51 protein-coding genes and 1 riboswitch (2 of these 52 running past the window's edge) are annotated in these 57671 nt (G+C 69.7%); of the genes, 19 read left to right on the top strand and 32 right to left on the bottom strand.

The window, feature by feature from the left end; all coding sequences use genetic code 11:
- Both purH and purN read right to left on the bottom strand, forming a co-directional pair.
- A protein-coding gene (gene purH / locus AB0N78_RS05080) for a bifunctional phosphoribosylaminoimidazolecarboxamide formyltransferase/IMP cyclohydrolase (RefSeq protein ID WP_363386559.1) crosses the window boundary here: on the bottom strand, positions 1-146 show its 5' end (the start). It extends 1474 nt beyond the left edge of the window; the window shows 146 of its 1620 coding nt (coding positions 1-146); the start codon lies at positions 144-146; the stop codon falls past the left edge of the window.
- 35 nt (positions 147-181) lie between these two features.
- A riboswitch (ZMP/ZTP riboswitch) is annotated at positions 182-273 on the bottom strand.
- A 4-nt stretch (positions 274-277) separates the two neighbouring features.
- The gene (purN, locus tag AB0N78_RS05075) at positions 278-925 is read right to left on the bottom strand and encodes a phosphoribosylglycinamide formyltransferase (RefSeq protein WP_363386557.1); all 648 of its coding nucleotides are present in this window, start codon (positions 923-925) and stop codon (positions 278-280) included.
- 277 nt (positions 926-1202) lie between these two features.
- Between purN and AB0N78_RS05070 the strand changes: the two genes are divergently transcribed.
- The 3 genes from AB0N78_RS05070 (at position 1203) to AB0N78_RS05060 (ending at position 5537) form a co-directional block, all read left to right on the top strand.
- Positions 1203-2933, top strand: coding sequence for a hypothetical protein (locus AB0N78_RS05070; RefSeq protein ID WP_363386555.1), 1731 nt, complete (start codon positions 1203-1205; stop codon positions 2931-2933).
- Positions 2934-3007: 74 nt separating this feature from the next.
- Entirely contained in the window at positions 3008-3532 is a 525-nt protein-coding gene (locus tag AB0N78_RS05065; RefSeq protein ID WP_363386553.1) for a hypothetical protein, read from the top strand.
- A gap of 151 nt (positions 3533-3683) precedes the next feature.
- Positions 3684-5537, top strand: a complete 1854-nt coding sequence (locus AB0N78_RS05060) for a hypothetical protein (protein ID WP_363386551.1) — start codon at positions 3684-3686, stop codon at positions 5535-5537.
- A gap of 57 nt (positions 5538-5594) precedes the next feature.
- On the opposite strand, the gene AB0N78_RS05055 is transcribed toward AB0N78_RS05060, so the two are convergent.
- The 5 genes from AB0N78_RS05055 to pcrA all read right to left on the bottom strand — a co-directional run bounded on the left by AB0N78_RS05055 (position 5595) and on the right by pcrA (position 12465).
- Entirely contained in the window at positions 5595-6917 is a 1323-nt protein-coding gene (locus AB0N78_RS05055; RefSeq protein WP_363386550.1) for a DUF6350 family protein, read from the bottom strand.
- An 88-nt stretch (positions 6918-7005) separates the two neighbouring features.
- The gene (sucD, locus tag AB0N78_RS05050; protein WP_363386548.1) at positions 7006-7902 is read right to left on the bottom strand and encodes a succinate--CoA ligase subunit alpha; all 897 of its coding nucleotides are present in this window, start codon (positions 7900-7902) and stop codon (positions 7006-7008) included.
- 31 nt (positions 7903-7933) lie between these two features.
- Positions 7934-9118, bottom strand: a complete 1185-nt coding sequence (sucC, locus tag AB0N78_RS05045; protein WP_363386546.1) for an ADP-forming succinate--CoA ligase subunit beta — start codon at positions 9116-9118, stop codon at positions 7934-7936.
- A gap of 148 nt (positions 9119-9266) precedes the next feature.
- A complete protein-coding gene (locus tag AB0N78_RS05040; protein WP_363386544.1) occupies positions 9267-9932 on the bottom strand; it encodes an AIM24 family protein in 666 nt (221 codons plus the stop codon).
- A gap of 49 nt (positions 9933-9981) precedes the next feature.
- Positions 9982-12465: a DNA helicase PcrA gene (gene pcrA / locus AB0N78_RS05035; protein WP_363386542.1), complete on the bottom strand. Its 2484-nt coding sequence runs from the start codon at positions 12463-12465 to the stop codon at positions 9982-9984.
- Between the two features lie 150 nt (positions 12466-12615).
- On the opposite strand from pcrA, the gene AB0N78_RS05030 reads away from it, so the two are divergent.
- Positions 12616-13146: a hypothetical protein gene (locus tag AB0N78_RS05030; protein ID WP_363386540.1), complete on the top strand. Its 531-nt coding sequence runs from the start codon at positions 12616-12618 to the stop codon at positions 13144-13146.
- Positions 13147-13161: 15 nt separating this feature from the next.
- On the opposite strand, the gene AB0N78_RS05025 is transcribed toward AB0N78_RS05030, so the two are convergent.
- The 3 genes from AB0N78_RS05025 to AB0N78_RS05015 form a co-directional block, all read right to left on the bottom strand.
- On the bottom strand, positions 13162-13512 hold the full coding sequence (locus AB0N78_RS05025; RefSeq protein ID WP_363386538.1) for a hypothetical protein: 351 nt from the start codon (positions 13510-13512) through the stop codon (positions 13162-13164).
- Between the two features lie 90 nt (positions 13513-13602).
- Entirely contained in the window at positions 13603-14259 is a 657-nt protein-coding gene (locus tag AB0N78_RS05020; protein ID WP_363386536.1) for a response regulator transcription factor, read from the bottom strand.
- Positions 14256-15560: a PspC domain-containing protein gene (locus AB0N78_RS05015; RefSeq protein WP_363386534.1), complete on the bottom strand. Its 1305-nt coding sequence runs from the start codon at positions 15558-15560 to the stop codon at positions 14256-14258. The genes AB0N78_RS05020 and AB0N78_RS05015 overlap by 4 nt, the downstream gene beginning before the upstream one ends.
- Positions 15561-15705: 145 nt before the next feature.
- Here AB0N78_RS05015 and AB0N78_RS05010 point away from each other — a divergent pair, with 145 nt between their 5' ends.
- Together AB0N78_RS05010 and AB0N78_RS05005 are read left to right on the top strand one after the other, a co-directional pair.
- The gene (locus AB0N78_RS05010) at positions 15706-17175 is read left to right on the top strand and encodes a PspC domain-containing protein (RefSeq protein ID WP_363386532.1); all 1470 of its coding nucleotides are present in this window, start codon (positions 15706-15708) and stop codon (positions 17173-17175) included.
- A complete protein-coding gene (locus AB0N78_RS05005) occupies positions 17175-17723 on the top strand; it encodes a hypothetical protein (RefSeq protein ID WP_363386530.1) in 549 nt (182 codons plus the stop codon). The genes AB0N78_RS05010 and AB0N78_RS05005 overlap by 1 nt, the downstream gene beginning before the upstream one ends.
- A 92-nt stretch (positions 17724-17815) precedes the next feature.
- Here the strand turns inward: AB0N78_RS05005 and AB0N78_RS05000 are convergent, their stop codons facing one another.
- The 6 genes from AB0N78_RS05000 to AB0N78_RS04975 form a co-directional block, all read right to left on the bottom strand.
- On the bottom strand, positions 17816-18382 hold the full coding sequence (locus AB0N78_RS05000; protein ID WP_363386528.1) for an aromatic ring-opening dioxygenase LigA: 567 nt from the start codon (positions 18380-18382) through the stop codon (positions 17816-17818).
- 100 nt (positions 18383-18482) lie between these two features.
- The gene (locus tag AB0N78_RS04995; RefSeq protein ID WP_363386526.1) at positions 18483-19109 is read right to left on the bottom strand and encodes a shikimate kinase; all 627 of its coding nucleotides are present in this window, start codon (positions 19107-19109) and stop codon (positions 18483-18485) included.
- Between the two features lie 131 nt (positions 19110-19240).
- Entirely contained in the window at positions 19241-20545 is a 1305-nt protein-coding gene (gene shiA / locus AB0N78_RS04990; protein ID WP_363386524.1) for a shikimate transporter, read from the bottom strand.
- A 34-nt stretch (positions 20546-20579) separates the two neighbouring features.
- Entirely contained in the window at positions 20580-21845 is a 1266-nt protein-coding gene (locus AB0N78_RS04985) for an MFS transporter (protein WP_363386522.1), read from the bottom strand.
- Between the two features lie 168 nt (positions 21846-22013).
- Positions 22014-24098 carry an FAD-dependent oxidoreductase gene (locus AB0N78_RS04980; protein ID WP_363386520.1) on the bottom strand — a complete coding sequence of 695 codons (2085 nt, stop codon included), beginning with the start codon at positions 24096-24098 and terminating at the stop codon, positions 22014-22016.
- A gap of 137 nt (positions 24099-24235) precedes the next feature.
- Positions 24236-24904: a TetR family transcriptional regulator gene (locus AB0N78_RS04975; RefSeq protein WP_363386518.1), complete on the bottom strand. Its 669-nt coding sequence runs from the start codon at positions 24902-24904 to the stop codon at positions 24236-24238.
- 125 nt (positions 24905-25029) lie between these two features.
- On the opposite strand from AB0N78_RS04975, the gene AB0N78_RS04970 reads away from it, so the two are divergent.
- Both AB0N78_RS04970 and aroD read left to right on the top strand, forming a co-directional pair.
- The gene (locus AB0N78_RS04970; protein WP_363386516.1) at positions 25030-25923 is read left to right on the top strand and encodes a quinate/shikimate dehydrogenase; all 894 of its coding nucleotides are present in this window, start codon (positions 25030-25032) and stop codon (positions 25921-25923) included.
- A gap of 1 nt (position 25924) precedes the next feature.
- Positions 25925-26692: a type I 3-dehydroquinate dehydratase gene (gene aroD, locus AB0N78_RS04965; protein WP_363386514.1), complete on the top strand. Its 768-nt coding sequence runs from the start codon at positions 25925-25927 to the stop codon at positions 26690-26692.
- Between the two features lie 55 nt (positions 26693-26747).
- On the opposite strand, the gene guaA is transcribed toward aroD, so the two are convergent.
- The 4 genes from guaA to AB0N78_RS04945 all read right to left on the bottom strand — a co-directional run bounded on the left by guaA (position 26748) and on the right by AB0N78_RS04945 (position 29609).
- Complete coding sequence (gene guaA / locus AB0N78_RS04960) at positions 26748-28340, bottom strand: glutamine-hydrolyzing GMP synthase (RefSeq protein WP_363386512.1); 1593 nt, start codon at positions 28338-28340, stop codon at positions 26748-26750.
- The gene (locus tag AB0N78_RS04955; protein WP_363386510.1) at positions 28337-28675 is read right to left on the bottom strand and encodes a transcriptional regulator; all 339 of its coding nucleotides are present in this window, start codon (positions 28673-28675) and stop codon (positions 28337-28339) included. The genes guaA and AB0N78_RS04955 overlap by 4 nt, the downstream gene beginning before the upstream one ends.
- Positions 28672-29136: a hypothetical protein gene (locus AB0N78_RS04950; protein WP_363386508.1), complete on the bottom strand. Its 465-nt coding sequence runs from the start codon at positions 29134-29136 to the stop codon at positions 28672-28674. Before AB0N78_RS04950 ends, AB0N78_RS04955 begins: the two co-directional genes overlap by 4 nt.
- 65 nt (positions 29137-29201) lie before the next feature.
- Positions 29202-29609 (bottom strand): DUF3817 domain-containing protein, encoded by a 408-nt coding sequence (locus AB0N78_RS04945; protein ID WP_363386506.1) that lies wholly within the window; start codon positions 29607-29609, stop codon positions 29202-29204.
- A gap of 101 nt (positions 29610-29710) precedes the next feature.
- Between AB0N78_RS04945 and AB0N78_RS04940 the strand changes: the two genes are divergently transcribed.
- Both AB0N78_RS04940 and AB0N78_RS04935 read left to right on the top strand, forming a co-directional pair.
- Entirely contained in the window at positions 29711-31480 is a 1770-nt protein-coding gene (locus tag AB0N78_RS04940; protein ID WP_363386504.1) for an ABC transporter ATP-binding protein, read from the top strand.
- On the top strand, positions 31461-33194 hold the full coding sequence (locus AB0N78_RS04935; RefSeq protein WP_363386503.1) for an ABC transporter ATP-binding protein: 1734 nt from the start codon (positions 31461-31463) through the stop codon (positions 33192-33194). The genes AB0N78_RS04940 and AB0N78_RS04935 overlap by 20 nt, the downstream gene beginning before the upstream one ends.
- 10 nt (positions 33195-33204) lie before the next feature.
- Here the strand turns inward: AB0N78_RS04935 and AB0N78_RS04930 are convergent, their stop codons facing one another.
- The 5 genes from AB0N78_RS04930 to AB0N78_RS04910 all read right to left on the bottom strand — a co-directional run bounded on the left by AB0N78_RS04930 (position 33205) and on the right by AB0N78_RS04910 (position 37205).
- Positions 33205-33633, bottom strand: a complete 429-nt coding sequence (locus AB0N78_RS04930) for a hypothetical protein (protein ID WP_363386501.1) — start codon at positions 33631-33633, stop codon at positions 33205-33207.
- A 38-nt stretch (positions 33634-33671) separates the two neighbouring features.
- A complete protein-coding gene (locus AB0N78_RS04925) occupies positions 33672-35414 on the bottom strand; it encodes an alpha/beta hydrolase (protein ID WP_363386499.1) in 1743 nt (580 codons plus the stop codon).
- Positions 35411-35704, bottom strand: a complete 294-nt coding sequence (locus AB0N78_RS04920; RefSeq protein ID WP_363386497.1) for a hypothetical protein — start codon at positions 35702-35704, stop codon at positions 35411-35413. Before AB0N78_RS04920 ends, AB0N78_RS04925 begins: the two co-directional genes overlap by 4 nt.
- A 1-nt stretch (position 35705) precedes the next feature.
- Positions 35706-36185 (bottom strand): hypothetical protein, encoded by a 480-nt coding sequence (locus AB0N78_RS04915; protein ID WP_363386495.1) that lies wholly within the window; start codon positions 36183-36185, stop codon positions 35706-35708.
- Between the two features lie 168 nt (positions 36186-36353).
- Positions 36354-37205, bottom strand: a complete 852-nt coding sequence (locus AB0N78_RS04910; protein ID WP_363386493.1) for an SURF1 family protein — start codon at positions 37203-37205, stop codon at positions 36354-36356.
- A gap of 273 nt (positions 37206-37478) precedes the next feature.
- Here AB0N78_RS04910 and AB0N78_RS04905 point away from each other — a divergent pair, with 273 nt between their 5' ends.
- The 4 genes from AB0N78_RS04905 to AB0N78_RS04890 all read left to right on the top strand — a co-directional run bounded on the left by AB0N78_RS04905 (position 37479) and on the right by AB0N78_RS04890 (position 45228).
- Positions 37479-39962 (top strand): phosphoketolase family protein, encoded by a 2484-nt coding sequence (locus AB0N78_RS04905; protein ID WP_363386491.1) that lies wholly within the window; start codon positions 37479-37481, stop codon positions 39960-39962.
- A gap of 197 nt (positions 39963-40159) precedes the next feature.
- Positions 40160-42247: a phosphate acetyltransferase gene (gene pta, locus AB0N78_RS04900; RefSeq protein ID WP_363386489.1), complete on the top strand. Its 2088-nt coding sequence runs from the start codon at positions 40160-40162 to the stop codon at positions 42245-42247.
- Complete coding sequence (locus tag AB0N78_RS04895; protein WP_363386487.1) at positions 42244-43428, top strand: acetate kinase; 1185 nt, start codon at positions 42244-42246, stop codon at positions 43426-43428. Before pta ends, AB0N78_RS04895 begins: the two co-directional genes overlap by 4 nt.
- 111 nt (positions 43429-43539) lie before the next feature.
- The gene (locus AB0N78_RS04890; RefSeq protein ID WP_363386485.1) at positions 43540-45228 is read left to right on the top strand and encodes a tetratricopeptide repeat-containing diguanylate cyclase; all 1689 of its coding nucleotides are present in this window, start codon (positions 43540-43542) and stop codon (positions 45226-45228) included.
- Between the two features lie 28 nt (positions 45229-45256).
- Here the strand turns inward: AB0N78_RS04890 and AB0N78_RS04885 are convergent, their stop codons facing one another.
- The 3 genes from AB0N78_RS04885 to AB0N78_RS04875 all read right to left on the bottom strand — a co-directional run bounded on the left by AB0N78_RS04885 (position 45257) and on the right by AB0N78_RS04875 (position 48633).
- Positions 45257-46852 carry a succinic semialdehyde dehydrogenase gene (locus AB0N78_RS04885; RefSeq protein ID WP_363386483.1) on the bottom strand — a complete coding sequence of 532 codons (1596 nt, stop codon included), beginning with the start codon at positions 46850-46852 and terminating at the stop codon, positions 45257-45259.
- Positions 46853-46930: 78 nt separating this feature from the next.
- Complete coding sequence (locus tag AB0N78_RS04880) at positions 46931-48055, bottom strand: GuaB3 family IMP dehydrogenase-related protein (RefSeq protein WP_363386481.1); 1125 nt, start codon at positions 48053-48055, stop codon at positions 46931-46933.
- 20 nt (positions 48056-48075) lie between these two features.
- The gene (locus AB0N78_RS04875; protein ID WP_363386479.1) at positions 48076-48633 is read right to left on the bottom strand and encodes a type 1 glutamine amidotransferase domain-containing protein; all 558 of its coding nucleotides are present in this window, start codon (positions 48631-48633) and stop codon (positions 48076-48078) included.
- Positions 48634-48767: 134 nt separating this feature from the next.
- Here AB0N78_RS04875 and AB0N78_RS04870 point away from each other — a divergent pair, with 134 nt between their 5' ends.
- Both AB0N78_RS04870 and AB0N78_RS04865 read left to right on the top strand, forming a co-directional pair.
- A complete protein-coding gene (locus tag AB0N78_RS04870; protein ID WP_363386477.1) occupies positions 48768-49586 on the top strand; it encodes an exonuclease domain-containing protein in 819 nt (272 codons plus the stop codon).
- 103 nt (positions 49587-49689) lie between these two features.
- Positions 49690-51264, top strand: a complete 1575-nt coding sequence (locus tag AB0N78_RS04865; protein ID WP_363386475.1) for a UDP-N-acetylglucosamine 1-carboxyvinyltransferase — start codon at positions 49690-49692, stop codon at positions 51262-51264.
- A gap of 54 nt (positions 51265-51318) precedes the next feature.
- Here AB0N78_RS04865 and guaB read toward each other — a convergent pair whose 3' ends face one another.
- The 3 genes from guaB to AB0N78_RS04850 all read right to left on the bottom strand — a co-directional run bounded on the left by guaB (position 51319) and on the right by AB0N78_RS04850 (position 54670).
- Positions 51319-52848, bottom strand: a complete 1530-nt coding sequence (gene guaB / locus AB0N78_RS04860) for an IMP dehydrogenase (protein WP_363386473.1) — start codon at positions 52846-52848, stop codon at positions 51319-51321.
- A gap of 70 nt (positions 52849-52918) precedes the next feature.
- Complete coding sequence (locus AB0N78_RS04855; protein WP_363386471.1) at positions 52919-53578, bottom strand: response regulator transcription factor; 660 nt, start codon at positions 53576-53578, stop codon at positions 52919-52921.
- Between the two features lie 129 nt (positions 53579-53707).
- The gene (locus AB0N78_RS04850; RefSeq protein WP_363386469.1) at positions 53708-54670 is read right to left on the bottom strand and encodes a MerR family transcriptional regulator; all 963 of its coding nucleotides are present in this window, start codon (positions 54668-54670) and stop codon (positions 53708-53710) included.
- 259 nt (positions 54671-54929) lie between these two features.
- On the opposite strand from AB0N78_RS04850, the gene AB0N78_RS04845 reads away from it, so the two are divergent.
- The gene (locus AB0N78_RS04845) at positions 54930-55226 is read left to right on the top strand and encodes a WhiB family transcriptional regulator (protein ID WP_169166303.1); all 297 of its coding nucleotides are present in this window, start codon (positions 54930-54932) and stop codon (positions 55224-55226) included.
- Positions 55227-55397: 171 nt separating this feature from the next.
- On the opposite strand, the gene groES is transcribed toward AB0N78_RS04845, so the two are convergent.
- Entirely contained in the window at positions 55398-55694 is a 297-nt protein-coding gene (gene groES, locus AB0N78_RS04840; RefSeq protein WP_363386467.1) for a co-chaperone GroES, read from the bottom strand.
- Positions 55695-55883: 189 nt separating this feature from the next.
- Here groES and AB0N78_RS04835 point away from each other — a divergent pair, with 189 nt between their 5' ends.
- Both AB0N78_RS04835 and AB0N78_RS04830 read left to right on the top strand, forming a co-directional pair.
- Positions 55884-57068 carry an SAM-dependent methyltransferase gene (locus AB0N78_RS04835; RefSeq protein ID WP_363386465.1) on the top strand — a complete coding sequence of 395 codons (1185 nt, stop codon included), beginning with the start codon at positions 55884-55886 and terminating at the stop codon, positions 57066-57068.
- Positions 57068-57671, top strand: partial view of a glutamate--cysteine ligase gene (locus tag AB0N78_RS04830; protein WP_363386463.1) — the 5' portion only. It continues 533 nt past the right edge of the window; only the first 604 of its 1137 coding nucleotides appear in the window; its start codon is at positions 57068-57070; the stop codon falls past the right edge of the window. Before AB0N78_RS04835 ends, AB0N78_RS04830 begins: the two co-directional genes overlap by 1 nt.

The raw sequence follows: 57671 nt of genomic DNA, 5'->3' as shown, positions 1-57671 counted from the left end.
ACCCCCGCCGCATGCAAGGCCGTGGCCAGCTCGGTCAAGCCAGACTTGTCGTACACAGACAGCAGCGCCCGGCGGATCGGGCGGCGGGTCTCGGTCGCCTCGCGGTCGGTCACGACGGGCAGTGCGGGCAGGTCAGCGTGGGACATGGTCTCCTCCGGGACGGCGTGCGATGTGCAGCTTCCCCGTGAGCCCAGGCGATCGACGCGACGGTGGAGGTGACTCCGGCCGCTCCCCGGTGGTTGGTTCCACCCTTCGCCAGTCGCGACCGTGGACGAGCCTAACCGACCGTGACCGTCCGCCCCTCGACCGTGAGCCCACCGGCAGCGATCCGGCCCACCCACTCCACCAGCATCACCCGCTCGGCCACCTTGATCCGCTCGTGCAGTGTCGCCTCGTCCTCACCCTGCTCCACCGGCACCGCCACCTGCGCGATCACCGGCCCGGTATCCGTGCCCGCATCCACCACGTGCAGCGTCGACCCGGTGACCTTCGCCCCGTAGGCCAGAGCGTCCCGCACCGCATGCGCCCCCGGGAACGACGGCAGCAACGCCGGGTGCGTGTTCACCACCCGGTTCGGCCACCGCTCCAACACCGGCGCACCCAGAATCCGCATGAACCCCGCCGACACCACCAGATCCGGCCCGAACACCGCCACCGCATCCGCCATCCCCCGGTTCCACGCATCCCGGTCCGGGAAGTCCGCCGGTGCCACCACCGCGGTCGGTATCCCCGCCTCACGCGCGATCCCCAAGCCCCCCGCATCCGCGCGGTCCGACACCACGCCGACCACCCGAGCCGGATAGGCCTGGTCCTGCTGCGCGGCGATCAGAGCGGCGAGGTTGCTGCCGGTGCCGGAGATGAGGACGACCAGGCAGCCGGTGTGGCGGGTGGTGGGAGCGGGCAGGGCAGGCTGAGTCGGCTCCATACGGACGGACTGTAGCGGGCCGAAGCGTCGCCACCGGAAACGCTACTCATGGAGATGCCACAGCCGCAGCCTGGAAACCACTCATCGAGCACAAGGCATCACTCTGTTCGAACACACCGCCTCTATTCCGACGCTCACCCCCGAGAAGATGCCCAGGCGAGGAACGCTCGCCACTCGGTTCGTCCGAGCCACCACTGCGGACGATGAACAGAGGAAATCCATGATAATACGCACAATTCACCGACGTCCGCTGGGGGCGTTGTCTGCCGTCGCGGCGATGACCCTGCTCTGCACGTTCATCGGCCCGGCAGCGCAGGCCACTCCGCTTACCGCGGATCCCATCGCCGTGCTGGACCCGGACTCGGACACACCCGAAGTGCCCGAGAGCTGGACCACCGAGGACGGCAGCACGCCGGAATCAGTCGAACTCGACATCAATGATTCCCAGCAGACCCCATCAAGCATGGCCCGGGTTGCCGGTGCCGGATTCAACACCGGCGACAACGTCGTGGCGAACTCCGACCACTACACGATCAACCTGGCGGGTGACAGCCGGATCGAGCAGCTGCGCCCCGCGGTCAATGCCGCCGTTGCCGACATCACCCGGATGACCGGCGGTGTGGTCAATCTCCAGGTCGGCGGCGCACTCCAGGGCAGCCACACACCCGCGGACCACGAGATCACTGTCTACCTCGACGACACCCCGCAGAGCTGCGGTGGCTCCCCGTGGGGGAAGTGGATCGGCTGCGGTGGCACCCGTCAGGGCTACTACCGGTCGGACCGGACCATCGTCGTGACCTCGGGTGTGACGTACTACCCGACGCGGGTCTTGCAGTACTCGAGCGCCGCGCAGACCCAGTTCGTCACGCATGAGTTGCTGCACGCTCTGGGATTGAGGCACTACGACGGCGTGTTCGAGGGCACTACCCAGCTGATGCACTCAAACCCGACGGTGAACTCCACCCAGACCGGAGATGCGAACGGCATCCGCTTCCTCGCCTCCAACCGCGGCGTGATCGGCAGGCTGGACACGGCGGCCGGTGCCGCGCAGGCGATCAGCGTCACCGGCTGGGCAATCGACAAGAACACCTCGGGCCCGATCAACGTGCACGTCTATGTGGACGGCAAGTTCGCAAAGGCCGTGACGGCGAACGCACAGCGCGCCGACATCGCCGGCCAGGGCTTCGGCACTGCACACGGCTTCTCCACCAGTGTCGCGACAACCCCGGGGACGCATGAGGTCTGTGTCTACGGCATTGCCTGGATCCCTAGCACCAACCCCTCGCTGGGTTGCAAGACGGTGACGGTGTACTCCTCGCGCCCGCCGGTGGGCACGATCGACAGTGCCGCCTCGACCGTTCCCGGCGGGTTGACCGTCTCCGGATGGACGCTCGACCCGGACACCACTGCGTCGATTCAGGCCCACCTGTACGTGGACGGGAAATTCGTCACCGGAATGACCGCCGCGGCCACTCGCAACGACGTCGCCTCCGCCTACGGCCGGGGGGCAGCGCACGGGTATACCTTCAATGTCGGCGGCGTCGCGGGCGGGACTCATGAGGTCTGCGTTTACGGCATCGACACGGCCGGAGGCCCGCACCCGAAGATCGGCTGCAAGTCCGTCACCGTGGTCGCGAACGCGCTGCCGATCGGCCGGATCGATTCCGCCACAGCTCGCGGCTGGGGCACGATCAACTGCACCTCCGACGATCAGTGCGGATCGGCAACCGACCCCACGTACACGACCGCGATCTCCGGCTGGGCACTCGACCCGAATACGTCGGCCTCGATCCAGGTCCATCTGTACGTGGACGGGATCTATCACAGCCAAGTGACCGCATCCAACACGCGCAACGACGTCGCCGCTGCCTACGGGCTAGGCGCCGCACACGGGTACGAGTTCGAGCTGTCCAGCACGACCCCGCCCGATGGCCCACACGAGTACTGCGTGTGGGGAATCGACTCGAGCGGAGGCCCGAATCCGAAGCTAGGCTGTGTGACGCTCTGAACCGAGCGTGGAAGTCCACTGTGGCGCGGTCCTGCGAAGGGCCGCGCCACAGTTGTCGATGCGAGGATGAGCCGGTGAGCAACCCGTACGCCCCGCCCTCCCCCGACCGTCCCACCCCGGACGACCGACCGGAGCGTGCGCCGGAGCCGCAGCCCACGCCGGCGCCTTCGCGGCGCGCACTGCCGCCTGAGCCCGCTCCTGAACCCCCGAACCCCGAGGCGGTGCTGGCGACCGGTCGATTGGTCCGGCACTTCGGGGTGTGGATGCTCGCGGCGGTGGTCGTCGGGCTACTGCCGCTGCCGTGGGGCGTGGCCTCGTTGGCCTTCATCGTGGGCGCGGTGATCACGGGTATTCGGGCACTGCGCACCGCGACCAAGGGACGGGTCGGGGGCGGGCTGGCTCCGCTGGTCGTCATCGGCCTGGGTCTGGCCGGGATGCTCGGGCTGATGACCTTGGCCCCGCTGGCGGTGTGGCCGGCGCAGCAGGATCTGCAACAGTGCCTGGGATCGGCGGTTACGGAGACCGCGAGGACCGGCTGCCAGGTGGAGTTCGAGCAGCAGTCCACCGAGCTGTTGAACCGGTGGCTCCCGAGTTCGTGATCTCGGGTGACCACTGCGCCGTTCGCTTTGTTTCCTGGGCACAGCGGGTCCATAATTCCCGCTCAGCCGCAGTCCAGTCCCGCCATCGAAGGCGGGTCGATTCGACTGCAAGGGGACTTCTATGCGTCCACGACGATCACGCGTTGTGGTGATGCTGACCGTACTGGTGACGGCCTTCTCCACTCTGGTGGCGGCTCCCGCCGCCTCGGCCAGGGTGCTCATGAACGGCTTCGCACTGCAAAACGGCGTGCAATCCAACCTACCCGCGTTCAACATCCAACTCGCCTACGGTGACTCTCGTTTGTCCCGCTATATCCCGTACATCGACGCAGCTGCCCGGGCGATCAACAACACGGGCACCGCGTCTCTCTCACTGCACACCGGCGGGATCGCGCCACGCGACCCGAATAAGGGCGAGATCATCATCCAGCTGGCCGACAGCGCCGAGTGCCGAGACGCGCACACCGGACCTGGAGAGTCCCTCGCTTGCACCTCGATCGTGCCCTCAGGGACGCAGGTCATCGGCGCCCAGATTCAAGTACAGACCGCGCTCGCCTCACGCTCGTCCTCGATCTACACGAGCACGTTCACGCATGAGCTGCTGCACGCCCTCGGCCTGGATCACTACGAGTTCACGTGGGGCGGCGGCGTGCAGCTGATGCACCCCAACGCATCCATCGGAGCCAGCACGATCCAGTCCGGCGACCTGGCGGGCCTGTGGTACCTGGCCGAGCACCGTCCGCCACCGAACGCTGCCCCCATCGGATCCTTCGAGGCAGCGACGCGCGTGAACGCGACGACCGTGCGCCTCAGCGGATGGGCGCTGGACCCGGACACCACCGCCCCGATAGCCGTACGCGTTTCCGTGGACGGTGTGTCACGCAACGTCACCGCATCGACGTCCCGACCGGATGTCCAGGCTGCCCATGGCAAGGGCGCGGCACACGGCTTCACGATCAACCAGACGGTGACGTCCGGCCCGCACCAGATCTGCGTCGACGCTCTTGATGCCCAGGGCGGTCCGAACACCTCGCTCGGATGCCGGACGGTGACCGCGAACAACGTGCCGATCGGCAGTCTCGACCTGGTGAGCAAGGCCAGCGCGACGTCGGTGCGGGTAGCCGGATGGGCACTGGACCCGGACACCACCGCCTCGATCCGCGTGCACCTGTACGTCGATGGGAGCTTCGCCAAGGATGTGACAGCCAGCCTGACCCGCAACGATATCCAGACGGCCTATCGCAAGGGTGCCGCGCACGGGTTCGACACCACGGTCACCGTGACACCCGGTGCCCACAGCGTCTGTTTGTGGGGCATCGACGCCGACGGCGTCTCCAATCCGAAGATCGCTTGCCGGGATGTCGTGACGAACATCCAACCTTTCGGGTCCGTCGACTCCGCCGCAGGAACCGGGGGCAACTCCATCACCGTCGCGGGATGGGCCATCGACCGGGATACCCCCTCGTCCGCGCTCGGCATCCACGTCTACGTCGACGGGAAGTACGCCGGAAACGGAACCGCGAACGCGACTCGACAGGATGTGCACAACGCCTACCAGCTCGGGGCCAACCACGGATTCAACTTCTCGGTGCCCGCGACTCCCGGCGCTCACCAGGTATGCGTCTTCGCGATCGACGCCAACGGGGGCAACAACCCCCAGTTGGGCTGCCGCGACATCACGGTGGCCAACCAGGTGCCCATCGGATCCTTCGACATGCTCACCGCCGGAACGGGCACCATGACGGTGGCGGGCTGGGCGATCGACCCGGACACCACCGCGCCGATCAAGGTGCACGTCTACGTCGACGGCGTGTATTCGCTTCAGGGCACCGCCGACGTCAGCCGTCCCGATGTCGGTGCGGCCTATGGCAAGGGCAGCCTGCACGGGTACTCGCTGTCACTGAACGCGACCGCGGGCGCTCACTCGGTCTGCGTGTACGCCCTCGACAGTGCGCACCAGGCGAACAACCGGCAGCTGTCCTGCCGCACAGTCACCGTGCGCTGACAAGGTGAGAACGCGCGACGCCGGCCCGCCCTTGAAGGCGTGGGCGGCGTCGCGTGTTCATCCCTCATCGTCGGATTCCCGCTCGCTCGGCACCGCGTCGGACGTCCTCCCCGTGCCCGGACGATATCCCCGCATCCGCCGCCACAGCCCCCGCGCCCGCCGCGCCACCGCCGCGCGCACCAGCCGATCGGCGGGCAGCAGCACCAGCAGCATCGCCACCCCCGTCCCGGCGGCGACAGCGAGACCGACCAGCAACGGTGCCGGCCCGAACTCGGTCATCCGGCCCGGTCCGATCCCACCGGCTGCCAGAGCGGCCAGCACGCCCGCACCGAGTCCGGCGACCGCCGAGGCAACCGCCCCCGCGATGATCGGGTCCCAGGCGCGGGTGCTCGTCAACCGGCGGCGGAGCCAGAACACGGCCACCACTGCGGTCAGGACGGTCAGCACCGGCACGAACCGCAACACCCCGCCGGTGAGGTCGGGGGCGGGCAGCGCACCGAGGATCGGGATCGCGGGCAGCGCACCGGTCGTGGCGTGGTCGACGGTGAAGGCGGTGTCGACGCCGACCGCGAAGCCGGGGCCGGACAGCCAGGACATCGCCCACAGGACCAGGGTGGGCAGGTACGCCAGTTCACCGAGTGCGAGGACGATGCCGCCGACCGCATCCAGGCCGAGCCCGGAGACGACCTCGGCGATGGTGGTGCGCCCGGTGAGCACCCACCCGATGGTCAGCAGCGCGGACATCGCGAGCAGCGTGAACAGGGCCACCGCCCCGGCACCGAGGCCCTGGGCGACGGGTTCGGGTAGGCGGCTGCGCACCGGCAGCACCAGGGTGGACAGTCGGGGTGCTTCCGGGCGGCGCAATAGTCCGGCCCCCAGTCCGAGGCCGGAGACGGTGATCGCTCCGATGATCCCGATGCCCAGGTGCAGCAGCGGGGCCCCGGCGAGCAGGACGACCAGGGCCAGCAGGAGGGTGTACGCACCGATCCCGGCCAGGTAGGAGCGCCAGGTGGCGTAGCCGGAGCGACGGGCCGCGGCCCAGCAGCTGAACACGGCCAGGGCGGTCAACCCGAGCGGGGCCAGGGTCACTGAGGGCGCGGTGGGGAACGGCACGCCGTGCGCCAGCAGCCAGACCCCCGATCCGATCTGCAGCGCCTGGGTCCAGGGGACTCCGTCGGTGGCGGGTGCGGAGGAGGTCGCGACGAAGGCGGCGATGGCGGGGACCACCACGACCAGCAGGGACAGCAGCGCCGCCTGGAGTCCGGCCAGCATGCCGCCGACCCATCGTGGAGCGCTGTTCAGGTCCGGGGCGAAGCGCGCACGGTCGTCGAGCACCCGGGTCGTGCCGCCCCGCTGTGGGGGCCGGGTACCAGCGCTCATCGGTCCATGGTCCCCGACCGGGCCCGCGGAGTCGGACAGGCGGACGCGGCGTGCCGCCGTGAGGCTGGGCACGCCGCGTCCGGGTGGATCAGCCGAGCAGCTTGCGGGCGAGCTCGGCGGTCTCGGTGGGGGTGGTGCCGACCTGCACACCAGCAGCCTCCAACGCCTCCTTCTTGGCGGCGGCGGTGCCCGCCGAGCCGGAGACGATCGCCCCGGCGTGGCCCATGGTCTTGCCCTCGGGGGCGGTGAACCCGGCGACGTAGGCGACCACCGGCTTGGTGACGTGCTCGGCGATGAAGGTCGCGGCACGCTCCTCCGCGTCACCACCGATCTCCCCGATCAGCACAATCAGGTCGGTGTCCGGGTCGTCCTGGAACGCGGCCAGTGCGTCGATGTGCGTGGTGCCGATGATCGGGTCACCGCCGATGCCCACTGCGGTGGAGAAGCCCAGGTCCCGCAGCTCGTACATCATCTGGTAGGTCAGGGTGCCGGACTTCGACACCAGGCCGATCCGGCCGGGGCCGGTGATGTCGGCGGGGATGATGCCGACATTCGACTGTGCGGGGCTGATCAGGCCGGGGCAGTTCGGACCGATCAGCCGCACGCCCTTGTCCTGCGCGTAGGCGAAGAACTCGGCGGTGTCGGCAACCGGCACGCCCTCGGTGATGATCACGATCAGCGGGACACCGGCGTCGACGGCCTCGATCACCGCCGCCTTGGTGAAGGCCGGCGGCACGAAGATCACCGACACATCCGCGCGGGTGGACTCGACGGCCTGCGCCACCGAGCCAAACACCGGGATCGCCACGGTCATCCCGGAGCCGTCGCCGCGCGGGAACTCGACGCTGGTGCCGGCCTTGCGGGGGTTGACCCCGCCGACGATGGTGGTGCCGGCGGCCAGCATCCGGGTGGTGTGCTTGCTGCCTTCGGAGCCGGTCATGCCCTGGACGATGACCCGGGAATCCGCGGTCAGGAAGATCGCCATGAGTGCTTGTCTCTCTTCTCTCAGGTCTCGGTCAGGCGCTGTGGGCGAGTCGGGCGGCCTCGGCGGCCCCACCGTCCATGGTCTCGGCCTGGGTGACCAGCGGGTGGTTCGCGTCCCGCAGGATCTGGCGACCGGCGACGACGTTGTTGCCGTCCAGGCGCACGACCAGCGGTTTGGTGGCCTGGTCGCCCAGGATGCCGAGCGCCGCGACGATGCCGTTGGCCACGGCGTCACAGGCGGTGATCCCGCCGAAGACGTTCACGAACACGGACTTCACCTGCGGGTCGGACAGGATGATGTCCAACCCGGCGGCCATCACCTCCGCCGAAGCACCGCCGCCGATGTCCAGGAAGTTCGCGGGCTTGACCCCACCGTGGTTCTCTCCGGCGTAGGCGACCACGTCCAGGGTGCTCATCACCAGACCGGCACCGTTGCCGATCACGCCGACCTCACCGTCCAGCTTGACGTAGTTGAGGTCCTTCTCCTTGGCCTTCGCCTCCAGCGGGTCGTCCGCCGAGGGATCGGCCAACTCCGCGTGGTCGGCGTGCCGGAAGTCGGCGTTGGCATCCAGCGATACCTTGCCGTCGAGGGCGACGACCCGGCCCTCCTCGGTGAGCACCAGCGGGTTGACCTCGACCAGGGTGGCGTCCTCCTCGCGGTAGACGTCCCACAGTCGCTGCAGCACCTCAGCCACCTGGTCGGCGACCGCACTGTCGAATCCGGCGGTGGCGACGATCTCGGCGGCCTTGGCGGCGTCGATGCCGGTGCGCGGGTCGACGGCCACCCGGGCCAGCGCCTCCGGGCGCTCCACCGCGAGCTGCTCGATCTCCATCCCGCCCTCGACACTGGCCATCGCCAGGTAGCGGCGCTCGGCACGGTCCAGCAGCAGGGAGAAGTAGTACTCCTTGTCGATCCGCGCACCGGCGGCGATCATCACCTGGTGGACGGTGTGGCCCTTGATGTCCATGCCGAGGATCTCCTCGGCACGCTCGGCGGCCTCCGCGGCGGACCGGGCGATCTTCACGCCACCGGCCTTGCCCCGGCCACCGGTCTTGACCTGTGCCTTCACCACGACGACACCCGTGGCGTCGGGGGCGGACAGGAGGGTCTCGGCTGCGCTCTGCGCCTCGGCGGGGGTCCGGGCGACGATCCCGCCCAGGACGGGAACCCCGTGCCGCTCGAAGAGGTCGCGCGCCTGGTATTCGAACAGGTCCACGTGTTGCGGTCCTTCCCATGTATCCCGGGTCGGGATCGGCTGCTCTGCCGTCGACGATCGTAACCACCCCGCGGGCGATTTATCTCCATATCGAGAGAACGGCCCGGGACTTCTGTCCTAGAAGTCCCGGGCCGCGCGTCCGCCGATGTCAGGCCGTCGGCATCGGGTACCCCTCCGAGGGCTGCACCACCACGAAGCCCGGACCGTGGAAGCTGTACTGGATCGCCTCGCCGGTGCCTCCGCGGACCAGCGAGCGCATGTTCATGCTGTTCACAATGCCCGGGGTGAGGTTCGCCGACCAGCACACCGCCGCGTTCGGGTCCACGAAGGTCGGCTGCTGCGAGCAGTCCAGGATCATCGGCGCGCCGTGCGAGGTCAGCGCCACGGTCCCCTGTCCCTGGATCAGGGTGTTGAACAGGCCCGCGGTCATCATCCCGGCGCCCTTGGTGCGGTGCAGGTCCCACTGCAACGCCGAGTCGAAGGCCAGCAGGGAGGAACCGTTCACGCTGATCGCGTCGCCCTCCAGCTGGAGCAGGAAGACGTTCTCCGCGGACCGGGCGAAGAACACCTCACCCTGACCGGAGACCCGCATCAGGGGCTGGTTGTCGGCGCTGATCGCGTTCTTGACGAACCGCGCGACGGAGCCGGAACCCTCGTGGTGGAACTGCACCTGGCCCTGGTAGGCGACCATCGCGCCCTTGGCGGACAGCACGTCGGGGCCGAGGGTCACCTTGAGCATCTTGGTGCTCTGCAGGGCGAACCGGTCGGAGGTCTGGATCTCGGCATGAGCCTGGTCGAAGAGTGCACTACGCATAGGCGGCATCATGCCGGACGCGCGGGGCCACACACCGCCGACTGAGTAGTCAGAGCTTGGTAACAGGGGAGAACCGCAGCAAGAGACGTTTGGTGCCCTCCGTGCCGAAGTCGACCTTCGCCACCGCGTTCTGTCCCGCCCCCTCCATCGACACGACGGTGCCCAGGCCGTAACTGTCGTGAGTCACCTTGTCCCCCACCGCCAGATCCGGGATCTGCGCATCCGGGCGCGGGGTCGCCGATCCGAAGGTGGCACCACCGGGTGGGCGCTGGCTCAGATCCACCCGTCGCCGGTCCCGGGCCCGTTCGCCGCCCTCGCCCCGGCCGGAGCCGAATCCGCCGCGGCCAGTCACGTACCCGCCCGGGGTCCGCAGCCGGTCGGTGCTGGATTCGCGCCGCCGCCAATCGATCAGCTCCTCCGGCAGGTCGTCCAAGAACCGGCTCGCCGGGAACTCGTTCGGCACCCCCCAGGCGGTCCGGACGGCGGCACGGGAGATGTACAGCCGTTCCCGGGCCCGGGTCAGTCCGACATAGGCCAGTCGACGTTCCTCGGCCAACTGGTCGGTGTCCGCCAGGGACCGCATGTGCGGGAAGGTGCCGTCCTCCATCCCGGTCAGGAACACCACCGGGAACTCCAGGCCCTTGGCGGTGTGCAGCGTCATCAAGGTGATCACGCCCTGGTCCGCCGCCCGCGCAGCGTCCTCGTCGCCGTCAGCGCCGTCGTCGCTGGGGATCTGGTCGGAGTCGGCGACCAGCGACACCCGCTCCAGGAAGTCCGCGAGGTCCCCCTCGGGCTCGGACTCCTCGAACTCGGCCGCGACGGCGTGCAGTTCCGCCAGGTTCTCCACCCGGGTCTGGTCCTGCGGGTCCTCCGAGGCGCGCAGCTCCGCCAGGTACCCGCTGCGGTCCAGCACTGCACCCAGCACCTCGGCCGGTCCGGCACCGGACTCCGCCAGCGCGCGCAGGTCGGACATCATCACGTCGAAGGCGCGCAGACCGGTGATCGCCCGGGTGCCCAGCCCGGGCACCTCGTCCAACCGTTCCAGCGCCGCCCCGAAGGAGATCCGCTGCCGTTCGGCGTAAGCGGCGACCATCGCCTCGGAGCGCTCACCGAGTCCGCGCTTGGGCACATTGAGGATCCGACGCAGGTTCACGTCGTCATCCGGGTTCGCGATCGCCCGCAGGTAGGCGACCGCGTCCTTGATCTCCTTGCGCTCGTAGAACCGGGTGCCGCCGACCACCTTGTAGGGCAGGCCGACCCGGACCAGCACCTCCTCCAGCGCACGGGACTGGGCGTTGGCGCGGTAGAAGATCGCCACATCACCGGGGCGTACCCCGTCGGAGTCGGCCAGGCGGTCGATCTCCTCCGCGATGAACCGGGCCTCGCCGTGCTCGTCGTCGGCGACGTAGGCCACGATCTGCGGGCCCTGACCGGAGTCGGTCCACAACCGCTTGGCTTTGCGACCCGGGTTGCGGCTGATCACCGCGTTGGCGGCGGACAGGATGGTCTGGGTGGAGCGGTAGTTCTGCTCCAGCAGGATGGTGGTGGCGTCCGGGTAGTCGGCCTCGAACTCCATGATGTTGCGGATGTTCGCGCCACGGAAGGCATAGATCGACTGGTCGGAGTCGCCGACCACGGTCAGCTCCCCGCGCGGGACGTCCCCCTCGATCTGCGCACCGGCACCGGCGAGTTCGCGGACCAGCACGTACTGCGCGTGGTTGGTGTCCTGGTACTCATCGACCAGCACGTGCCGGAACCGACGCCGGTAGTGCTCAGCCACCGCGGGGAAGGCCTGCAGCAGGTTGACCGTGGTCATGATCAGGTCGTCGAAGTCGAGCGCGTTCGCTTGCCGCAGCCGCTGCTGGTAACGGGTGTAGACCTGGGCCAGCGTCCGGTCGAAGTCGTTGGCACCGTCGCCGCCGTTGGTCGCCGCGAAGTCCTCGGGAGCCACCAACTCGTCCTTGAGCGAGGAGATCTTGGACCCCAGCGCCTTAGGCGGGTAGCGCTTCGGGTCAAGGTCCAGCTCACGGGCGACCAGCGTGATCAGCCGCTGTGAATCTGCCGAGTCGTAGATTGAGAAGCTGGACCGCAGCCCGAGGGTGCCGGCCTCCTTGCGCAGGATCCGCACGCAGGCAGAGTGGAAGGTGGACACCCACATCGCCCGGGCGGAGGGGCCGACCAGCGCGGCGACTCGCTCGCGCATCTCCGCCGCAGCCTTGTTGGTGAAGGTGATCGCCAGGATCTCCCCCGCCCGCGCCCGACCGGTGGCCAACTGGTACGCGATCCGATGGGTCAGCACCCGGGTCTTGCCCGATCCGGCACCGGCGACGATCAGCAGCGGCCCACCGGTGTGCAGCACCGCAGCCCGTTGCTCGGGGTTTAGGCCCTCCAGCAGCGACTCCGGATCGGCCCGGTGCGGACCGTGTCCGGCACGGCGGGGCTCGTCGACCTCGGCATCCGTCCGCGGGGGTCCGGCGGGCAGGCGGGCGAGGTCGAGTCCGGGCAGCGGGAGGTTCTCGAAGAGCGACGTCATGGCACCCCCAAGCCTAGGCGTAGGCGCTGACACCCGGGTCCACCGATGGACGTGCTGGCAGCTCGGCGGCGGGCCCTGGCAGGATCGGCCGCACGGCACTCCTGCCGCAGCCGCGCACACCCTGCACCCCCAGAACCGAGACGAGGATCGATGAGCACCCCCCAGACTCCGCCGGGACCGCAGCAGCCGGACCAGCCCGACAGCAGCGCACCCCCATCGGGTTCCGGGCCGCAGTCGGAGGCGACACCCGCGTACCCGAGCGCACCGCCCGCCTACCCCACTGTGCCGCCTGCTTACCCGAGCGATTCCACCGGTGCGGGGACACCGCCGCCCTACGCGGGCACCCCGGCCTATCCGTCCGCCGGGGCCCCGCAGTACCCGGGCTATGCCGCGGCACCGGATAACGGCACCAAGACGCTCGCCATCGTCTCCCTGGTGCTCGCCGCGATCGGCTGCACCTCGCTGGTCGGTCTGGTGCTCGCGATCGTGACCCTGGTCAAGAAGCGCGGCACCACCGACACCGCCAGCAAGGTGATGGCCGGCATCGCCCTGGCCGTCTCCGTGATCTGGCTCGTAATCGGTGTCATCGTCGGCATGGGCGTCTGGCACGTGCTGGACGTCTGCGCCGAGCAGGGGCCTGGCACGCACTACATCGACGGGGTCACCTACACCTGTAGCTGACTCACCCGGAGCAGGTCACCCCCAGAGCACTGCGATCACCACGTTGACCGCGGTCAGGCCGAGCACCACACCGACCCGGCCCTTGGTGACCTGCTCCGGCTTGCGCTGCCCGAGCCAGATCAGCACGGTGATCACCAGCGTGATGACCAGCTTCACGCCGATCTTGGCGTTGTCCGGCTTGTCCAGCCCGGCGACCTCGGCCGAGCGCAGACCGGTCATGATCAGCCCGGTGACCAGAGCGGTGAGAGCACCGTGGAAGGCACCCTTCGGGAAGGCGTTCTGCCGCAGGGTGACGATGCAGCCGCCGAGCACGATGGCCCAGCCGATCAGGTGCAGCACCACGAGCAGGCCGTAGACGATGTCCATGGGGGCGTCTCCTCGACGTTGGGGGGAGAGACCACCCTGACATGGACCACTCGCACGACACACCACGTCGCACGGTGGTGCCGGTCACCCCTAGAGCAGTCGCCGCGCAGCCGCCCACCGGGTCAGCTCGTGCCGCGAGGACAGCTGCAGTTTGCGCAGCACCGCCGACACATGGGTCTCGACGGTCTTGATCGAGATGAACAGCTCGGAGGCGACCTCCCGGTAGGAGTAACCGCGCGCGATCAACCGCATCACCTCGCGCTCCCGGGCCGACAGCCGGTCCAGCTCGTCGTCCCCGGTGGCGACATCGCCTGCGGCAGTGCCGAAGGCGTCCAACACGAATCCGGCCAGCCGCGGGCTGAACACCGCATCGCCGCCGGCCACCTGCTGCACGGCGGCAGACAGGTCCGGGCCGCTGATCGCCTTGGTCACATACCCGCGCGCGCCGGCCCGGATCACGGCCACCACATCCTCGGCGGCATCCGAGACCGACAGCGCCAGGAACCGGGTCTCGGCGAGCAGGTCCTGGCACAGCCGAATCACCTCGGCACCACCCCCACCGTCACCACCGGGCAAGTGCACGTCCAACAGCACCACTGGTGGTCGCAGCTCGCGCACCACCGCCACCGCCTGCTCGACAGTCTCGGCCTCGCCGACCACCCGCACCCGGTCGTCCAGGGAAGCCCGCACCCCGGCGCGGAACATCAGATGGTCGTCGACCAGCACGACATCGATCGGCTCGCTCATGACTGCATCGTCCTCTCACTGGCCGGGTCGGCCGTCGTCTGCTCCGGCGTCCCCGGACCGCTCACACGGGGCACCTGCAACCGCACCTCGGTGCCGCCCCCGTCCTTGCACACCACCGAGGCGGTCCCACCGCGGCGGCGCACGCGGCCCAGGATCGACTCCCGGACACCGAACCGGTCCGAGGGCACCGCGTCCAGGTCGAAGCCGGTCCCCCGGTCTCGGACGAAGGCCTCGACCTCGGTCGGACCGGCCTCCAGGTAGCAGGACACCGGCGGACGACCGTGTCGCACCGCGTTGAGCAGCGCCTCCCTGGTCGCTTGGAGCAGGGCGTCGGTGTTCTGATCGGGTTCGCAGTCCCCGACCACCACCACGTCGATGGTCACCGCTTCACCGGAGGGGCCGACCCGGGTGTCCTCGATCTCCGCGACGATCTCCCGCAGCACTGCGACCACGGAGGTGCCGGGCTCGGGGCGGTCGTCGTAGAGCCAGGCTCGCAGCTCGCGCTCCTGGGCGCGGGCCAGACGAGCGACCTCAGTGGCGTCGTCCGCGCGGGCGCGGATCAGGGCCAGGGTCTGCAGCACCGAGTCGTGCAGGTGTGCAGCGATGTCGGCGCGCTCGGATTCCCGGGCTCGGGCCAGACGCTCGTCACCCAGTGCACGCACCAGGCGCAGCCACCACGGAGCGAGCACCAGCGCCACACCGGCCAACACCGCCACCGCCGCGACCGTGGACTGCACCAGCACGGCCGGTTCGGTCTCTTTGCCGACCAGCAGGAGCACGCCGACCCCGGCGATCACCAGGCCGCCGACCAGCCGCAGCACACTGACCCGGTTGCGCGCCCCGCCCTTGCGCTCCTTCTGCACCGCGTCCAGCTGACTCCAGGCCAGGGCAGCGCCAGCGGCCAGCAGCAGCACCGGGACCAACCAGCCCGAACCGATCGAGCTGCCGGAACGGTTCAGCAGCAGCGCCGCCGCACTCACCACCAGCGCCGCACCGACCGCGATCTGACCCCAGGGCAGTCTGCGCAGCTGTTCCACCCGCGCCGGGCTCAGCACCGGGGCCAGACGGGTCTGCCACGCCGGACGAGTGTCGGTCATTTGCTCGGCATCCCCGAGCGGCACCGTCACCCACCAGAACACGTAGAGCAGCGGACCGAAGAACGCGACCGGTGTCAGCACCACGAACAGCAGCCGCACCATCCGGACGGACACCCCCAGGTGCACGGCCAGACCCGCGGCCACGCCACCGAGGACGCGACCACGTTCGGGGCGGCGCAGCGGTGGCCGGACAGGGGTCTGCATGCCCTGATCGTCACATGTCTCGGCTCCGCGTCGAAGCCCTGAGCGCCGAACTCGGGGCAGGATCAGGGACCCGGACCGGCGAATCAGGGGTGGCTCAGGGTGGCCCCCGATGGTTCGGAGCGCTGGCGGCGGTCAGGATCGAACCATGACGAACGACAGCACCGGCTACGGCCCGGGCACCCCGCCCCCGGCCGGTTCCGGACCCACGCCGGGCGCACCCGGCGGACGCAGCGGGGACGGCTTCTTCGGCGCGATCCGCAAGGTCGGGGTCACCCGTGGCCAGGACCGGTGGATCGGTGGTGTGGCCTCCGGGCTCGCGCAGCGGTTCGGGATGGACCCGCTGCTGATGCGCGGGCTGGTCGGCCTGAGCGTGCTGCTCGGCTTCGGCCTGGTGCTGTACGGCATCGCCTGGGCGCTGCTGCCCGAGCCGGACGGCAGGATCCACCTGGAGCAGGCGATCCACGGCGACTGGGACGGCGGACTGATTGGTGCCGGTGTGCTGGTGCTGGTCGGCGCGACCAACGGTGGCTGGTGGTTCTCCTGGGGGCCGTTCGATTCCGGGTGGTTCTCCGTGATCGCCTGGTCTGCGGCCGTGGTCGCCGTGATCGTCATCCTCGCGAACGCCCGGCGGGATCGACGCGATTCGACCTCGACCGAAGGGCCCGTTCCGATGACCGAGCCCACTCCAGCCGCCAGCCCGGCCTCGTCGGTCACACCGACCGCCGGCCCCACCGGGAACCCCCCGATCCGGACCTCGGCCACGGTGCCGCCCGCCGCCCCGGTCTACGGCTCCGCACCCGTTACCCCCACGGGGGTCCACCCGCCGATCAGCCCGAGCCCGCTGCCGGGTGGCCCAGGCACACCGCTGCCGCCCCGACCGGTTCCGCCGCACACCGGTGGCCCGTCGTGGCAGTCCCAGCCCCCGAAACCCCCGAAGCCGCCCAAGCCGGTGAAGCCTCCGGTGCCGGGCCCCGGCTCCGCGATGACCGGTGCGGTGATGGGTCTGATCCTGATCGGCCTAGCCGGGCTGTTGATCGCGGACCGCACCGGTCACTACGACGGCCCGGTGGCCAGCATCGTGGTCGGTGGGGGCATCGTCCTGGTCGGCCTCGGCATCATCCTGTGCGGGTTGCTCGGACGACGCTCCGGCGGACTGACCGCCCTGGCGATCATTGGCATCGTGCTGGCCGGTCCTGCCGTGGCAGCGGACTCCGACACCTGGTGGGACTCGGACCGTCGCACCGCGGGCATCGGTGACGAGCGCTACCTGGTCGAGAGCCGATCCGCCGCGGAGGCGGGTTTCGCGCTCGGCATGGGCTCGGCGGTGGTCGATCTGACCGAGGTGCCGCTGGTCGAGGACGAGGCGCTGGAGGTGCCGGTGCAGGTCGGGATCGGTGACATCACCGTGATCGTCCCGAACGACACCCCGGTCCGAGCCACGGTTCGTTCCGGCGGTGGACAGGTGTTCTGGACAGTCGATGACCGCGATCAGGAGCTGAGCGGGGTCGCCAACCGTCGGGTGTTCACCAGCGACGAGGTCTCCTCCGACACACCCGCCCAACTGGATCTCCGGGCCGACATCGGCCTGGGCAACATCACCATCGAGGAGAACTGATGTCCGAGCGCACCCCGGGGCAGGGCTCCGAGCAGACGAACGAGCACGACGACGACCGCACCGAAGCCATCGAGTCAGTGCCGGAGACCGAGGCGATCGGGTCGGTGCCGGAGACCGAGCAGATCGACACGGCGGCCGAGGCCGACGCAGCCGGGACCGACACCGTCCAGACCGAGGCCGTCGAGACCGATCCCTACCCCGCACCACCGGTCCATGACGCTCCCGCGAGCGGATTCGCCACCGACGGGTCCACACCGCCGATGTCCGCAACTCCCCCGTCGCCGGAGCCGACGAGCACCACCAGCACCTGGACCCCGCCCGCGCCGGTTACCGCGCCCCCGGTGCCGCGCAGCACCGGTCCCCGGACCGGCACGGTGATCTGGGGCCTGATCGTGGTGGCGATCGGTGCCGCGATCCTGGCAGCGGCGGCGGGGCTGCACATCGACTTCCAGCTGTTGTTCATCGGCCTGCTGGCGCTGGCCGGAGTCGGTCTGCTGATCAGCTCGCTGGTCAGCTCGGTACGTCGCCGGGATCGTTCGGCGTCCTGAGCGCGCGGGTGGCTGGAGGGGCCGCCCGGGGCTCACCTACGACGAGGGCCGGAACTCCGTGGAGTTCCGGCCCTCGTCCTGTGTACTGCGGATCAGACCGCCGGGGTCGTGCCCGGGGTGCCCGGCTCCGCAGGCGGGATGGTCGTGCTGGTGGCCTGCGTCTGCCCGGCGCGGGTCTCGGCAACCCGGGCCTCCGCGCGGGAACCGCCGTCGGCGAGGGTGACCCGACGCTTGCCGCCCAGCGCCCAGATCGCCCAGCCGATCAGGATGAACATGATGCCCAGCCCCATCACCAGCGCGGCCACGCCGAAGGCGACCACGGAGGTGAACAGCGAGGCGCGCAGGAAGGACGCGTTCATCGCGACGTCCCGCAGCGGGTCGTCCTGGTCGAGCTCGGCGTAGGTCTTGCCGCCGGTCGCGTCCAGGGCGTGCTGAGCGATGATGTCGGCCTGGGCGAAGGCCGCCCACGGCGTGGTCACCGGGTCACCCGCAAAGTTGGCGGCGTCGCCGGACACGGTGATGTTCTCGTCGGCGAGGTGGCTGGAGACGGCGCCCCAGGTCACTCCGCCCGCAATCAGCAGGATCAGTCCGGCCACGGCCGAGATGATCGCGATCACGCGCGACGCCTTCGACGGCGCCGTCGTTGCCACGGTGGTCATGGTGCTCTCCTTCTGCGAGTTCCCCTGTCACCGCACAACGTCCCAAAAGACCAAGGGCGACGCAATCGGACATCTGTGAGGTGACTGTGACCAGTCGGCATTAGCGGGTGTGCGGACCGCCGTGGCGCGTCGCAGCCTGTCGGGCCTGGTGTACCTGCCGCATCCGGCGCTCGACCTCCCGCGCCCCTTCTGCGGGGGTGACGCCGTCGGTCAGCACCCGCATCGTGGCCACACCCTCGTAGATCTCCCGGCGCTCACGCATGATGTCCAGCCAGCGCTGGCGGGGGTCACCCATCAGCAGCGGCCGGGAGTCGTCGAGCCCGACCCGCGGCCCGGCGAACTCGATGCTGACGTCCAGGAACACCACGGTCCCGCCCTGCGCCGCGTACTCCGCCAGGTGCTGCTGGGTGTCCGTCCGCACCGGCGCACCGCCACCGAGCGCCAGTACCCCACGGTGCTCGGCCAGCGCCTCCGCGACGATCTGATGCTCCAGATCGCGGAATGCCTGCTCACCCTGGTGCAGGAAGATGTCCGCGATGGTGGTCCCGGCGCGCTCTTCGACATCGACGTCGGTGTCGCGCAGCGGGACATCCCAGCGCCGGGACAGGGCACGACCGATCGCGGTCTTCCCCGACCCCATCGGGCCACAGAGCACCACCAGCGGTCCGCGATCCGGGGACGGCGGCGGGGTGCCACGCTGACGGGACCGGGCAGTGGGGGTGGGCATCGTCGACTCCTCTGGCCGAGAAACGCGCGGGCGGCAGCGCCCGGAGCAGCCCGGACACCGTGTCCATTGTGGGCGCGGACGGCCTCACGCCCGACCAACGACCACGGAGCGGACACGACCCGTGGGTTCGGTCACACCTGCGAGGCGCGCCCACCGCGGACAGCGAAGCCGGCCACCGCTGCGGAGATCAGGCAGCCCACCAGCAGGTAGGTCGCCACCGGCCACCACCGGTCATTGGTCCAGGTGAGCATGGCCGTCGCCAGGAACGGGGTGAAGCCTCCAGCGATCGCCGAGGCCACCTGGTATCCCACGCCCGCGCCGGTGTTCTGGTTCTCCGGGCCGAACATCTGCGTGATCAGCGGCTGCTGCACCGACACGGCCATGTCGTGCGCGATGTTGATCAACACCACCGCGACCACCACCACCAGGACAAAGCTGCCGGACTCCATCGCGAAGAAGAACGGGAACGCGGCGGCTGCCCCGATCAGCGACCCGACCACATAGATCCGCCGCCACCCGAACCGGTCCGACAGGTACGCGAAGGCGGGGATGGAGATCAGCCCCAGCGCACCGACGATCAGCGCCACGTTGACCATGCGTTCGCGGGGCATTCCCATGTGGGACACGCCGTAGGCCACCGCGAAGGTGGTGACGATGTACATGGTCAGCAGCTCGACCAGGCGCAGTCCGATGATCTCCAGGAACGCGCGCGGCGACTGGCGGATCGCGGTCATCACCGACCCGCGCCGCTGCTCGGTCGGCTGCGAGTCCTTGGGCCGCTCGACCACCCCGGACCGAATCCACAGCCCGACTGCGATGAGCACCAGGGAGAACCAGAAAGGGACCCGCCATCCCCAGCTGTCGAACCGGTCCCCGGCCAGCGAGCTCATGCCGGTCACCGCTCCGGAGGCGGCGACCAGGCCCACGGCGTACCCGAGCTGAACGCCACAGGAGTACAGCGCACGTCGACCAGCGGGCGCGTGTCGGACGGCGAGCAGGGCTGCCCCACCCCACTCACCGCCGACCGCGAAGCCCTGCACCGACCGGAGCACGGTCAACAGCACCGGCGACCACCACCCGGCCTGCGCATAGGTGGGCAGGCATCCGACTAAGCCCGTGCAGATGCCCATCAGGGTCATCGTCACGATCAACACCTGCTTCTGCCCGACCCGGTCGCCCATCCGACCGAAGACCAGCCCGCCCAGCGGACGGAACAAGAAGCCGATGCCGAGCGTGGCGAAGGACGCCAGCAGGTTCATCGTCGGGGAGTCGAAGGCGTAGAACTGCGTGTTGAACACCGTGGCCGCCGTCAACCCGAAGATCAGGAAGTCGTACCACTCGATCACCGCGCCGACGAAGGAGCTCACCGCAGCACGCTTGGCCTGCCGCGGGCTGACGTCCGGGGGCAGATCCTCGACGGCCTCGAGTGTGGACACCAGCGGGACTCCTCTAGATGGGACGGTCGGGGTTTCAGGACGCGGCGAGCGCAGCCTTCTCCGCGTCGGCGGCTGCTGCGCTGCGCACGAAGACCTTGCGGTACCGCGTCAGCACGAAGACACCCAGCAGCACCGAGGCGATGCAGACGCCGAAGCCGACCCAGACCACATTGGTGTATCCGGCCGCCTTGTCGGCTGCACCGTCCACCAGCCAACCAGACAAATAGGGCAGGACGAAGGCAGCAAGTCCCGAGGCCAGCCCGATCATCGAGGTGACCACGCCCTTGCGAACCGGGAAGAACTCGGCCAGCACCACCACGGTGAGCTGGAACAGACCACCGGCGGCGAAGTAGCCGATCACAAACGCCAGCACCGGGTACAGCGAGCCGTTCTGGACCAGCACCATCAGCAGGTACGCGGCCGCCGCAGCTACCGGGTTCACCACCAGGAACGTGACTGGGCGGAACTTCTTGGCCACCAGGGCCGCAGTGATGAACACCCCGGCGAAGGAGCCGATCGAGTACCAGGAGATCAGTCCACGACCGCCGTCCTCACTCATCCCGGCGAGCTGCTGACCGATAGCGGGCATCGAGTTCTGGGCCAGCCAGAACATGGCGGTGGCGGTGAAACCGAAGAGCACCAGTGCCACCCCCTCCAGGCCGATCCGCGCACCGGTCGCACCGTCCTCGGAGGACGCGGCGTTGGCCTCGATGGCGGCCTTCTGCTCGGCAGCCAGCGCCTTGTAGTCCGGGAACGGCACCTTGAGCATGACCAGGAAGATGATCGCCAGCACGATCGCGCCGCCGATGAACGGGATGCCCCAGTAGGCCCCGGCGTTCGCCAGTGCGTTGATCACCAGCGGGAGCGCGAACTGGCCAGCAGCGATGGCGGCCTTGACCAGCATGTTCGCCGACCCGGCCGTCTTGGGGAAGGACTCCATCAGCGTGGGGTAGGTACCGGTGTCCATCACGGCGTTGGCCAACCCGAACCACACGGCCAGCGCGAAGCCGACCTGCCAGTTCGGGCTGACGACCACGCCGAGCAGGAACACGATGTACATCGCCAGCGAGGCGAGCACCATGAATCGGCGGCCGACCTTGTCGGAGAGGAACCCGGCGAAAGACGGCCCGATGATCTTCCCGATCCCGATGCCGGACAGCGCCATCAGTACGTTGCCCTCGGTGCAGTTCCACTGCTCCTGCAGGTGCGTGGAGTTCTGCGACAGGATGATGACGGCCATGCCGTAGAGGAAGAAGTAGAAGTACACCGAGCCCGCCGTCGGTGCGTAGCGGTTCTTCATCGCGGACCTTTCCTGGGCGGTGGGCGGCGGCCCTTCGGACGCAGCCCGTCACGAAGGTACTCACCTGATAGTTACATCGTTCAGCCTTGTGACTGCGTTCACGAAGGACCTCGGTCCCGGACCACTGTGCGGTCGACGGAATCGAGCGAGTCGAGCGGCCTGCCGGCTTCAGCGCGGCAGGACGCCCCGCTCCGTCAGGGTGATCAGGATGTCGCGACCACCACGGGTGGCGTCGATGATCTTGCCGCCACCGGCCGAGTCGCCCACATCGAGGACGTCCACGTCGGTCCCGGCGAACGCCTCTGCCAGCGCCGAGTAGCTCCTCGTGTCCCCGCGCATGCCCAGGCAGACATAGGTCGCATCGCCGGTCAATCTGCGGACCTCACCGGCGGCGTCCTGCACCTCCACCCACCCGTCGCCGACCTCGGTCAGCGTCGTGCTAGTGAGCACCTGGACGTGGTGCTGCTCGATGAGCTCGTGCATCTGCATCGCCGTGATCACATCCAGATCAGCCGCGACCCGGTCCATCCGCTCGATCAGGGTCACCTCAGCACCGACCGCGACGCAGGTCTCCACCACGTCCAGACCCACAGCACCGCCGCCGACCACGATCACCGGACGCCCGGCCAGCCGATCGACCTCGTCGACGGTGGCGGTGGCACCCAGGATCGAGAACACCTGGGTGCCCTCGACATCCACCCGCTCGCGCAGCCCTGGCACCGGCGGCAGCACTGGCTGCGACCCGGTGGCATTGACCACCACATCCGGCTGCAGCGACCGGACGAGGTCCACCGTGGCCGGCGTCGCAGTCCGGATCTCCACGCCGGCACGAGCCGCACGGTCGACCAGGTGGTTGAGGAATCCAGCAATCCGGCGCTTGGCGGGCAGGCGCACGGCCTCCCCCACCACGCCGCCGACAACGTCCTTGGCCTCCAACAGCACCACATCGCAGCCGACTTCTGCCGCGGTGCACGCAGCTTCCAGGCCGCCGACCCCTCCGCCGACCACCACCACCCGGGTCGTCCGGTCCACCCGACGCCGCAGGTAGTCCTCGTGACCGATGATGTCCGGATTGACCGTGCACCGGATCGGACGGTCCAGCCGGATTCGGTGGTCCGCGCAGCCGATGTTGCAGGAGATGCAGTCCAGGATGCGATCCGCGCAGCCGGTCGCGACCTTGCGCACCCACCACGGGTCGGCGATCAGGCCGCGCCCCATCGCCACCAGATCGCTGTCCCCCTCGGCGACGATCCGCTCGGCCACCTGCGGGTCGCGCACATTGCCGGAGACGATGGTGGGCTTGCCGAACTCCTCACGGAACCGCCGCGCCATGCCGGAGCGCCAGCCGTCCGGCAGGTCCATCCGATCGATCTGGTACTGCAGGTTGCCGGCGAGCGCAGCCGACACGTCGATCAGGTCGACGTGGTCCACCAGGTGCCGCATCAGCTCCACCGAGTCGTCCAGGGTGTTGCCGCCGGCGACCAGCTCGTCCGCGCTGATCCGCAGCGCCACCGGGAAGCGCGGCCCCACGGCGGCACGGACCGCCTCGAGCACCTCGCGCACCAGCCGCGCGCGGTTCTCCACGCTGCCGCCGTACTCATCCGTGCGGTGGTTGTACAGCGGGGACAGGAACTGGCAGAGCAGATAGGAGTGCCCGCCGTGGAGCTCCACCGCGTCAAACCCGGCCCGCTTGGCGCGCAGGGCGGCGGCAGCGTACTGCGCCGGGACCTCGGCGATCTGCTCGCGGGTCATCGGCACCGGCACCACTCCACCCGGCTTGGAGGGGACGTCCGAAGCGGACAGCGCGGGGGTACCGGTGCGTGCCGGGTTGGCGGAGGCTCCGGCGTGATTGAGCTGGATCGCCGCCTTCGCACCGTGGCGGTGCAGCCGCTCGGTCAGCTCGTACAGACGCGGGACATAGCGGTCGTGGTCGATGCGCAGCTGGGTGGTGCCGTTGGAGGCGACCGGGAACGCCACGCAGATGTTCTCCACAATGATCAGGCCGGTACCGCCGCGGGCACGCTGCTCGTAGTAGTCGAGCTGGGCATCCGAGACGGTGCCGTCCGGGAGCGCGAGGTTCGATCCCATCGGGGGCATGACCACGCGGTTGCGCAGGGTCATCGTCCCCACGGTGAACGGCGACAACAGGTGGGGCACCTGGGGAGCCGGGGCACGGTCGGGCACGACGACGGTCAGCGGCGCGCGACCGGCGGGGTCGACAGCCTGGGGGCGAGCGGGGGGTGCGACGGTCACGGGGGTTCCTCCCGGGCGAGCTAAGTACCGATCTGGTTAGTTAGTAACTTCGCTCGCAAGAAAGCCTCCGGGGTGGGCCCGAAGTCCTGCGATGACGTAAAACCGCCGGTCAGCGGCTTGTGAGGACAGTCACAAAGTCAGATCCGCACCAGGCGGACCACGGTGTCCTCGATCAGATCGCGCACGTGATCGGCAGATTCGTCGCCGAGGAGGTCACGACCGAACAGCTCACGGAAGGTGGCGCGATTCGCCGTCCGGAAGAACGCCAACGAGCTGATCACCTGGTGGACGTCCAGGGCGGTCGGCGCCGATACGTCATCCCGGAACACCCCCTCGGCGCGCCCCCGGGCCAGCACGTCGTCCAGCAGGTCCAACGCGCCGCGGTTCAGCGCCCGGTCCTCCTCATCCAACTGCGTGATCGCCTCGCCACCCAGCAGGTTCTCGAACAGCACCAAGCGGACGAAGGGCTCGTGGGTGGCGTCGTAGTGCAACGTCGAACGCACCAGCTCACGCAACGCCTGCTCCGGGGGCATGTCTGCCAGCCCCAGATCCTGCTCCCGCGCACGAGTGCGGCGGTACGACTCGGCCAGGGCGGCCCGGTACAGCCCCTCTTTGGAGCCGAAGTAGTAATAGATCATCCGCTTGGTGGTCTGGATGCGCTCGGCGATTGCATCGACGCGAGCTCCGAGCAGTCCCTTGTCCGAGAACTCCTCGATCGCCGCGGACAGGATCTCGTGGCGGGTCCGGTCGGGGTCGCGCGTGCGCGCGGTGCTGTCCTGGCTGCCCCGCCCCTGGTGTGCCGCCATCATCCCTCCTCCGGGCCGACCATCGACCCCCGAGCATCATGACAGGACCATCGACCCTGATCCGGGACTCTTGGCTGACCACAATGAACTATCGAGTACGTCCATACCAATGAGGGAGCCTCCCGATGCCCGACGGAACGGTCCGCGCCATCACCGGCCACACCGAGTTGCTCGGCCTGATCGCTTATCCGATCCGGCACAGCATGTCCCCCCGGATGCACAACCTGGCCCTCGCCGAGCTGGACCTCGACTACGCCTACCTCGCGTTCGAGGTGGATGCCGACCAGCTCGCCGACGCTGTCACCGGGCTGCGTGCCATGCGGGTGCGGGGCTGGAATGTCTCGATGCCCAACAAGATGGCCATCCTGCCGCTGCTCGACGACCTGTCCCCCGCGGCCAGAATGGTCGGGGCCGTGAACACGGTCGTCAACGACGGCGGCCACCTGACCGGCCACGTCACGGACGGCATCGGCTACATGACCGCCCTGCGCGAGGCGGGCATCGACCCCGTCGGTCGCCGCATCACCATGATCGGTGCGGGCGGTGCGGGCACGGCCATCGCCATCCAGGCCGCCCTAGACGGGGTGGAGCGGATCGACATCTTCAACCGTCGGGACGCGGTGTGGCCGATCGCGGAGCACACCGTGGCCACCATCGCCGAACACACCTCGGCCACCGCGGTGCTGCACGACCTGGACGACGTGGACACCTTCCGCGAGTGCGTCGCGGCGTCCAGCGTGCTGGCCAACACCACCAACGTGGGTATGGGTGCGCTCAAGGAGCTGTCGCCGCTGCCGACCACCGACGTGCTGCGCCCGGACCTGTTCGTCTCCGATGTGGTCTACGCCCCACCCCGTACCGTGTTCCTCGCGCAGGCCGAGGCTGCTGGCTGCCGCACGATGAACGGCCTGGGCATGATGCTGCACCAGGGTGCCGCCGCCTTCGAGCTGTGGACCGGCAGGCCGATGCCGGTCGACGTGATCCGCGCCGAACTCTTCGGCAACACACAGGAGGACTGACGTGACCGACCTCGATGCTTCCCGCCCGGTCACCGTGCGCGGGGTGACACTGGGCACCGGTTCCCCCGCTGTGATCGTCCCGCTGACCGCGCGCAGCCACGACGAGCTGCTGCACCAGGCAGCTCCGGTGGTCGCCGCCCGCCCCGATCTGATCGAGTGGCGGGTGGACCACCTGATGGCCGGCGGCGCTGATGTCACCGCCGTGGTCGAAGCCGGACGCGCCCTGGTCGAGGCGCTGGGCGGACTGCCGCTGCTGGCCACCATCCGAACCGGCGCGGAGGGGGGCGAGCTGCCGATGCCCGGGGAGGAGTACCTCGCCATCTACCGCGCACTGCTCGACGCGCGAGTGCCCGACCTGCTGGATGTCGAGCTGATGCACGCCACCGCCGACCAGACCATCGCATTGGCCCACGCGGCCGGTGTTCCTGTCATCGCGTCCAACCACGACTTCGACGGGACCCCGGAGCAGGCCGAGATCGAGCGACGGCTGATGGCGATGGCCGACCGCGGGGCAGATGTGCTCAAGATCGCGGTGATGCCGCGCGCACCGGAGGACGTGCTGACGCTGCTCGCCGCTACCGTCGCGGCCCGGCGGCGGGTCGCGCAACCGCTGATCACCATGTCGATGGCCGGGACCGGCGTGGTCTCGCGGCTCGCCGGTGGGGTGTTCGGCTCCGCCGCGACCTTCGGCACCGTGGGGGCGGCGTCCGCGCCGGGCCAGGTGGAGATCGGAGCGCTGCGCACCGCGCTCGATCTGATTCACGGCTGACACATACGCGATGGCCCGGCATCCCCTCGGGGATGCCGGGCCATCGCGTATGCGCTCACTCCCACTCGATGGTGCCCGGCGGCTTGCTGGTCACGTCCAGCACCACGCGGTTCACCTCGGGCACCTCGTTGGTGATCCGGGTGGAGATGACCGACAGCACGTCATAGGGCAGCCGGGTCCAGTCCGCGGTCATCGCGTCCTCACTGGACACGGGGCGCAGCACGATCGGGTGGCCGTAGGTGCGGCCATCGCCCTGGACACCCACCGAGCGGACGTCGGCGAGCAGCACCACCGGGCACTGCCAGATCTCGCGGTCCAGTCCGGCCTTGGTCAGCTCCTCACGGGCGATCAGGTCAGCGGCACGCAGCACGTCCAGACGCTCCTGGGTGACCTCGCCGATGATCCGGATGCCCAGACCCGGGCCCGGGAACGGCTGACGCCAGACGATAGTCTCCGGGACACCGAGCTCCAGGCCGACCGCCCGGACCTCGTCCTTGAACAGCGCACGCAGCGGCTCGACCAGCTCGAACTGCAGGTCGTCCGGCAGACCGCCGACGTTGTGGTGACTCTTGATGTTGGCCGCGCCCTCGCCGCCACCGGACTCGACCACATCCGGGTAGAGGGTGCCCTGCACCAGGAACTTGACCTCCTCGCCGGTGGCACCCGCCTCGGCGACGATCTCCCGGGCGGCGTCCTCGAATACCCGGATGAACTCGCGGCCGATGATCTTGCGCTTGGTCTCCGGGTCGGTGTGCCCGGCCAGCGCGGTGAGGAACCGCTCACGGGCGTCGACGACCTTGAGGTTGACCCCGGTGGACGCCACGAAGTCGGTCTCGACCTGCTCGGCCTCGCCGGAGCGCAGCAGACCGTGGTCCACGAACACGCAGGTCAGCTGGTCACCGACCGCCTTCTGCACCAGCGCCGCCGCCACCGAGGAGTCGACCCCGCCGGACAGACCGCAGATGACCCGGGCGTCACCGACCTGCTCGCGGATCCGCGCCACCTGGTCGGCGATCACATTGCCCGGGTTCCACTCCGGCTTGAGCCCGGCACCCTCGTACAGGAAGTGCTCCAGCGTGCGCTGGCCCAGCGGGGAGTGCTTGACCTCCGGGTGCCACTGCACACCGAAGAGTCGACGCTCGCGGTTCTCGAACGCCGCCACCGGGGAGCCAGCGGAGGTGGCCAGCACCTCGAAGCCCTCGGGCGCGGCGTGCACCGCATCGCCGTGGCTCATCCACACGGTCTGCTCGGCCGGGCTCTGCGCCAGGACGGTGCCTTCGGAGACGACCTCGACCGCGGTGCCGCCGTACTCGCGCTGACCGGTCTGGGCGACCTCGCCGCCGAGAGCCTTGGCCATCGCCTGGAAGCCGTAGCAGATGCCGAGCACTGGGACACCGGCCTCGAACAGCGCCGGGTCCACGAAGGGCGCGCCGTCGGCGTACACCGAGGACGGACCGCCGGACAGGATGATCGCCGCCGGCTCCTTGGCCAGCATCTGCTCCACCGTGGCGGTGTGCGGGACGATCTCGGAGTACACGCTCGCCTCGCGGACGCGGCGGGCGATCAACTGGGCGTACTGGGCGCCGAAGTCGACAACCAGGACGGGACGTTCGGAGGCGGTGGCCTGAGCGGGGGTGGAGTCGGTCACCGGTCCAGGATAGTGGCCTGCGCCGGCTCCTCGACCGCCTCCGCGGCGGCGGCGATCTCCCGCAGCGCTGTCAGGTGTCCACGCACCGCCACCCGACCCGCCTCGGTCAACGCCGCGGAGGTGCGGCTGCGGCCGCCAACGGCCCGCTTGTCGATGGCGACATAGCCGACCGCCTGCAGGCGGGACAGGTGTTTGGAGAGCACGGAGTCGGACACCCCCAGCGCCTCGCGCAGCGCCGGGAAGGTCGCCGACCGCACCGGGAGCAGCGCCGAGCAGAGCTGCAACCGCAGGGGGGCGTGCACTTCCTCGTCGAAGCGTGCGGGGACGGCGCTCACCGCTGCTCCGTCGCGTAACGGCGGTAGGCGCGCTGGCCCGCGAGTCCGGCGGCGGTGTAGATCAGCGCCACAGCGACGGCCCAGCCGATCACCAGCGGAGTGGCGAGGGTGTCGACGAATCCGACCGCCGCCACGCTCAACGCCGCCAGCACCGCCAGCAAGGTCGGGACCGACCAGCGCGGGCCAGCCCAGAGCCGAGTCGCCACGCCGCGGGAAGCAAACCGTCGGGCGACCAGCACGCACATCCCGCTGACCAGCGCCACCAAGGCCACGGCACGCAGCCAGTACAGATCCGACGGGATCAACCGGGTGAGCACCAGGCAGCCGAGCAGCCCGCCCACCAGCGCCCAGAACCACCAGGGCTGACTGGCACGGTCGGACAGTGTCGTGCGGGCGTCCTGAGCAGCGTCCAGCAACTCGGCTGCGCGGGAGGGGGTCAGGTCATCAGGTCGAGTTTCCATACCGGAAAGCTAGGCCCCGACTTTCCACTGTGTCAAGTCGTGATTTTCCGAACTGGAAAGTTCGCTCAGGCCGCGGTCTGAGGGGCCACCCGAGCGATCCGCGCCTCGGCATCCGCGTGCACCCGACGCTCCAACACGAAGGACATCACCGGCACCACACCCGCGAGCGCCATCGTGACCAGACGACCGCCAGTCCAGCGCATCGCCGACCACAGCTGCGCCACGGTGATCAGGTAGAGCACGTAGATCCAGCCGTGCACGATCGCCACCCAGGTGCCCAACACCGGCTCCGCGTGCCCGGCAGCGTCGACCCCACCGGCCTGGAACACGTACTTGAGCACCATCTCCAGACAGAGCACCAGCAGCATGGTCCCGGTGATCCAGGCCATCACGCGGTAACGCTTGAGCCGTCCACGGGCGACGGCGACGGCTCGGGCGGCGGTGTCCTGCGGGGTCACCGGGCTCTGCGACATGGTGGTCCTCTCGGGGTGGATCGTGACTCGGGACGATTCTCCCCTACACCGCCCGAAAAGCCCTCGGCGTGTGTCGGTGATCACCCGTAGCGTGGCCGACCGTGCGACCACTTCCGCTGCCCGACCCCGGGCGTCCCCCGCTCACCGGAGCGTGGGCCTACCTGCGCTGGCTCGGCCGACGCCAGTTCGGCGTGTTGGCCGGGGCCACCGCCGTGTCCATTGTCGGCAACGTGGCCGGTGCGATGCAGCCGCTGGCGCTCGGCATGGTCGTCGACGATGGACTCGACCACGGCCTGAGCAGCGGACTGTGGACGGGCTGCCTGCTGCTGTTCGCACTCGGGATGATCAACGTCGGTGCGAACGTCTGGGGCCACCGACTGGAGGTGGAGAACTGGCTGCGCGCGGCCTTCGCCTCCTCCCAGCAGATCGGTCACCACGTCACCCGCACCGGCGACGCCGTGACCGACACCCTGCCCACCGGTGAGGTGGTGGCCACCGTGGCCTCCGATGCGCTGCGGATGGGCGAGGTCTTCCACATCTTGCCGCGGCTGATCGGCGGGATCGTCGCCTACCTGACCCTGGGCGTCGTGCTGCTGACCATCTCCACCCCGCTCGGGTTGCTGGTGCTGCTCGGCCTGCCCGTGGTGGTGGCAGTACTGTCCCTGCTGGTGCCGCCGCTGCAACGCCGTCAGGCCGCCCAGCGCGAGGCCACCGGCCGGTTGACCACCCTCGGGGCGGACACCGTCTCCGGTCTGCGCATCCTGCGCGGCATCGGTGGCGAGGAGATGTTCAGCGGTCGCTACCGGGAGCAGTCCCAGAAGGTCCGCCGCAGCGGGGTCGCCGTCGCGCAGACCCAGTCCTACCTGGACGCGTTGCAGACGCTGCTGCCCGGACTGTTCCTCGCCGTGGTGGTGTGGGCCGGCGCGCGACTGGCGATCTCCGGGGACATCACCGCCGGACAGCTGGTGTCTTTCTACGGCTTCGCCGCGTTCCTGACCCAGCCGCTGTGGACCGCCAGCGAGGCGATCCGGGTGATCACCCGTGCCGTGGTGGGAGCGCGCAAGATCCTCGGCGTACTGCGAGTGCCGGTGGCCGGACACGACGATCCGACCGCCCCCGCCCCCTCTCCCACTGCCGACGCCGATCTGGTGGACGGGCGGTCCGGGCTGGTAGTCCGACCGGGTCGGTTGCTCGCCGTGGTGGGCGACGACCCGGACCAGACCGCGCGGATCGCGCTGCGGCTGGGCCGACACGGTGGCGACGAGGACGACTCCCCGCTCTCCGACGTCCGCTGGGGTCGCACCGTGCTGCGCCAGCTCGGGTTGACCGAGGTCCGCGGGCGCATTGTGGTGGCCGAGTCCACCCCGCACCTGTTCACCGGCACGTTGGTGGACGAGCTGGACGTGCGGGGCGGTGCCGACCGGGACGAGCTGCTGACCGCGCTGCGGGTGGCCGACGCCGGCGATGTGCTCGACTCGGTGCCGGACGGCCTGGACGGCCAGGTGGAGGAGAAGGGCCGCTCCCTGTCGGGAGGTCAGCGCCAGCGGGTGGCACTGGCCCGCGCCCTGCTCACCGACGCCGAGGTGCTGATCCTGATCGAGCCGACCAGCGCCGTCGACGCCCACACCGAGGCCCGGATCGCGCAGCGGCTGGCCGAGCACCGTCAGGGCCGGACCACCGTGATCGTCTCCGCCAGCCCCCTGGTGCTCGACCGGGTGGATGAGGTGGCCCTGGTGCAGGACGGTCGGGTCGTCGCCACCGGCAGCCACCGCCAGCTCATGACGGACCACCGCGCCTACCGCCGAGTGGTCTCCCGCTCCGACGACGACCAGAACGAGGAGGTGCACGACCATGCGACTGCCCGTCGCTGACTCGGCCACCCTGCGCCGGCACACCGCCGGCCTGCTGCGCCGCCACCGCGGATCGCTGACCGTCGTCGTTGTCCTGCACATTCTGGCCGCCACCGCCGGACTCGCCGGTCCGTGGCTGCTCGGCCGCCTGGTCGACGCGGTGGCTGCGGGGACCACCACGACCTACGCCGACCGCACCATCCTGGTGCTGGTCGTCGCCGTCCTGACCCAGACCGTGTTGATCCGCTACGCGCAGCGCGCCGCCATGGTGCTCGGCGAGACCGTGTTCGCCGACCTGCGCGAGGAGTTCATCGCCACGGTCACCCGGCTGCCGCTGTCCACCGTCGAGCGGGCGGGGACCGGCGACCTGGTTGCCCGCACCACCACCGACATCGACCGGGTGCAGTACACCGTGCGCTTCGGGGTGCCCCGGGTGCTGGTCACCACCGCCACCACCGTGCTGACCCTGATCGCCGCATTGGTGACCAACCCGCTGGTCGCACTCGGCATGTTCGCCGGGGCCCCGCTGCTGATCGGCGTGACCCGCTGGTACCTGCGCCGGGCCGCCAAGGCCTACCTGCGCGAATCCGCCGCCTACGCCACGATCAACGGCACCATCACCGAGTCGGTGGAGGGTGCCCGCACCGTAGACGCCCTCAGCCTGGGTGCCCGCCGACGTCGACGGCTGGACACGGACCTGCGCGAGGCCTTCGACGCCGAGCGCACCACCCTGAACCTGCGCTCGGTGCTGTTCCCGGGGGTGGACACGTCCTTCGTGCTGCCCACCGTGGCCGTGCTGATCTGGGGCGCGTTCCTGATCTCGACCGGCCACGCCACCATCGGCGCGGTCACCACCATCGCGCTGTACGCGATCCAGGTGATCAACCCGATCGGCGAGTTGATCTTCTGGCTGGACGAGATCCAGGTCGGTGCCACCTCACTGGCCCGGATCATCGGTGTCGCTGATGTCCGCCCCGACCGCACCGAGGGCACCGCCCGCCCGCAGGACGAGCACGTGCGCGCCGACCAGGTCCGCTACGCCTACCGCCCCGGCCACGACGTACTGCACGGCATCGACCTGGAACTGTCCGACGGCGAGCGCCTGGCCGTGGTCGGCCCCTCCGGCGCGGGCAAATCCACCCTCGGCCGGATGCTGGCCGGCATCCACCCACCCACCGGTGGCCGCGTCACCGTCGGCGATGTCCCCCTGGTCGACCTGCCCCTGGACGAGCTGCGCGGCCATGTCGCACTCGTCACCCAGGAGCACCACGTCTTTGTCGGGCCACTGTCGGACAACCTGCGCCTCGCTGACCCCAGCGCGGACGACCACGCGCTGGAGCGCGCACTGCGGGCGGTCGACGCCTGGGACTGGGTGGCCGCGCTGCCCGAGGGGCTGTCCACCGGCGTCGGCTCCGGCGGTGTGGTGCTGACCCCCGCGCAGGCGCAGCAGATCGCGCTTGCTCGGCTGGTGCTGCTCGACCCACACACCCTGGTGCTGGACGAGGCCACCTCACTGATCGACCCCCGCGCCGCCCGACGCCTGGAACGCTCGCTGTCCTCGGTGCTGGCCGGTCGCACCGTCGTCGCCATCGCCCACCGGCTGCACACCGCCCACGACGCGGACCGGGTGGCGGTGGTGGACGGCGGACGGATCACCGAGATCGGGTCACATGACGAGCTGGTCACGGCGGGCGGGGACTACGCACGGCTGTGGGAGTCCTGGCAGCGGGAGTGAGGGCCGGTGCTCAGCTGAGGTCCACAGTCTCTTGTTCGGTCAGCATCGGAACACCGTCCTTCATCCGCAGGTCCTCGCTGTACAGGCTCAACTCCACCCGGGCGGTCCACACCTGCACGGTGAGCCAGAGGCCGTCGCGCTCACCGGTGACGATCCGGCTAGAGGACTGCCGGATCTCATAGCCCAGTCCGGTCAGCGCCGCGACAGACGCATCTTCGGCAGGGACGGGCCCCATCACGGCCGCCTGGACCGCATAACGCCTGCGGTCGACCCCTTCTAGCCACTCAGTCTCGTACTGACCGATCGCCTCAGTGATGGTGAGGCCGAGTGACCCTGCCAAAGCCGGGAGCTGCTCAGGCGCTGCGGCCAGAACCGCATCGCGTCTGGCCTCGAGCTCGTTGACGTCGCCACCGCCCGCACACCCGCCCAGGAGAATCATCGTGATGGCACCTGCCAATAGCCGAAAGTGTGGATTCCTCACGGTGCGGGCTCCCGGTCCCATTCAGGATCCTGCACTGGCCCCCACCATGGGTCGTAGGTCGGGTCCGCCCGAGTAACAGCATCATAGTCGCCCACAACAATGCTCCCAATATTGGACAGCGACTCCGTTCTTTCACCAAAGTACTTCGTGTGATCGCTGAAGTTGCGCACATGCTCGTTCCGCGTCACGGACTCCGCCCGGAATCGTTGGGCACCGAAATCGTCTTCGCCGACGTCGTTGCCCAGGCCGGCTCCGCCCAGCGCGCCGCCGCCAACCCACCCATTGTCCGCGAGTGCGGCAACCAAGTCACGGCTGTTGTTCCCCGCCCAGACATGGTCTTCTCCGACGCCCAACTGGGAAGCGTGTCCCACGCCGCCGCCGGCTCTCGGACTTCCCACCAGGACGATGTCGTCGACCTCGAGCCCGCGGTCGCTCGCACCGTGTGCGGTGGTAGTGGACCCGTAACTGTGGCCGATGACGGTGATGTGCGCGTCCCCGGCTCGGCGTGATGCGTTGAGCCCGTCAACATAATCCGCGAGGTACGCGCCGCCCCGGGTCGCGTTGGTCTCACGAAGAGTCGATCCGCAGCCCCAGCCATCAGGGGAGTCATAACCTATCCAGATCACCGACGCCATCGACGCGTTGGGGTCTTGACTGCGCGCTTCACTGTAGATCGCGTAGGCCGATATCAGGTTCGACCCAATGGTTGCACCGCTATTCCCGATCCCCGGGACCAGGATCGAGACGTTGTCCGCGGTCTCAGCATCACCCAACGTGATCGCAACCTTGCCGTCCCCGCCGAAGGCATGCGGGTCGTACAAGTGGAGAAAGGCGACGAGCTCATCGCCGGTGACTGGATCGCGGTACCCGGTTGCCGATGCGAGAGCCAGGTAAGCAGCCTCCATGTTGGCTAGCACATCAGCATCACCCGGTCGCAGATCTCCCGATTCCGCTCGGAGACGGAACGCCTCCAAGTCCATCTCGAGCAGCATGCGATTCGCGCGATCCCGCATTGCCACCGGAAGTCCGTCGGTGTTGCCGATCAGCTCCGGATGAGCGGACATGACTGCGAACTGCTCTTCTTCACTGAGCGCCGCCCACCATGCGGCCACCTCCGCCGGACTGGCACCGGACGTCGGAGATCCGGGACGGTCGAGCACCACGTCGCCGAGGTCCGGGCCGGTGCCCATATTCGATATCGCCTCGGCCACGGAGCCCCAACGAGCAAAGGCCGAGTTGATCTCCTCCTCCGCCTTGGCCAAGTCAGCGTTCAGCGCCTCGACGCCGCTGACAATGCCGGAGCGATCAGCCCGTGACGCCTTCGTCCTTGACTCCAGGTCCGTTGCGTCGACGTCGACAGCGCTCAATCGTCCGAGATCAGCAATCAGGACAAGTCGACGATCTTCAATGAGTTCTCGACTCGCGACGAGTTCTTCCCTGCGAGTGAGCAGCGATGCCAGCGCCTCCGCATGATCGTCGGCAGAGCGTGCGACCTGGCGGAAGGCTTCGGCGATGGCCTGCGAGTCCGCACCCACCACGCTGATGTGCTGCCGATACGCATCGCCGGCGTCACCCGCCCACTCGGTGCTGCTGGACTCAGCATGTGTGAACGTGTCGAGGTCATCGAGAGTGACCGCGGACGCGAGCAAGTCGCCCGCGAAGTCGAGGATCGCGGCCGGGTCCACGTCCAAGGCCGGGATCATGTCGAGCGCTGGCGGCACGTTGATCGTGTGGGTCATGGGGTCCCCCACAGCCACTGCTCGAATCTCTCCTCGGCTGCCGCATCGGCGGTGCCGTACTCATCAGCCGCGTCCTGTAGCTGCTGCTCGATCAGCTCCGCGGACGTGGCTAGTTTTTCCACGGTTTCGCTCCACGACGCCAACCACGCCGACGCGTTGACCCTCACCGCCGCACCGAAACCGTTGACGGGAGCCTCGGCGAGTCTGACGTTTGCGCTGCGCACACGCGCTCGTTGGTCGGACCAGTCCCACCCTGAATTGCGCAGCGCGGCGAATGAGACTTCGTACATGTCACCCATCGGCTGGCGCCGTCTCAGCGAGCAGCTTCCGTGCGTCCTCGACTGACATCGGGAGCGCCCGGCCATGAACCTCGATCAGCACCACCTGGTCAAGCCAAGCGACCGCGATCGTTCGATCGTCGCGACTGGCCTGGAGTTTGAGGGCGGGCAGCGGACGAACGATGCCTCCCGACCACCCATGAGCGGTGAGGTATCGCCCCACCGCCCGAGCGAAATCGACTCCCAAGCGGGCTTCGGTCAAAGGCACCCGCAGCTCTGTCACCGGGCGCATCTCTGCTGGCTCCGCGCCGGGTCGCCAACGGACGACGATCGGGCCCGTTGCGGCTCCCGTTTCCTCAGTCGCGAGCAGCGCAATCTCGCGCGCAACCGCGAGAACCTCGGCCCGTTCAGCGTCGATCATGTCCCCATCTGCCAGCACGACGCTCTGAGGAGAGGGTTCGACCGCTGAGTCCGGGAGGATCACCACGGTCACGTCGGCATGGCGCGCGCGAAACTCTCGTAGGAGTGGTTCCCCGGCTAGCGCATCGAACTGGCTACACATCACGCCAGGCTAGGGGGCAACCGTCTGCTGACTTCGGTGTTCAGGGCGACTTGAGCGCAGGACCGACTCCATTGAGTAGCGCTGACAGCAGCGGCGATGTCATGAAGCGGTGTGAGGGGGTTTCACCGGCTCGTCCAGCGCCGCGAACGGGTCCGTCCCCGAGGACCGCAGCATCTCGTCCCGCACCAGGCGCACCCACAGGAACACCGCGAACCCGCCGAACACCCACCACTGCGCCGCATAGCCCAGGTTCTGGATGTTCAGCCCGGTGCCTGCGCGGGTCGGCGGACCGAGCAGTTCCAGGTCGGCGGGCTGCGCCGGGTCGGATTCGGACAGCACCGAGTAGCCGGTCCAGATCGGGCCACCCCAGACCCCGAGCAACTCTGCGGAGGAGATCGAGTCCGTGGTGCCCGCGGGGAATGCCTCCGGTGCCTGGCCCGAGTCCTCGGAGGCCTGCAAGTAGCCGGTCACGGTGACCCGGCCTTCGGGCACGGTCAGCTCGGGGGCCTGCGGGTCGTCGGTCCAGCCGCGCACCACCGGTAGCACCGCACCGGAGTCGGTGCGCAGCGGGGTGAGCACCAGCCAGCCGGTCTGCTCGTGCAGCACGCGGTCGGCGACCAGTAGCTGCCCGTCCGGCTCATAGCTGCCGGTGGCGATCACCCGCCGTCCGACCAGTGCCCCGTCGAAGCTGCTCTGCGGTGCCAGCACGTCATCGATGGGCACCGGCGGCGCGGCCTCGGTCTCCTCCAGTGCGGCCTGGGCGGCGGCGGCTCCGCGGATCTCGGCACGGTCCAGCTGCCACATCCCCAGGCGCGCGCAGACGGCGGCGGCAGCCAGGAACAGCACCAGCAGACCGATCATCCGGGGGGTCCGAGCCACCTGCCAGAGTGTGCGCCGACCGCCCTCACGCACGGGGGCGTCGATGCGGTCGTCGGTCTGCGGCGCGGACACCACCTCACGGTACCTGCCGCACCCACCCGGCAGGCAGCAAGCAGCAGGCGATGGCGCCGTCGCGACCGTGCTGGTCACGACCGAAACCGGCCGGACGGGTGCAGCCCCAGGTCACATGCGCTTTGATGGCAATTGATCGCATACAGGCGGTCGGGGTCGGTCTGGGTCGGACGTCCTGACTGGTCGCGGATCACGCGACGAGGCTGGGGATCGCCCGCCGGGGGCCATGCCGGTCCCGTGGCGCACGCACCGCATCAACAACGGGGAGAGCACATGAGCACGACGACGCCGCAGCTCACCACCTGGCGGACCGGCTCCGGCCAGCCCGTCTCCGAGGAGACGCTTCAGCGCATCGACGCCTGGTGGCGGACGGCGAACTACCTGTCGGTGGGCCAGATCTACTTGCTGGACAACCCGCTGCTGCGGGAGCCGCTGACCAAGGACCACGTCAAGCCGCGTCTGCTGGGCCACTGGGGCACCACCCCGGGTCTGAACTTCCTCTACGCGCACCTGAACCGGGTGATCGCCGAGCGTGAGCAGTCCACGCTGTACCTGACCGGTCCAGGGCACGGCGGCCCGGGGCTGGTGGCGTCGGCCTACTTGGACGGCACCTACTCCGAGGTCTACTCGGACATCACCCACGACACCGAGGGCGTGCGCCGACTGTTCCGGCAGTTCTCCTTCCCGGGCGGTATTCCGAGCCACGTCGCGCCGGAGACCCCGGGGTCAATCCACGAGGGTGGCGAGCTGGGCTATGCGCTGTCGCACGCCTACGGTGCCGCGTTCGATAACCCGGACCTGCTGGTCGCGGCGGTGGTGGGCGACGGCGAGGCGGAGACCGGCCCGCTGGCCACCTCCTGGCACTCGAATAAGTTCATCGACCCGGCCAAGGACGGTGTGGTCCTACCGATCCTGCACCTGAACGGGTACAAGATCGCCAACCCGACGGTGCTGGCCCGCATCCCCGAGGACGAGCTGCTCGCCCTGATGCGCGGCTACGGCCACAACCCGCACCTGTTCGTCGGTGGCTTCGACGGCGAGGACCACATCGAGGTGCACACCCGGTTCGCCAAGCTCCTGGACGAGGTGCTGGACGAGATCGCGGAGATCAAGGCACGGGCGCTGGCGGGCGACGAGTCCCGTCCGGCCTGGCCGATGATCATCTTCAAGACCCCGAAGGGCTGGACCTGCCCGCCGGTGATCGACGGCAAGCAGGTCGAGGCGTCCTGGCGTTCGCACCAGGTGCCGCTGGCCAGCGCCCGGGACACCGACGAGCACCTGCACGTCCTGGAGGACTGGCTGAAGTCGTATCACCCGGAGGAGCTGTTCGAGGAGGACGGCTCGGTCAAGGCCGACATCACTGCCCTGGCACCCGGCGGCACGCTGCGGATGAGCGACAACCCGCATGCCAACGGCGGTCTGCTGCTCAAGGATCTGCGGCTGCCGGACTTCCGGGACTTCGCGGTGGAGGTGCCGGTGCCCGGTGGCTCGATCTCGGAGGCGACCCGGGTGCTGGGCCAGTACCTGACCGAGGTGATCCGGCGGAACCCGGACAACTTCCGGATCTTCGGGCCGGACGAGACCGCGTCCAACCGGTTGCAGGCCGTGTTCGATGTGACCGACAAGCAGTGGAACGCCGAGTACCTGCCCACCGACATCGACGATCACCTGGCGCGCTTCGGCCGCGTGGTGGAGATGCTGTCCGAGCACCAGTGCCAGGGCTGGCTGGAGGGGTACCTGCTCACCGGACGGCACGGGCTGATCACCTCCTACGAGGCGTTCATCCACATCGTCGACTCGATGTTCAACCAGCACGCCAAGTGGCTGAAGGTCACCAACCACATCCCGTGGCGCCGGCCGATCGCCAGCCTGAACTACCTGCTGTCCAGCCACGTCTGGCGTCAGGACCACAACGGGTTCAGTCACCAGGACCCGGGCTTCATCGACCACGTGGTGAATAAGAAGGCCGAGATCGTCCGGGTGTACCTGCCGCCGGACGCTAACACCCTGCTGTCCACCTACGACCACTGCCTGCGCAGCCGGCAGTACGTCAACGTGGTGGTCTCCGGCAAGCAGCCCGCGCCGAACTTCCTCACGATGGATGAGGCGGTGGCGCACTGCACCCGGGGTCTGGGCATCTGGGACTGGGCGGGCACCGAGGTCGAGGGCGAGGACCCGGATGTGGTGCTCGGTTGCGCCGGTGACGTGCCGACGCTGGAGGTGCTGGCCGCGGCCGACATCCTGCGCCGGGAGCTGCCCGACCTCAAGGTCCGGGTGGTCAACGTCGTGGACCTGATGCGGTTGCAGGACGAGCGGGAGCACCCGCACGGGCTGTCGGACCGGGAGTTCAACACCCTGTTCACCACCGACAAGCCGATCGTCTTCGCCTACCACGGCTACCCATGGCTGATCCACCGCCTGACCTACCGCCGCAAGGGCCACAAGAACCTGCACGTGCGCGGGTACAAGGAGGAGGGCACCACCACCACGCCCTTCGACATGGTGATGCTGAACGACCTGGACCGGTTCCACCTGGTGATCGACGTGATCGACCAGGTGCCCTCGCTCGGGTCGAAGTACGCGGGTCTGCGCCAGCGGATGCAGGACGCCCGACTCAAGGCGCGGGAGTACACCCGGGCGCACGGCGAGGACCTGCCCGAGGTGCGGGACTGGGTCTGGCCGGACGCCGGGGAGACCGGCACCGAGATCGGTGGCCCGCAGCAGAACACCGCGTCGACCGGTGGTGACAACGAATAGTCGATGAGCCGAATGGCCCGCACCACACCCGGTGCGGGCCATTCGCATCGAGGGACCTAGGTCCCCAGGACACGACTCGGAGCGCCGGTGAGACTCGGGGTGACGACCGCCACCGTCCCGGACGTCGCACTTGACACCGGAACTCCGGCAGAATTCATCCCACCACCTCGCACCCCCAAGAGGAAGAAGCCCCACCCGTGGCCCGCAGCATCTACGTGACGTCCCCGGAGGGTGACACCGGTAAGTCCACGGTCGCCCTCGGCCTGGTCGACCTGCTCACCCGCACCGTGCAGAGGGTCGGGGTCTTCCGCCCGATCGCCCGGTCCACCGAGGACACCGACTACGTCCTCGAGCTGCTGCTGGCGCACGACGGCGTCGACCTCAGCTACGACGACTGCATCGGCACCACCTACGAGCAGGTGCACGCCGACCCCGAGGCCGCGCTGTCCACCATCGTCGCCCGGTACCACGCGGTGGCCCGGCAGTGCGATGTGGTGGTGATCGTCGGCTCGGACTACACCGATGTCGCCGGTCCGGCCGAGCTGGGCTTCAACGCCCGGATCGCCGCGAACCTGGGCGCGCCGGTGCTGCTGTGCGTCAAGGGCCAGGGCCGCACCCCCGAGGAGGTCCGCCAGGTCGCCACCGTCGCGCTGACCGAGATGGAGGCCGGGCACGCCCAGGTCGTCGCCCTGGTCGCCAACCGCTGCGACCCGGAGTCGGTGGACGCGGTCCGCGCCGAGCTGTCCACCCTGACCCGCGCCTGGGCCCTGCCCGAGGACCCGTTCCTGGTCGCCCCCACGGTGCGCCAGCTGATGGACTCCGTCGACGGTGCCCTGATCGGCGGTGACCCGGAGCTGCTGTCCCGCGAGTCCACCGAGGTGCTGGTCGGCGCGATGTCGATGGAGCACCTGTTGGAGCGGATCTCCGACGGCAATGTGGTGATCACCCCCGGCGACCGCGCGGACATCCTGCTCGGCCTGCTGACGGCGCACTCCGCGGACGGCTTCCCCTCGCTGTCCGGCATCATCCTCAACGGTGGCTTCACCCCGGCACCGATCGTCGAGCGGTTGGTCGAAGGGCTGGGCTCCAAGCTGCCGATCATCCGCACCGAGCTCGGCACCTTCCGCTCCGCCAGCCTGGCCGCGAGCACCCGGGGCCGACTGTCCGCGGACTCCCAGCGCAAGGTCGACACCGCGCTGGCCCTGTTCGAGAAGCACACCGACGCCGAGGAGGCGCTGGCCGCGCTGGAGGTGCCCTCCCCGGAGGTGGTCACCCCGCTGATGTTCGAGTACGAGCTGCTCGACCGGGCCCGTTCCGACCGCAAGCACATCGTGCTGCCCGAGGGCAATGACGACCGGATCCTGCGCGCCGCGTCCACCCTGTTGCAGCGCGAGGTCGCCGACCTGACCATCCTCGGCGACGAGGCGTCGATCCGGGCCCGGGCCACCGAGCTGGGCTTGAACCTGGCCGACGCGAAGGTCCTGAACCCGAAGTCCGGCGAGCTGCTGGAGCGCTTCGCCACCGAGTACACCGAGATGCGCAAGCACAAGGGCATGACGGTGGAGCGGGCCCGGGAGATCGTCTCCTCGGTGTCCTACTTCGGCACGATGATGGTGCAGCTGGGTCTGGCCGACGGCATGGTCTCCGGTGCCGCGCACACCACTGCGCACACCATCAAGCCCTCCTTCGAGATCATCAAGACCGTGCCGGGCGTCTCCGTGGTGTCCAGCGTGTTCCTGATGTGCCTGGAGGACCGGGTGCTGGTCTACGGCGACTGCGCGGTCAACCCCGACCCGACCGCCGAGCAGCTGGCCGACATCGCGATCAGCTCCGCGCAGACCGCCGCACAGTTCGGCATCGAGCCGCGGATCGCGATGCTGTCCTACTCCACCGGTGAGTCGGGCTCCGGTGCCGATGTGGACAAGGTCCGCGCCGCCACCGAGCTGGTCCGCGAGCGCCGCCCTGACCTGTCCGTCGAGGGTCCGATCCAGTACGACGCCGCGGTGGACGCCTCGGTGGCCCAGACCAAGCTGCCGGATTCCGCGGTGGCCGGTCGGGCAACCGTCTTTGTGTTCCCCGACCTGAACACTGGCAACAACACCTACAAGGCCGTGCAGCGTTCGGCCGGAGCCGTGGCCGTCGGCCCGGTGCTCCAGGGCCTGCGCAAGCCGGTCAACGACCTGTCCCGGGGCGCCCTGGTGCAGGACATCGTCAACACCGTCGCCATCACGGCGATCCAGGCCCAGGCTCAGACCGCGGGCTCGACCTCGGAAGGCACGAAGTGAACAACGTCCTCGTCATCAACTCCGGCTCCTCGTCGATCAAGTACCAGTTGGTCGATGTCCAGTCGGGTGACGCCCTGGCCTCCGGCATCGTCGAGCGGATCGGCCTGGAGGTCGGCAAGCTCAAGCACGAGGGCCCGAACGGCAAGTCGGAGCTCGAGCAGCCGATCCCGGACCACGAGACCGGCATGCGCCTGGTGCTCGACACCTTCGCCCAGCAGGGTCCGCAGATCGACGAGTCCGAGCTGGCCGCGGTCGGTCACCGGATCGTCCAGGGCGGTGACGTCTTTGACGGTCCGGCGCTGATCACCGATGAGGTGCTGGCCCAGATCGAGGAGCTGTCCCCACTGGCCCCGCTGCACAACCCGGCCAACGCCGCCGGTGTCCGCGCCGCCCGCGCCGCCTTCCCGAACACCGCGCACGTCGCGGTCTTCGACACCGCCTTCCACCGGACCATGCCGCCGGCGGCGTACACCTACGCCATCGACCTGGACGTGGCGAAGCAGTACAAGATCCGCCGCTACGGCGCGCACGGCACCTCGCACCTGTTCGTCTCCCGCGAGGTCGCCGGGTGGCTGGGCAAGGACCTGGCGTCCACCAACACCATCGTGCTGCACCTGGGCAACGGGGCCTCGGCCTCGGCGGTCCGCGGCGGCGAGTGCATCGACACCTCGATGGGGCTCACCCCGCTCGAGGGTCTGGTGATGGGCACCCGCTCCGGTGACATCGACCCGGCGGTGCTCTTCCACCTGGCCCGTCAGGGCGGGTACACCATCGACCAGCTGGACGACCTGCTGAACCGCAAGTCCGGCATGCTCGGCCTGTCCGGCTACACCGACATGCGTGATGTGCACGACGCCGTGGCCGCCGGGGACGAGCGGGTCCGCACCGCCCTGGACGTGTACTACCACCGGATCAAGGGCTACGTCGGCAACTACTACGCCCAGCTCGGCCGGGTGGACGTGATCGCCTTCACCGCCGGCATCGGGGAGAACGACGACATCGTCCGCGCCGGTGCGCTCAAGGGCCTGGAGGGTCTGGGCATCAAGCTGGACCTGGCCCGCAACGAGGGTCGCAAGAAGGAGCCCACGATCATCTCCACCGACGATTCGCCGGTGACCGTCGTGGTGTACCCGACCAACGAGGAGTTGGAGATCGCCCGCCAGGCGGTCGCCACCATCTGAGATCACCGACTCGGAGCCCGTCGCATCCCACCGGATGCGACGGGCTCTGTCATGCGGGCTTCACCCATTCGATACCTGCGCTGACCTGCCTGCTGCGTCGATAATCTCCCCATGACGACTGTCCGGGTGGCGCAGGGGGCCGACCCGACGGACTGGCGGCACGAGCTCGCGCAGGTGGATGCACTCTGCGACTCGGCCCCGGCCCTGTGCGTGGCGTTGGTCCCTAGCCTGTTGGAACGTGCCCGCGCCGAGCGTGCGACGCTGGTGGAGATCGAGCTGGAATACCTGTCCGGCTGGTCCCGCCATCTGCTGTCCGACGACGCGCTGGCGCTCGGCGCGATGGAACGTGCCCTGGAGTTGTCGATCACGCTGCGGAACCGGGCCTGGGAGGGCCGGGTGCTCCAGGGCCTGGCCTCGGTGTACAACGGGTTCGGGGACAACCTGTCCGCCCTGGAGCTGCTCGAACGGTCCCTGGCGATCCGTCGCGAACTCGGCGATCTGGAGGGTCTGGCCGCGGCGTTGAACAATCTCGCGGACACGTACATCTCAATGGGCCGATTCCCGGAGAAGGCCTATGAGCTGCTCACCGAGGCCATGACGATCTGGCCGCAGGTCGACCGCCCCGACGGCACCTGCGCCACCCTGTCCGGCCTGGCCAAGCTGACCACCGACGACGCGGAGGCCCTGTCCCTCACCGACCCGGTCAGCTCCCGGACCCTCGCCGAACGCGCGGTGCAGCTGGCCGAGCAGGGAGTCGCTGTCGCGGGGACCGCCGCCTCCGCCGGTTCCGCCGAGGGGAACGCGCGGCTGGCCGCCGAGGCCCAGGTCCGGCTCGCCCGCGCGCACATGGCGCATGGCGACCTGGCTGCGGCCCGTCGGGTGCTGGACCAGTGCGCACTGGCCCTGCCCCAGGTCTCTGCCCGGTACCTGACCATCCGCTACCACGCGGCCCTCGGCCGACTGCACCGACTGCTAGGCGACCTCACCGCCGCCCGAGCGACGTTGAACTCCGCACTGGTGCTCTCCGAGGGGTCCCGACCGATGGAACGTGCCGATGTGCTGCGCGAACTGGTGTCCGTGCACGAGGACGCCGGGGATCTGCGCGAGGCGTTGGCGACCCACCGGCAGTACCACGAGGCCGTGATGGAGCAGCGCGATCAAGCCGCCGAGCGCCGCGGCATCCTGGTGAACGCCCAGCTCGACGTCGACCGGGTCCGCCAGGCGCACGACCAGACCCGCCAGCATGCCGCCGAGTTGGCCGCGATGAACCGCAGCCTGGCTCACGACGCCGCCCACGACCCGCTGACCGGTCTGTTGAACCGGCGCGGACTGGACGAGGTGTTGGCCGCCCGCGTCGAGGAGCAGGATCTGGCCTATGTGGTCGCGGACCTCGACCTGTTCAAGTCGATCAACGACGAGCACTCCCACCCGGTCGGTGACGAGGTCCTGCGCCGGGTCGGCCAGATCATGACCGCCTGCCTGCGACTGGGGGACGTGGTGGCGCGGGTGGGCGGAGAGGAGTTCGTGCTGGTGCTCCGGGACTGCCCACCGGCGGACGCGCTCGCCGCCTGTGAGCGAATCAGGATCATGGTGGCGGCTCACCCTTGGGAGGATCTGTCCCCCGGTCTGCGGGTCACGGTCAGCATGGGCGGGGTGGCCGCCGCGGCGGCGGACGACCCGGTCTCGTTGGCCACCCGCGCCGATGCCGCGCTCTACCAGGCGAAGCGGCACGGCCGGAACCAGGTGGCGTTCATCCCGACGCAGGAGGCACTCCTGCCGGAGCAGATCGTCCGACGCTGACGCCGCCTCTGGTCCCCGGCCGCGGGGCTCACTGCCGTGTGCGCACCACCGCGCGCAGCGCCGCCAGCAGCGCGGGGGCCCATCGCTCCGGCGGCCCGGACAGGACCCGGCCCGGCCCGAGTCCGTGGTGCACCCCGTGCTGCACCGCCACCGTCCGGGACCGGGTCAGCGCCAACAGCCCTTCCGCGCCGTGCCGCGCACCCCACCCGGATTCCGCCCGGCCGCCCTGCGGTGCGGCCCACGACCCCCAGGACATCTGATAGCCGTCGTTCACGTCGACCGAGCCGACCCGCAACCGATCCGCCACCGCCCGACCGCGCTGGGTCGACCGGGACCACACCGCGGCGTGCAGCCCGAAGCGGGTGTCGTTCATCGCCGCCACCGCCTCGTCGTCGGAACGGACCTCGTGCACGGCGACCACCGGCCCGAAGGTCTCCTCGGCGAACATCCGCGCCTGGGGACCGACATCCGTGAGCACCGTCGGCTCGTAGACATACGGCCCGATCTCCGGACGCTGCTGACCACCGGTGAGCAGCCGAGCCCCGGCGGACAGGGCATCTTCCACATGCTCCACCACCCGGGCCAGCTGGTCGGGGCCGGTCAGCGATCCGAGGTCATAGCGGTAATCCAACCCGGTGCCGAGCCGCAGCGCCCGGGTCCGACGCCGGAAGGCGGTGCGGAAGGCATCCGACACCGCCCGATGCACGTACACCCGCTCCACCGACATACACAGCTGCCCGGTCCCGCCGAAGCACGCCCGCACCGCACCCTCAGCGGCCAGCTCCGGGTCGACATCATCGGCGATGTACAGCGCGTTCTTCCCGCCCAGCTCCAGGGTGCTGGGCACCAGCTCGCCGCCCGCCCGTGCCGCGACCATCCGCCCGGTGGGCGTGGAACCGGTGAACAGCAGGTGGTCGACATGGTTGATCACACCGTCGCCGACGGTCGGCCCGTCCCCGAGCACCACCTGGACCAGTCCGTCTGGGAAACCGGCGTCCGACAGCAACTCGGCGGCCCACAGCGCGGTCAGCGGCGTCTGCGGGTCGGGACGCAGCAACACCGCATTCCCGGCGGCCAGTGCGGGCAGCACATCGCCCAGGGTGAGAATCAGCGGGTAGTTCCACGGCGCGACGATCCCCACGACCCCGGCGGGATCGTGGGCGACCCGAACCGAGGTGAACGGCCCGAGCAGCCCGGGCCGGTGGTCCGGGCTGAGCAGTCGCCCCGCGTTCCGGGCCAGGAATCGCGCGCCGAGGACCACATCAGCGATCTCCTCCACCGCGGCGGCCCGTGCCTTGCCGTTCTCCAGTTGGATCAGGTCCAGCACATCGGACTGCCGGGCGAGCAGCAGCTGCGCGGCACGGCGCAGGAGCCGGGCGCGATGCCGATGGTCAGTGGTGGCCCAGCGGCGCTGCGCGGACCGAGCGGCGCGGGCGGCGGCGGCCAGGTCCTCGGGGGTGGACTGGGGCAGGCTCGCCAGTGGCGCACCGGTCCAGGGCGCGTAATGCGTCGTCTGGGGGCCAGTGGCGCGGGCCCGGCGCACCAGGTCGACGAGCACCTCCGGTTCCAGGACCAGGGTGGCCAGCGGGTCGATCTCGGGGTCGCGCAGTGCTTCCGGAGCCATGCCGGTCAGGCTACGCGCGCCCGGCCCCAGACAGCGCGACGGCCGCCCCGCACAGGCGGGGCGGCCGTCGGTGACAGCTCAGCGCGGCTGGTACGGCGAGACGACCAACTCCACCCGCTGGAACTCCTTGAGGTCGGAGTACCCCGTGGTGGCCATCGCGCGGCGCAGCGCGCCGATCAGGTTCAACGTGCCATCGGCGGTCTTCCCCGGCCCGAACAGCACTTCATCCAGGCTGCCGACTTGACCGACCCGGACTCGCTCACCGCGCGGCAGATGCGGGTGGTGTGCCTCGGAGCCCCAGTGCCAGCCGGCGCCCGGCGCATCCGACGCCCGGGCCAGCGCGGCCCCGAGCATCACCGCGTCCGCACCACAGGCGATCGCGCGGACCAGGTCACCGGAGCGCCCCACGCCACCATCGGCGATCACGTGCACGTAGCGGCCGCCCGACTCGTCCAGGTAGTCCCGACGGGCCGCGGCCACATCGGCCAGCGCGGTGGCCATCGGGGCGTGGATGCCCAGCGTGGTGCGGGTGGTGTGTGCGGCCCCGCCGCCGAAGCCGACCAGCACGCCCGCCGCCCCGGTCCGCATCAGGTGCAGCGCCGCGGTGTACGTCGAGGCACCGCCGACGATCACCGGCACATCCAGCTCGTAGATGAACCGCTTGAGGTTCAGCGGCTCGGCCCGGCCGGAGACGTGCTCGGCGGAGACGGTGGTGCCCCGGATGACGAACAGGTCCACCCCGGCGTCGACCACGACCTTCCAGAACTCCTGGGTCCGTTGCGGGGACAGCGCCCCAGCGACGGTGACCCCGGCCTCCCGGATCTGACCAAGCCGGAGGCGGATCAGTTCCGGGTCGATGGGGGCGGCGTAGATCTGCTGCATCCGCGCGGTGGCCTCAGCCGGGTCGAGTTGAGTGATCTCGGCCAGCAGCGGCTCCGGGTCCTCGTACCGGGTCCACAGCCCCTCGAGGTCCAGCACGCCCAGCCCCCCGGCCCGGCCGAGTGCCACGGCGGTGGCGGGGCTCATCACGGAGTCCATCGGCGCGGCCAGCACCGGCAGATCGAAGTGGTAGGCGTCGATCTGCCAGCTGACCGAGACCTCCTCCGGGTCGCGGGTGCGCCGGGAGGGCACCACCGCGATGTCGTCGAAGGAGTACGCGCGGCGGGCGCGCTTGCCGCGGCCGATCTCGATCTCGTTGCTCACCAGGTCAGGCTACCGGTGCCTCAGCTTCCCGCGGCGGCTTCCACCACTGCGGCGGAGAACACGGGCAGGTCGTCCGGGTTGCGGGAGGTGAGCACCGTGGTGGTGCCGACCTCGCTGCGCACCAGCTCCTGGTCCACCCACGTCGCCCCGGCATTGCGCAGATCAGTGGCCAGACTCGGATAGGAGGTCAGCGTCACCCCGTCCACCACTCCGGCCTCGATCAGCGTCCAGGGTCCGTGGCAGATCGCCGCCACCGGGATGCCCGCGGCCAACACGTCCTTGACCAACGCCACCGACGCGGACTGGGTGCGCAAGGTGTCCGCGTTGACCGTGCCACCGGGGATCACCAGCGCAGCCAGCTCGGCGACGTCCACCTGGTCCACCGTGCGATCCACTGGGTAGCTGCCGCCCGGATCGAGGTCGTGGTTCACCGCGCTGACGGTGCCGGACTCGGCGGAGACCAGGATCGGGGTGCCGCCCGCCTCCTGCACCGCCTGCCACGGCGTGGTCAGCTCGGCCTCCTCAATGCCATGCTCGCTGGTCAGGAATGCCACCGTCTTGCCGGTCAGATCAGCCATGTCTCCTCCTCGGATTGCGTCCCTCCACCCTGCGACGATCGACCGGATCGCGCATCTGCGACCTGCCGGAGCGCCTCCCCACCGGTGTCGGTGCCCGGTGCGATGCTGGCCGGGCAAGCGAGGGAGTGCGCACCATGACCGCCTGGACCGACGGCCCACTACTGGGCTTCGACACCGAGACCACCGGGGTCGACGTGTCCCACGACCGGATCGTGACCGCGGCGCTGGTCCGCCGCGACCGCTCGGGCACCGAGGTGCGGACCTGGCTGATCAATCCAGGTGTGCCGATCCCCGCCGAGGCCAGCGCGATTCACGGCATCAGCACCGAGCACGCCCGCACGCACGGCGTCGAGCCGGTCGAGGCGCTGGAGGAGATCGCCGCAGCCATCGCCCAGGCCATGCGCGACGGGGTTCCGGTGGTGGCCTACAACGCCTCCTTCGACCTGTGCCTGCTGGAGGCCGAACTGGAACGCCACGGTCTGCCCACCGTCGGGCAGCGCTTGGGCGGTGACCTGGTACCGGTGATCGACCCGCTGGTGCTGGACCGCGCGGAGGACCGCTACCGCCGGGGTAAGCGCAAGCTGGTCGACCTGTGCGGGGTGTACCAGGTGGTCGACACCGGTCAACTGCACACCGCCGATGTGGATGTGGTGGCCACGTTGGACGTGCTGGAGCGGATCGTCGACCGGTTCCCGCATCTGGGTGCGCTGCCGTTGAGCGAGCTGCACGACTACCAGGTCACCGCGCACCGGGCGTGGGCGGAGGCGTTCAACGCGTGGCGGACGGAGAAGGGCTTCACCGGCGAGGGCGCGGTCACCGCGTGGCCGGTGCCGATGACCCGTCAGTCGACCGCCGACACCCCTGAGGTGCTCCCACCCGCCCCTGAGGTGCTCCCGCCCGCCCACCAGGCGGCACCCGCCGGACAGCCGGTGCAGGACACTCTCATCGCCTGAAACTCATATGTGAGTTCGTTGCGACTGGCAAGGATCCGATCGAGCGTCGAATCTTCACATATGCCCGCTCGCGGATATCTCATCTGTGAGTTACGTTCGTCGCGTGACTCAGACGACCACACCTGCCACCGGGTCCATCCCGGCCGTGCGCACCCTGCCCGAACAGCTGGCCCACGTCGGCTCGCTCGTCCGCTCCGCCCGACGCCACCAGGGCCTCACCCAGGCCCAGCTCGCGGAGCTCCTGAACACCAGCCAGTCCGCGGTCCACCGGATCGAGCAGGGCACCCAGAACCTCAGCCTGGACATGCTCACCCGGATCGGCGCGGCGCTGGACTCCCCCATCGTCACCGTCGGCGGACCCCAGCGCACCCACCTGCGTGTGACCGGCGGGCAGCAACTCTCCGGCCGGATCGAGGTCAACACCTCCAAGAACGGCGCGGTCGCGCTGCTGTGCGCGAGTCTGCTCAACCGGGGCACCACCCGGCTGCGCAACGTGGCCCGGATCGTGGAGGTCGACCGGATCGTGGAGGTGCTGCGCTCCATCGGCGTGAAGGCCACCTGGTCCGGCGACGGTCGCGACCTGGAGATCGTCGTCCCGAAGGACCTCAACCTGGATGCCATCGACGTCGACGCGGCGGTCCGGACCCGGTCGATCATCATGTTCTTCGGTCCGCTGCTCAGCCAGTACGACGACTTCAAGCTGCCTTACGCCGGTGGCTGCGACCTGGGCTCGCGCACCGTCGAGCCGCACATGATCGCCCTGCGCCCCTTCGGTCTGACCGTGACCGCCACCAACAGCCGCTACCACGCGAAGGTCGCCGACCCGGGCAGCACCGACCTGCAGGTCGTCCTCACCGAGCGCGGCGACACCGTCACCGAGAACGCGCTGATGGCCGCCGCCCGCCGGGACGGTCTGACCATCATCCGCAACGCCTCCCCGAACTACATGGTCCAGGACCTGTGCTTCTACCTGGAGCTGCTCGGCGTCCGGATCGAGGGCATCGGCACCACCACCCTGCGGGTGCACGGCAAGTCCGAGATCGACGCCGAGGTGGAGTACGCGGTCTCGGAAGACCCGGTGGAGGCGATGAGCCTGCTCACCGCGGGCATCGTGACCGGATCGGAGATCACCGTGGGCCGGGTGCCGATCGAGTTCATGGAGATCGAGCTGGCCACGCTGGCCGAGATGGGCCTGCGCTACCAGTTGTCCGGGGAGTACACCGCCCGCAACGGCCGGACCCGCCTGGTGGACGTCACCGTCTTCCCCAGCGAGCTGCGCGCCCCGGCGAACACCGTGCACCCGATGCCGTTCCCGGGCCTGAACATCGACAACCTGCCGTTCTTCGTGGCGATCGCCGCCTGCGCGGAGGGCACCACGCTGGTGCACGACTGGGTGTACGACGGCCGGGCGATCCACCTGACCGACTTGACCCGGCTCGGCGCGCAGGTGCGGCTGCTGGACGCTCACCGGCTCCAGATCACCGGTCCGACCCGCTGGTCCGGCGCCGAGATCTCCTGCCCGCCGGCCCTGCGCCCCGCGGTCGTGATCCTGCTCAGCATGCTCGCCGCCAAGGGCACCAGCGTGCTGCGCGACGTCGACATCATCGCCCGCGGCTACGAGCAGTTGCAGGAGCGGCTGATGGAGCTGGGCGCGCAGATCGAGACCTTCCGGGACTGACGCGACCATGACGAAGGGCCCCCGCGACATGCGAGGGGCCCTTCGTCATCAGGATCAGCGGGCGCTGTAGTTCGGCGCCTCGGCCACCATCTGCACGTCGTGCGGGTGCGACTCCTTCAGCCCGGCCGGGGTGATCCGGACGAACTTGCCGCGCTCCTGCAGCTCCGGCATGGTCCGCGCGCCGACGTAGAACATCGACTGGTGCAGGCCACCGACCAGCTGGTGCGCCACCGCGGCGAGCGGGCCGCGGTAGGGCACCTGGCCCTCGATGCCCTCAGTGATGATCTCGTCGTCGTTCAGATCACCCTGGAAGTAGCGGTCCTTGGAGTACGAGCGGCGGTCGCCACGGGACTGCATCGCCCCCAGCGAGGCCATCCCCCGGTAGCGCTTGAACTGCTTGCCGTTGACGAACACCAGGTCACCCGGGGACTCGTCACAGCCGGCGATCAGGCCACCGATCATCACCGAGTCCGCCCCTGCCACCAGCGCCTTAGCGATGTCACCGGAGTACTGCAAACCACCGTCGGCGATCACCGGCACCCCGGCGGGCTTGGCGGCCAACGCGGCCTGGTACACCGCCGTCACCTGCGGCACACCGACACCGGCGACGACGCGGGTGGTGCAGATCGAGCCGGGGCCGACCCCGACCTTCACCGCGTCCACCCCGGCGTCGACCAGCGCCTGCGCGCCCTCGCGGGTGGCGATGTTGCCGCCGATGACCTGCACGTGCTTGGTCGCCGGGTCGGACTTGATCCGACGCACCATGTCCAGCATCAGCCGGGCGTGCCCATTGGCGGTGTCCACCACCAGCACGTCCACCCCGGCTTCCACCAGCGCGGTCACCCGGTCCCAGGCATCCCCGAAGAATCCGACCGCCGCACCGACCGAGAGACGGCCGGAGGCATCCTTGGTCGCCAGCGGGTACTGCTCGGACTTCACAAAGTCCTTGACGGTGATCAGCCCGCGCAGTCGGCCGGAGCCGTCCACCAGGGGCAGCTTCTCCACCTTGTGCTTGGCCAGCAGCGCAGCGGCGTCCTCTCGGGCGATCCCGACCGGACCGGTGATCAACGGCTGACTGGTCATCACCTCGCGGACGGTGCGGGTGGTGAACTCCTCACCCGGCACGAACCGCAGGTCACGGTTGGTGATGATGCCCAACAGGGTGTCGTCGGCGTCGACCACGGGCAGACCGGAGACCCGGTACTTGCCGCACAGCGCGTCCAACTCGGCGAGGGTGGCGTCCGGGCCGACGGTCACCGGGTCGGAGACCATGCCCGACTCCGAGCGCTTGACCAGCTCCACCTGGTGGGCCTGGTCAGCGATGGACAGGTTGCGGTGCAGGATGCCGATCCCGCCCTGACGGGCCAGGGCGATCGCCATCCGGGACTCGGTGACGGTGTCCATAGCGGCGGACACCAGCGGGATGCGCAGCTCGATCTCGCGGGTCAGACGGGTGGTGGTGTCGACCTCGCTCGGGATGACGTCGGTCTCGCCGGGAAGCAGCAGCACGTCGTCATAGGTGAGACCGATGAAGCCGAAGGGGTCGTGGGTGGGTACGGATCCAGGAGTGCCCAGGTCGGTCATTCCCCGATGATAGGCCCCCGTGCGGGGAGCTCCGGACGCGGGTCGATCCGCCCGGCCCTCGGCTCACCCGTCACCGGATCAGGCCGCGCCGCAGTCCGATCGCCACCGCCTGGGCCCGATCCGCAGCACCGAGCTTGCGGAACAGTCGACGGGCGTGGGTCTTGATCGTGTCCTCGGACAGGTACAGCTCCTGGCCGATCTGTGCGTTGGACCGCCCGTTGCTCATGCCGACCAATACCTCGATCTCCCGCTTGGTCAGCTGCACCTCACCCGGTACGCCCGACATCTGAGCGGGCAGGTCCGGGGTCAGCACCGCGGTGGTGGCAGCGGTCGCAGCAGCCGCCAGACCCGCGTGCTGCGAGGTCAGGGCGTCCCCCGAGGACCGCCCATCCGTCACCCCCGGTCCGGCCAAGATGTGCGCAGCCACCGCCGCCAGCTCGGCACGGCCCACATCCGGCGCCAGATACCCGCGAGCGCCCAGCGCGATGGCCCGGTCCAGGGCGATCTCATCACCCGGCACTGCCAGCATCACCACCGTCGACGGCGAGGGGATCGCGCGCAAACGGCGGATCGCCTCCACCGGACCGGGCGAGGGCAGATGGGCGTCCAGCAGGACGATGGTCGGCGGCACTCGACGGGCCAGAGCAATCAGCTCGTCCACCGATCCCGCCGCCCGCACCGGGGCCAGGGCGGGGATGCCGAGTGCCGTGAGGACGATGCGCTCCCGCACCGTCGTGGATCCGTGGCACACCACGACGCCCGCCATCGACCTCCGCCTTCCGCCAACCGGACTGTCCGGTCGATGGTTTCTGTATCGGCCAGATTCGACCGGACGTTAGCGGCAGGGGGCCGCGTCCGCTCATCGAGCGAGGCCGGATGCTCCCTCCGCGACCGCCACGACCTCGTGCAATACCCCGGCGAAGGACCGCACGCGCTGCACACCGTGGTGCAGGGGAACGCTGGCGACCGCCGCGTCGGGCACCATCACAAACTGGTTCAGGTCCGGATGCTGCTCAGCCAGCCCGGCCACCACGGACAGATCCGGGTCGTCACGTTCGGACATCAGCACCGCTGCTGACGGGCTGGTCATGGTGACGATCTCCCCGAGCCGGGTCTGGCCCGCCGGACCGGTGACCACGCGCGCGTCCAGGCTGTGATCGGCCAGGGCGGCGGCCAGCACGTGCAGTTCGAGCGGGCGGGGCTCGTCGGGCGGAGTGAACAGCAACACCACCCGCCGGCGGGACGGATGCCGTGGCACCCGACTGAACCGGTCGCGCAGCGCTGCCAGGGTCGCGGCCACCACCAGCTCGTCCGGCTCGTCACCTGGTCGGGCCAGCAGCGTGCGGGCGGCGATCCCGGCACGGGCGGGGGTGATCAGCTCCGACCACCACCGGGACAGGTCCTCGCCGGGTTGGAGCAGCGCGCGAACTGCCGTCGAATCGCCGCGCAGGGCAGCGTCGATCACGGCGGTCGGGGTGGCCACCACCGGCTCCGCTGCGCGGATCGACGCATCCTCAACCGAGGGCACCGGGTCTGGCACCACCATCAGGTGACGACCGGCGGTCGCGCCGTCACGGGCCAGGCGGGCGGCCTCGGCGGGGGCGACCCCGTCCAGAGTGAGGGCTCGCATCGCCGACAGTCGGGCCACATCAGCGGCGGTGTACCGCCGGTGCGCGCCGGCGGTGTGCTCGGAGGGGCCGAGCCCGTAGCGACGGTCCCAGGTGCGCAGGGTCGCGGCGGCGATGCCCAATCGTCGGGCCACCGCTGCGGGGGTCAGGGTTGCGCCCTCCGGGAGGGCATCCGGCTCGTCGCCGTTCTGCATCAGGTTCAGTCCTTGTTCGCGCCAGGGGTTGCGCTACGTCGCAGTGATTCTGCCCGCGCACTGGCGCGGTTTCCAACCGAGACCACCGAACCGTTTCACGAACCGCGCCAGCTGACCAGCACCTCTCCCTCTGGAGACGAGGGTTGAACGACTTTCGAATCGGTTGTACTGTCCGTAACACCGCGAACCGGACAGGTCCTGAATCGGTGCCGAACCGTTCGTGGGTGAACCCCGAACCACCACCGCTCAGGAGCGACCTATGGCTGAGATCTCCCGTCTTCCGGGACCCGTGATGGAACTCTGGGAGTGGCAGTACCAGGGCGCCTGCCGCGACGCCGACGAGAACCTGTTCTTCCACCCCGAGGGCGAGCGCGGTGCCGCCCGCCGCCGCCGGGCCGAGGCCGCCAAGGCCATCTGCGCCACCTGCCCGGTGCTGAACGAGTGCCGCGAGCAGTCGCTGGCCGTCCGTGAGCCCTACGGCGTGTGGGGCGGTCTGAGCGAGGACGAGCGCACCGCCGTCCTGGCCGAGCGTGCCGGGCGCAGCGCCGCGGTGTAACCCCCCAGAACTCGACGGCGACGGTCCGCGGTGCGATACCGCGACGGTCCGCCGTCGTCACCCGACGAGGGCCCGGACGGTGCGAGACCGTCCGGGCCCTCGTTGCGTGTCCGGGCCGCCGCATGACAAAGGCCCCCTCCGGTGAACCGGAGGGGGCCTTTCAGCGGGACGTCACTTGGTGACGACCGCCAGGATGTCGCGGGCGGAGAGGATCAGGTACTCCTCACCGTCGTACTTCACCTCGGTGCCGCCGTACTTGCTGTAGATGACCTTGTCACCGACAGCGACGTCGACGGGCACGCGGTTGCCCTTGTCGTCGATCCGACCCGGACCGATCGCCAGGACCTCGCCCTCCTGGGGCTTCTCCTTGGCGCTGTCCGGAATGACCAGACCGGAGGCGGTGGTCTGCTCCGCCTCGAGCGTCTTGACGACGATCCGGTCCTCGAGCGGCTTGATGGAGACCGACACGGCGGACCTCCCCTTCTCGCTTGTGAGTTGCCTGTACAAGAAAACCGAACGACCGGCCGTCGTCGCGGGTGCCGGCAGTCGTACGGGCTCGGCACTCCCCCACCGGGAAAGTGCCCACGGTCACTGTAGGAACCGGTTAGCACTCGGTCAAGGCGAGTGCCAGAGTCCGCCGCGTGCGAGGATCGCCGGATGGACTCTGCCGGCCTCGCCCAGCTGCTCAGCCCCGAGGGGTGGGCACTGCTGTCCGCGCTCCCGCCCTATGACCCGGACCGCGCGATGGCCCTGTCCGAGCGGTTGCGCAAGGACGGGTTCGATGCGGATCTGGTCGCCGCGGCGCTCACCCAGTCCCGACTGCGCGCCAAGGCGCACGACAAACTCGGCGAGTTCGCCGACGGGATGCTGTTCACCCCCGCCGGGTTGGAGCAGGCCACTCGCCTGGTCGTCGCAGCCCGGCACGCCCGCCGGTACCGGGCAGCGGGTGTGCGGAAGGTCGCCGACATCACCTGCGGGCTCGGCGCGGATGCGATCACCCTGGCCGGGGTGGGGCTGCCCGTCCTGGCGGTGGACGCCGACGAGACCACAGCGGCCCTGGCGACGGTGAATCTGCGGCACTTCCCGGAGGCCGAGGTCCGGCACGGCGACGGTCTGCGCGTGGACTTCGCCGCCGAGGGCATCGACGGGATCTACGCCGATCCGGCCCGGCGCAGCGGCTCCGGCGCACGCCGGCACGATCCGGCCGCCTACAGCCCGCCGCTGGACGACGTGCTCGCGCTGCGTGCGCGGGTCCCGGCGCTGGGCATGAAGCTCGGCCCCGGTGTCCCCCATGCGGCACTGCCCCCCGAGGCCGAGGCGCAGTGGGTGTCCGTGGCCGGGGACGTCGTGGAGCTCGGCCTGTGGTTCGGACCGCTCGCCGCGAACGGCCCCGGGCGCTCCGCGCTGCTGCTGACCGCCGATGGCGATGCGGTGCAGCTGCGCGACACCGGTGCGCGGGCCGAGGCCGGCGCGGTGGGCGACTACCTGTACGAGCCGGATGGCGCGGTGATCCGGGCCGGCCTGGTGGCGGAGGTCGCCGCCGAGGTGCGCGGTCGGCTGCTGGACCCCACCATCGCCTATGTGACCGCCGACCCCTTGCACCCCACACCTTTCGCCACCCCGTACCGGGTGCTCGACCGGATGCCCTTCGGGCTCAAGCGCCTCAAGGCCTACCTGCGCGAACGCGGTGTCGGCGTCGTCACGATCAAGAAGCGGGGCACCGCAGTGGTCCCGGAGCAGCTGCGCCGCCAGCTCGACCTGCGCGGTGACGCGGAGGCCACCCTGGTGCTGACCCGCGTCGCCGGGCAGCAGCAGGTGCTGGTGGTCGAGCCGGTCGGCTGATGGCCACCCCGGCCCGGTTGGACTTTGCCCGTTCGGCCCGCTCGACGGTCGGGATCGAGTGGGAGCTTGCCCTGGTGGACGCTGACTCCGGCGATCTGCGCCAGGTCGCACGCACCGTGCTGGACGCCGTCGGCGATGACGATCCGGCGATCAAGCAGGAGTTGCTGCTCAACACCGTCGAGGTCGTCTCCGGTGTGTGCCGCACCGTGGGGGAAGCCGGGGCCGACCTGTCCCGCGCGGTCGACCGGGTGCGCGAGCTCACCGAGCCGCTGCGGGTGGAGCTGATGAGCGCCGGCACCCACCCCTTCGCGCGGTGGGCACAGCAGAAGGTCACCGACAAGCAGCGCTACGCCACCCTGATCGACCGCACCCAGTGGTGGGGTCGGCAGATGCTGATCTACGGCGTGCACGTCCATGTCGGCGTCGAGGACCGCGCCAAGGTGCTGCCGATCTCCCGGGCATTGCTGACCACCTTCGCCCATCTGCAGAGCCTGTCCGCGTCCAGTCCGTTCTGGGGCGGCAAGGACACCGGCTATGCCTCCAACCGGGCGCTGATGTTCCAGCAGCTCCCCACCGCGGGGCTGCCGTTCCAGTTCGAGCAGT

This window comes from Cellulomonas sp. NPDC089187, assembly GCF_040685135.1.
In the GTDB taxonomy this organism is placed as follows: domain Bacteria; phylum Actinomycetota; class Actinomycetes; order Actinomycetales; family Cellulomonadaceae; genus Cellulomonas.
The sequence above is the reverse complement of the archived record's forward strand: the minus strand, read 5'-3'. Positions and strand labels throughout refer to the sequence as shown.

Coding starts and splice junctions, on each gene's coding strand:
- purN (WP_363386557.1), bottom strand. CDS start 925: ATGGAGCCGACTCAGCCTGCCCTGCCCGCTCCCACCACCCGCCACACC.
- AB0N78_RS05070 (WP_363386555.1), top strand. CDS start 1,203: ATGACCCTGCTCTGCACGTTCATCGGCCCGGCAGCGCAGGCCACTCCG.
- AB0N78_RS05060 (WP_363386551.1), top strand. CDS start 3,684: ATGCTGACCGTACTGGTGACGGCCTTCTCCACTCTGGTGGCGGCTCCC.
- AB0N78_RS05055 (WP_363386550.1), bottom strand. CDS start 6,917: ATGAGCGCTGGTACCCGGCCCCCACAGCGGGGCGGCACGACCCGGGTG.
- sucD (WP_363386548.1), bottom strand. CDS start 7,902: ATGGCGATCTTCCTGACCGCGGATTCCCGGGTCATCGTCCAGGGCATG.
- AB0N78_RS05040 (WP_363386544.1), bottom strand. CDS start 9,932: ATGCGTAGTGCACTCTTCGACCAGGCTCATGCCGAGATCCAGACCTCC.
- pcrA (WP_363386542.1), bottom strand. CDS start 12,465: ATGACGTCGCTCTTCGAGAACCTCCCGCTGCCCGGACTCGACCTCGCC.
- AB0N78_RS05030 (WP_363386540.1), top strand. CDS start 12,616: ATGAGCACCCCCCAGACTCCGCCGGGACCGCAGCAGCCGGACCAGCCC.
- AB0N78_RS05025 (WP_363386538.1), bottom strand. CDS start 13,512: ATGGACATCGTCTACGGCCTGCTCGTGGTGCTGCACCTGATCGGCTGG.
- AB0N78_RS05020 (WP_363386536.1), bottom strand. CDS start 14,259: ATGAGCGAGCCGATCGATGTCGTGCTGGTCGACGACCATCTGATGTTC.
- AB0N78_RS05015 (WP_363386534.1), bottom strand. CDS start 15,560: ATGCAGACCCCTGTCCGGCCACCGCTGCGCCGCCCCGAACGTGGTCGC.
- AB0N78_RS05010 (WP_363386532.1), top strand. CDS start 15,706: ATGACGAACGACAGCACCGGCTACGGCCCGGGCACCCCGCCCCCGGCC.
- AB0N78_RS05005 (WP_363386530.1), top strand. CDS start 17,175: ATGTCCGAGCGCACCCCGGGGCAGGGCTCCGAGCAGACGAACGAGCAC.
- AB0N78_RS05000 (WP_363386528.1), bottom strand. CDS start 18,382: ATGACCACCGTGGCAACGACGGCGCCGTCGAAGGCGTCGCGCGTGATC.
- AB0N78_RS04995 (WP_363386526.1), bottom strand. CDS start 19,109: ATGCCCACCCCCACTGCCCGGTCCCGTCAGCGTGGCACCCCGCCGCCG.
- AB0N78_RS04985 (WP_363386522.1), bottom strand. CDS start 21,845: ATGAAGAACCGCTACGCACCGACGGCGGGCTCGGTGTACTTCTACTTC.
- AB0N78_RS04975 (WP_363386518.1), bottom strand. CDS start 24,904: ATGGCGGCACACCAGGGGCGGGGCAGCCAGGACAGCACCGCGCGCACG.
- AB0N78_RS04970 (WP_363386516.1), top strand. CDS start 25,030: ATGCCCGACGGAACGGTCCGCGCCATCACCGGCCACACCGAGTTGCTC.
- AB0N78_RS04950 (WP_363386508.1), bottom strand. CDS start 29,136: ATGGAAACTCGACCTGATGACCTGACCCCCTCCCGCGCAGCCGAGTTG.
- AB0N78_RS04945 (WP_363386506.1), bottom strand. CDS start 29,609: ATGTCGCAGAGCCCGGTGACCCCGCAGGACACCGCCGCCCGAGCCGTC.
- AB0N78_RS04935 (WP_363386503.1), top strand. CDS start 31,461: ATGCGACTGCCCGTCGCTGACTCGGCCACCCTGCGCCGGCACACCGCC.
- AB0N78_RS04930 (WP_363386501.1), bottom strand. CDS start 33,633: ATGATTCTCCTGGGCGGGTGTGCGGGCGGTGGCGACGTCAACGAGCTC.
- AB0N78_RS04925 (WP_363386499.1), bottom strand. CDS start 35,414: ATGACCCACACGATCAACGTGCCGCCAGCGCTCGACATGATCCCGGCC.
- AB0N78_RS04920 (WP_363386497.1), bottom strand. CDS start 35,704: ATGTACGAAGTCTCATTCGCCGCGCTGCGCAATTCAGGGTGGGACTGG.
- AB0N78_RS04905 (WP_363386491.1), top strand. CDS start 37,479: ATGAGCACGACGACGCCGCAGCTCACCACCTGGCGGACCGGCTCCGGC.
- AB0N78_RS04890 (WP_363386485.1), top strand. CDS start 43,540: ATGACGACTGTCCGGGTGGCGCAGGGGGCCGACCCGACGGACTGGCGG.
- AB0N78_RS04885 (WP_363386483.1), bottom strand. CDS start 46,852: ATGGCTCCGGAAGCACTGCGCGACCCCGAGATCGACCCGCTGGCCACC.
- AB0N78_RS04875 (WP_363386479.1), bottom strand. CDS start 48,633: ATGGCTGATCTGACCGGCAAGACGGTGGCATTCCTGACCAGCGAGCAT.
- AB0N78_RS04870 (WP_363386477.1), top strand. CDS start 48,768: ATGACCGCCTGGACCGACGGCCCACTACTGGGCTTCGACACCGAGACC.
- guaB (WP_363386473.1), bottom strand. CDS start 52,848: ATGACCGACCTGGGCACTCCTGGATCCGTACCCACCCACGACCCCTTC.
- AB0N78_RS04850 (WP_363386469.1), bottom strand. CDS start 54,670: ATGCAGAACGGCGACGAGCCGGATGCCCTCCCGGAGGGCGCAACCCTG.
- AB0N78_RS04845 (WP_169166303.1), top strand. CDS start 54,930: ATGGCTGAGATCTCCCGTCTTCCGGGACCCGTGATGGAACTCTGGGAG.
- AB0N78_RS04835 (WP_363386465.1), top strand. CDS start 55,884: ATGGACTCTGCCGGCCTCGCCCAGCTGCTCAGCCCCGAGGGGTGGGCA.